The sequence below is a fragment of the Pseudomonas sp. GV085 genome, assembly GCF_003050925.1.
In the GTDB taxonomy this organism is placed as follows: Bacteria; Pseudomonadota; Gammaproteobacteria; order Pseudomonadales; family Pseudomonadaceae; genus Aquipseudomonas.
In genome coordinates this window covers 402,051-458,510 of the sequence record NZ_QAOV01000004.1, presented here as the reverse complement: position 1 = coordinate 458,510, position 56,460 = coordinate 402,051, and the positions used below count along the sequence as shown (strand labels likewise).

The following is a 56,460-nucleotide window of genomic DNA, read 5'->3' as shown; positions in this document are numbered from 1 at the left end:
CGTCAACGGCCGCGCCGTCGCCCGTGTCGGCGACACCCTTGGATGCGGCGCCGTCATCACCAGCGGCTCGCCCTCGATGACCGTCAATGGACAGCCAGTAGCCCGTGTCGGCGATACCACCGATCACGATGGAAAATTGGAAAACGGTGATAGCAGCTGGTTGATCGACTGACATTCACACTCTCGACAAGGAGGCCCCATGCCCCGCCAAAGCGACCTGTGTTTCACCTTCGAGCCCTTGAAAGGCGATCCCTTCGAGGTGGTCTCGTTCACCCTCGAAGAAGGCCTGTCCCAGCCGTTCAAACTCGAACTGGAACTGGCCAGCCACAATGCCGCTATCGACTTCAATCGGGTGCTCGATCTGGCGGGGCTGTTCACCCTCTGGCGTGGCGACACCCCTGTGCGCTACGTCCACGGTTTGGTCAGCCTGTTCTGTCAGGGTGACACCGGCTTTCGCCGCACCCGCTACACCGCCGTGGTCGAACCGACCCTGGCGCGTTTCGACCTGCGTTCCAACTGGCGGATTTTCCAGGGCCAGACCGTGCCCGACATCATCACCAGCGTGCTCACCGAGCAACAGCTCACTGACATCCGCACTGAAATCTGCTTCGAGCACCAAGCCCGCGAGTACTGCGTACAGGCCGGCGAAACCGACCTCGACTTCATCGCCCGCCTGGCCGCCGAAGAAGGCCTGCTCTACACCTTCGAACACCGCGCCGACGGCCACACCCTCGTCCTTACCGACCGCGTCGGTGGCCTCGGCACCATTGGCACCCACACCGATTGCCCGGTGATCTACCAGCCCATGGGGGGTGGCGATTCCATGGAACCGGCATTGACCCGCTTCCACTACACCGAACAAGTGCGCACCGCACGCCAGGTACAGCGCGACTACACCTTCACCCATCCGTACTACAACCAGCAGCACACCGCCACCGGCGATCAGGACCTGAACAACCAGCACCAGGACTACGAACGCTTCGACTATCCCGGCCGCTACAAACGCGACATCGCCGGCAAGCCCTTTACCAAGACCCGCCTGGCCGCCCTGCGCAACGACGCCAAACTGGCCCATCTGGCAGGTGATGATGCGCGCCTGCAACCGGGGTTGGCCTTCGACCTGAACGACCATCCCCGCGAAGACTTCAACGACCGCTGGCGCACCATCGCTATCCAGCACGAAGGCAAACAGCACACCAGTTTGCAGGAAGAAGCCTTCGGCAGTGACAGCGGCACGTCTTACGAGATGCAGGCCACAGCCATTCGCTGGACCTCGGACTGGAAAGCTCCGCTGTGCGACAAACCCTGCATCGACGGCCCGCAGATCGCCACGGTGGTCGGCCCGCCAGGGGAAGAGATTTATTGCGACGAATGGGGCCGGGTCAAGGTGCAGTTCCCGTGGGATCGTTCGGACAAGAACAACGATCAAAGTTCGTGCTGGATCCGTGTGGCCCAAGGCTGGGCCGGTGCGACCTGGGGCGCCATGGCCGTGCCGCGGGTCAATCAGGAACTGATCATCAGCTTCCTGGATGGCGACCCTGACCAGCCCATTGCCACGGGCCGCACCTACCGCGAGACCAATCTGCCGCCCTACGAGCTGCCCAAGCACAAGACGCGAATGACCATCAAGAGCCGTACCCATAAGGGAGAGGGCTTCAACGAGCTGCGTTTTGAGGATGAGCTGGGGCAGGAAGAGGTGTACATCCACGCCGAAAAGGACAAGAACGAACACATCAAACACGACAACAGTATCTTCGTCGGCAATGACCGAAAAGAAGAAGTCGGTAACGACGAGCACGTATCGATCGACAACGACCAGTCCCACGAGATCGGGCGGGACCACACGCTCTCCACCGGACGTGACCATGAGACAACTATCGGCCGGGATCGCAGTGTGCGGGTCGGCAATAATCGCTACGACACCACCACGGCCAACCACCAAAGCGAAGTGGGCGGTCACTGCCAGCAAACGATCTCAGGGCAACATCGTCTAACTGCCGGCCAAGGCATGCACCACACCACCACGGTCTACCAACTGCAAGCCAGTGAGCGTGTGGTCTTTCAAAGCCCCGGCGGCAGCCTCACGCTGGACGCGCAAGGCATCCACCTCAATGGCGTAGCGATAACCCTACATGGCCCGGTAACCTCCACGACCCCAGGCGCCGGTCAAGCCCTGACCCTGCAGCTGCAACCCGAGGCAGGGCAGACCTGCGTGGAGAAAAACCGATGACCCCGGCTAGCGTCCAGGCGTTCGTCGCCGAACAGCATGCACCCGATGCTACGCTGTACTTGTTGCTCGACCTCTTGGCCGACTGCGCCGCAGATGACCCATTACACATTGAGGCGCTACGTCAAACGCTTGGCAATGACGCCGTCACGCCTCTGCATCGGCCCGATCTAATTCATACGCCATCGGCCTGCCCAGTGCTGGTGACCCTCGCTACGCCCGGCGTCTCGCCGTCGCAAGAACTACTAACGCTATCTGCCTTACGCGCGCATGAGGATCTGGATCGTCACAAACGTTATGTGTGCGGCTGGCTCAGCAGCAGCGCAGCAGCCCGGCATCTCAGTGCCCACATCGTTTCACTCGGACAATTTCCTCTGGAGCAGGGGCGAGTTTTTTTCCCGATCCATGAGCCCCTTCGCCTAGAGTTGCTCGCGGGCACCTTCCGCCGCAACGATGAGGGTCCTTGGTGGCCGATCCAACACTGGCTGCTGCCCACCAGCAGCGGTGTCGGCAGTGTGTTGGTGGGCGCCCCCGAACGTCGCACCGCTCTGGATATCCGCACGACCGCCGTACAGCGGGACGCCCTCATGGTGTCCGCCTTGCTGAGCAGTTGGCGACGCGCCCTTCGCTTGCCGCTGACGTATGCCCCCGCCCGCTGGAACGGCCCTACTGCACTCCCGCCTCAAGCGGCAGCACAGGCCTATATCCAGATCCAGCAAGCCCGCCAGCTCGGCCTTAGCCACCAGGACGACATCCTGACATTGGCCTTGCTCCGCCTGATGCTGCACCCGCGCCTGCATCAGCACACTGGCGTTCGCGCCCTGATCGAGCAAGCGGCCCAAGGGCAAGCGCCGCTCAGCCACTTGTTGACCCCCTACAACGACAACGCCTGGCAGCGGGCCGTGTCGGATCTGACTTCTGCCGGAGCACTTCAATGACCTTGGGCACACAACTGGGCATCGCCATAGCCGAAACCGCGGTTTCAACAGATCAATGCAAGGCCTGTCAACGTAAAGGGCTGCCCATCCTGCCATTGCGTCACGCGCTGGTGCCACGCTCACCCAATGAACCTGTGCGGCCGGATACCGTGCAGATCCATACACGCCTGGGCTTACGCACGTTGCGCGCGGGTTACCTGTATGTATTGCTGGATCGCAAGATCTGGCAGGCCTATCAGGTCAGCCCGGACGGTTATCTACGTCAATTCAACCCCTACGCACCTGCGCCTGCCAACGAGACTCCGCTGTCCGATGCTTGCGTCTCGGCCAATCACGACTGCCCGGCATCGTTCCTCAACATCGACACCGACAAACACACCCAAGCGTGGCTGGCCTTTGCCAATGACCCGTGGCCGGCCAGCGTGCTGGACGCCTACAAGGCCGGTCATGCTTCAGAGCGTTTCCACAAGCTCGACCTCGCCAGCGCACGCGACAACCCCGCCAGCGTTGGCCTGGCCATGACGGATGAAAACCTGCAGGTGGACAAGCAGGTTTACGAATACCAGCAGCACCAGACGACCCAATTGCCCATCACGACCGAACCCGACTGGCCCTTTTATGAGCATCCGCCGCAGGAGTCAACGCCAGGATTCGACAGCGTGCATGGCTTCCATAGCCGTGCCCATCGCCTGAACGCGCTGAAGGGTTTCCTGCGCAACGCCATCCCACAGCATCAGCTCCAACAAGGCGTCCTGGCGTTTGTACTGGATGACATCATCGGCCTGGTGCAGGAGCTCAACGACACCCGCAACCGCTGGATCCAGCAGCGACAGACCTGGATGAACGACCCGGACCGGGCTTATCAGTACCAGACCTCTCAGCTACTGCTGGCCATTCGCGAAATCCATCGCGAACGGGCAGAAGGCCAAACGCCCCTACCGACGTCTGTCGAGCCCATGACCGGCGATGGCCCGCCGGTATTTTCCAGCCCCGAGCAGCAGCGCGAGCGGATCGTCCAGAAGCGCACCCTTGCTGCCAACCAGAACCTGGAGGAACGCTACGATGAACAGAGCCGTGCCCTGTTTCATCAACTGTATGAGCAAGAATGGGCGAGCTATCAGCGTTACATCGACCAAAGCGCACACGCCTACGCGGCAGCGTGTCGCTCCCGACAGTTTGCCTGTGTCGAGCAAAATGACTACGACGGCGATGATCGCCCGTCAGGACGGGCCTACAGCCAGACCATGGCGCTGTGCCTGGAGGGTGGCATCAGTGAGGCGCCATCGAGACAAGAGGAACACCCGCAGGAAACAAACAACGTTGAAGACACAGGTCCTACTGCCTCCCTATGGAGCGACTGGCTGAACGACCCAAAGAGCCCGGTCTACCGCGCCCTTCTCTTGCGTGACAAACGCTTGCTGACCGACCTGTTGCCCAGTTTCAATGCGACAGGCGATACCGACTGGAACGACAGTGAAAAGCTCTATTCCGCCATTACCAAGCTCATCGACAACGACGACTTCAAGCACCATGTCCGCCCCCGTTTACAGCACGCCATGGCACAACTCCTCGGTGCCCTCAACGCCGCTGCCGTCCGCTTGCAACCGTCGCTCGGCCCTGGCGTGGGGCGAGTGGTTTCGTGTCTCAACAGTGCCAGTCAACTGCTCTACAACGGCATTCATCTGACCGAACTCAAGGTGAAGATGAAGCTGGGTGAATACTACGCCCTGCAATGCGAGCACCTGCGCAACCTGCAACGCAAGACCGCTGATGCCATCGACCGCACCTGGAAAGGCCTTAAGGACGAGCTGGGCAAAATCGACGATGAGGCCCGCAAGGCGCGGAAACAGGTGCGCCCGCTGATTCAGGGCGGCCTGCTCAGCCTGGCGGTGCTGGACCCCAAAATAGCCAACCTCAGCGTGACTATTAGTATCTGGGTCGAAAGCCAGGTCACCGAACTACAGGACGCCCTGATGCGCCAGGCCAACCTCGGCGTGGATCAGCTGGGCAAAGGTGCCCACGCTACGCTGGTCGAAATCGCCGTCGGGGTTGGCACGCTGGACCCGCAAGCGCGCAAGGTGCTGCAAGGCGTCAAGGTGTCCTCGTACCTGGCGGCGAAATGGGTGCGCAGCGGCTTTACCGGGCTGCGTGGCGCGGTCGGCAGTAGCGAGCTGTTGCTGGCGATGGGCGGGATGTACCTGCTAAGCGACTCACTGAACAAAAGTCTCAAGGATGTAGAACAGGCGATGGGAGAGAAGGCTGTTGAGGCGAGGTTGGCGTTGTATGGCAGTAGCTTGGGGGTGTTGGGTGGGGGGGTGGAAATCGTAGGCATCGCACTGGAGAAAGGGGCGGTGCAGGTGCAGAAGGTCAGCAGTTTGTCGACCCAGGCGATGACTGCTGCAACAGCGACTGCTCGCGTAGGCAACGTATTTGTACGGGTCGGGGGGAGTATTGGTGCTGTGGCGGGACTGTACGATGCGACGCGAGCGGGATTCGCTGCTAACCGTACCTCCAAAGCGGGTGATGCTTCTGCTGCAGGTTTATATACGCTTTCTACGGGATTTTCGGGCGCTGGAGCGATCTTTGGCATAGCTGCCGCAGCCTATGGAAGCACAGCTCTGCTTGGCCCACTCGGAATAGCCATATTTCTCGGATTAGCAGGATATGGTTTGTACAAGTGGGCCGAAAGCGAAGAATCGACACCTCTCGACCGCTGGGCTCGCCGTTGTTTTTTTGGTATGCACAACGAAGTCCCCCCCATTCACTGGAACAAACCAGAACACGCCCACATCGCCATTGCCGAGCTGAATGCCGCGACCCTGGGCGTTGAAGCTGGCATCAATTTTCGCTTACGAATCGTCAATAGCGGCTCGCAAGGCTGGGGTGGTCCCATGGGCAGCGTAGGCGCGCCGATCTATGAACAGCACCTCGAATATCACCTGGTTCTGCCGCTCTTCGACGCCAACCGGTCGGCCTATCGCTGGTCACTAACGGTTCATCGTCACGGCGATGGCTCGGCCAACCAGTACACCAGCGGCGAAGTGCTGGCCGAAGGCGAGTTGAATTCCCCCTCCCTGGCAACCGCAGCCAGCGAACGCCGAGCGGCGCTGGCCGTACCCAAACTCCCGAACAAGCCCGATTACCGAGCCGACAGCACCCTACCTAAGCAGGAAGTACGCACCGTCTCGTTGGCCGACGCCCGTACCTTACAAGTCAAGGACATCAAAGGCGCCATCGTGCTGTTGCCCGACACCCGCCGGCACAACATTGAAGCGGCGACCTTGTCGGTAACCTACTGGCCCGATCGCGACATTCACGATGCCTATGCACAGCTCATCTTGATGGACAGTTTGTAAGCCATGGGCGCCCGCGCAAATGGTCTGCTCATTTTTACTCAGGGCCGACCATCGCTGACGCTCATAAACAATGTCCTTGCCCGTTGGTTACCCTGCTCGCTTCGTCACAGGCCTGGGTAGCAAGCGGCTCTCCCAAAGAATCGGAACTGCTAATCATGCTATTTAAAACACCGTTACTCGATAAACCCGCTCCTGGCTGGAAGCGCGACCTGCCGGGGCCTAACGAGTCGCCCTCCACTGAACCGTACCCCCCCGTACTCTCGAATCCCCCCAACCATATTGACGATATATGCCTTGAACTGGCGCGTACCACAGTTAGGACTCGTGGGATTGGAGTCTGGATGGCTCCTTGTATGTTCCTGTTTGCTCTCATTCCTCCCGTCGCTTGGATCGTTATCCTTATAGCGACTGGAGATATACCCTCGTTTGTATTTCATTTCTTCGGTCTCATCGGATTTATCATCCCCCTATGGGGAAGCGTGTTCATCTGGCGGATGGACGTCGAAGCCCCCCGCGACGAACCCATTCGCTTCAACCGCGTCCGACGCAAAGTCTATGTCTATCGTTTCCACCACGACGGGCTCAGACCCTTCAGCCGCACCGCCTGGGGCGTACGGACCGAAGTCTATGACTGGGATGACCTGCGCGCCGAAGCCTGCAGCGTGTACGGCCCCATGGGCAGTGGCGGCCTCATCGAAACCGTCACCCTCGCCGTGGTGAAACCTGGCACCCACCACGTGATCGATCGTTTTCATTTCGCCCACGAAATTCAACAAGGCGAAATGTACTGGGCCATGGCCCAACTGTTCATGCAACAAGGCCCGCAAGCCCTGCCCACCTTCCCCCGCCCACCTCGCGACTGGAACAACGAAGGCGTGAACTTCAATCTCGCACGCCGCCTGGCTCCCAAAGTGCGGTGGCCTGCGGAAATAGACCTGGAGTCACGCACCGCGCCCTGAATAGGCTCTCTCAACGCGAAGCCTCGACACGACGCTTGCCCTTCGTCCAACGCCCCCACTGCGACAGGCTAAATTTTACAAGCGGCGCTCACCTCCGAACTGGAACTGCTCATCATGGTATTTAAAGCTCCTTTACTCGACAAACCTGCTCCTGGCTGGAAGCGCGACTTGCCAGGACCGAACGAGACGCCATCCACTGAACCTCATCCTCCAGTACTCTCGAATTCCCCCAATTATTTTGACGATGTATGCCTTGAACTGGCACGCGCCACGATGAGAATGCGTGGGGTTGGTGTTTGGTTAACTCCTTTTATGTTCTTGCTTTCCCTGATCGCCCCCTTCACTTTGATCGCATACATATTGAAGGAGGACACGCCCCCTCTCATTCCAAGCATTTTTTTACTCTTGGCGTTTATTGTTGCCCTGTGGGCAGGCATCTATTTCTGGCGAATGGACGTCGAAGCCCCCCGCGACGAACCCATTCGCTTCAACCGCGTCCGACGCAAAGTTTATGTCTACCTTTTCCACCACGACGGGCTCAGACCCTTCAGCCGCACCGCCTGGGGCATACGGACCGAAGTCTATGACTGGGATGATCTGCGCGCCGAAGCTTGCAGCGTGTACGGCCCCATGGGGAGCGGCGGCCTCATCGAAACTGTGACCTTGGCCGTTGTAAAAACCGGTACCAACCAGGTCATTGATCGCTTTCATTTCGCCCATGAAATCCAACAAGGCGAAATGTACTGGGTCATGGCCCAACTGTTCATGCAACAAGGCCCGCAAGCCCTGCCCACCTTCCCCCGCCCGCCCCGCGACTGGAACAACGAAGACGCGACCTTCAACCTCGCGCGCCGTTTGGCTCCCAAAGTGCGGTGGCCTGCGGAAATAGACCTGGAGTCACGCACCGCACCCTGAATAGGCCCCCTCAACGCGGAGCCTCGAAACGACGCTTGCCCTTCGTCTAACGCCCCTATGCGACAGGCTAAAGATTACAAGCGGCGTTCACCCCGAACTGGAACTGCTCATCATGGTATTTAAAGCTCCTTTACTCGACAAACCTGCTCCTGGCTGGAAGCGCGATCTGCCGGGGCCAAATGAGTCGCCCTCTATTGAACCGTACCCTCCCGTACTCTCGAATCCGCCCAATCATGTTGGCAACGTGTATCTCGAGTTGGCGCGCGCCACAGTGAGAATGAGTGGCGTAGGCATTTGGTGTGCCGCATTCATGTTTGCAATGGCATTGTCCTTAGCAATTTTCCTGATAATGATCCACGCCAGTTCTCCAACCCCTTCTTCTTTGTTATCCAAAATATTGGAGCTCGTCCCGATAGGTATCGGCATATGGCTGGGGATTTACTTCTGGCGAATGGACGTTGCCCCTCCACGTGACGAACCCATTCGCTTCAACCGCTTTCGACGCAAAGTCTATGTCTATCGCTTTCACCGTGACGGACTCAGGCCCTTCAGCCGCACCGCTTGGGGCGTGCGAGTCGAAGTCTATGACTGGGATGATCTGCGCGCCGAAGCTTGCAGCGTGTACGGCCCCATGGGCAGCGGGGGCCTCATCGAAACCGTCACCCTCGCCGTGGTGAAACCTGGCACCCACCACGTGATCGATCGTTTTCATTTCGCCCACGAGATTCAACAAGGCGAGATGTACTGGGCCATGGCCCAACTGTTCATGCAACAAGGCCCGCAAGCCCTGCCCACCTTCCCCCGCCCGCCCCGCGACTGGAACAACGAAGATGCGACCTTCAACCTCGCGCGCCGTTTGGCGCCCAAGGTGCGGTGGCCGACGGAAATAGACCTGGAGTCACGCTCCGCACCCTAATGTCGCCGTAGCTGGGCGGACAAGGCGGACTTGTGATCAGTTCCGAGTCTTCCCGAAAGGGAATAGCTGCCATGATGCGCCGCTCGTGGGAAAAAACGCCCCGTCCACCGACAGCCCCGGACAAGCATGAACGTCCATTGAATGGCGCACATCGTTTGATGGTCGATTTGATAGTCGCGTGACTTTTCAGCAGGCAAAAAAAATCCCGCAGAGCGTCTAACTCGCGGGATTTCTTTGGTATTTATGGCGGAGAGATAGGGATTCGAACCCTAGGTACCGGTGAAGGTACAACGGATTTCGAATCCGTCCCATTCGGCCACTCTGGCATCTCTCCAACGGCGCGCATCATAACAACACTTTCGCAGGAAGCGAACCCCCTAAGCGAAATATTTCTGTGCTATCAGATGCTTGCGTCGGTTAAAGCGGTACGCCAAGACGATTGGCGACTTCTTCGTAGGCTTCGATGACGTCACCGAGGCCCTGACGGAAGCGGTCCTTGTCCATTTTCTTGCCAGTCGCCTTGTCCCACAGGCGGCAGCCGTCCGGGCTGAATTCGTCGCCCAGCACGATGGAGCCATCGTGGTACACGCCGAATTCTAGCTTGAAGTCGACCAGCAGCAGGCCGGCGTCGTCGAACAGTTTGCTCAGGACTTCGTTGACCTTGAGCGACAGTTCTTTCATGCGAACCAGTTGCTCGGCGGTGCCCCAACCAAAGGCCACAACGTGGGATTCGTTGATGAACGGGTCGCCCTTGGCGTCGTCCTTCAGGAACAGCTCGAAGGTGTAAGGGTTGAGCTTCATGCCCTCTTCGACACCCAGACGCTTGACCAGGCTGCCGGCGGCGTAGTTACGCACGACGCACTCGACCGGGATCATGTCGAGTTTTTTCACCAGGCATTCGTTGTCGCCCAGCAGCTTATCGAATTGGGTCGGCACGCCAGCAGCTTCGAGCTTCTGCATGATGAAGGCGTTGAACTTGTTGTTCACCATGCCTTTGCGGTCGAGCTGTTCGATACGCTTGCCATCGAAAGCCGAGGTGTCGTTGCGAAACAGCAGGATCAAACGGTTAGCGTCGTCGGTCTTGTAAACCGACTTTGCTTTGCCGCGGTAGAGTTCTTCACGTTTTTCCATGATGGGCTCCGCTTGCTAAGTAGATGGGCTAGGCGATGTGGCGCCAGTCGAGCCCTGAATCTTGATCGGCCAGTTGCAGCCAGTCCGGGTCGCACCCGAGGGTGTCGACAAAACATTGCCGGGCCAGCCGCGGCAGGTTGTTCTTGCTGCTCAGATGGGCCAGGACCAGGTGTTGCAGGTCTTTCCAGCCCAACTCGGCCACCAGGAATGCCGCCTGATGGTTATTCAAATGTCCCAGTTCACCGCCCACCCGTTGCTTGAGAAAGTACGGGTAATGACCGCGAGCCAGCATGTCACGGCAGTGATTGGACTCGATCATCAACGCATCGAGGTCCCGATAGCCGTCCAGCACCTTGTCGCAATACGAGCCCAGGTCGGTCAACAGGCCGAAGCGCCGCTCACCGTCACTGAAGACATACTGCGTCGGCTCTTGTGCATCGTGGGCCACGGCAATGACACCGATGCTCAAGTTGCCGATTTGCAGTTGCTCGCCGCCAGCCAGAAAGCCTGCGGGTTCAATCGGTTTGCGCATCCCGCGCAAGGTCCCGCGACTGAGGTAGACAGGCAGATTGTAGCGCCGAGACAGCAAACCCACGCCATGCACGTGGTCGGCATGTTCGTGGGTCACGAGTATCGCGCTCAGCTGCGCAGGGTTCACACCCAGGCGCAGCAGGCGTTTTTCGGTTTCCCGCAGGGAAAAACCACAATCCACCAACACGTACGTATCAGCGCTGGCTATCAGCGTGCCATTCCCTTGACTGCCGCTGCCGAGAACGGCAAAACGCATAAGATCAGCCCAGGTTGTCCTGAATCTTGCTCAACACTTTACGCGCTACCTCTGGCGGCGCCACGGTGTTGATGTTTTTCTCGACGGTGACCTGGACGTTCTCGCCAACCTTGCTCAGGCGAACCTGATAACGCTCGGCGCGGGCATCCAGCTCTTCCTTGCTCGGCGCACTGCCGAACAGGCTGCTGAGGAAGCCAGGCTTGTCGTCTTTCTTCTCGGCTTTTTCGGCCAGGTTGATGTAGTACAGGCCCAGGCTGCGGTTGATGTCTTCAACACGCCATTCACCTTGTTCCAGCGCACGACCGACGCTCGACCAGGCACGATCCAGGTCGGTACCGACGTTGAGCACAGGGTTGCCGCTGCCGTCTTCGCTCAGGCTGACACGGCTAGGCGCGTCGAAATCACGTGAAGCCAACATGGAAACCGAACCGCCCTTCTCCGAGATACGGCTCATGCTCGCAAGCATGTCGTCGACCAGTGCCGCGTCCAGGCCAGTGTTGACCGAACGGTTGGTGAAAGCCACGTCAGCGGTGCTGCCGGCAGGACGCTCGGCGCTGACCACATAGACTTCACTGGTGTTGCGCTGCACACCCGGCTCGATGCGCACCCGCACGCGGGTTTCGCTGTCCGTGCTGACGCCGGCCGCGCTCAGGCGTTTGCCCATGGCGGCGGACAGTTCATCGGAGTGCTGCCAGGTCGTGGTGAACTCACCGGTTTGCGGACGCTGTTCATGCAGACGGAAACCGTTGTCCTGAAAGAACTGAACGGCCACTGGCCAGATTTCAGCCGGCGGATTCTGCGCCAGGATGGAGCTGGAGCCGCCGCTCTTCTGCAGGGAATAGGGGCTGGCGTCCGCAGCCGCCGTCAGTGGTTGCGGACGAGGCACGATGTACTCGCCCTTCTCAGTGTCATCAGCCACGTTGCGCGGGATCGGCAACAGCGGATCCAGACGCTTGGCGTCATGGATATCCTGCGGTATTTGCATCGGCGCAGTCTGTTGCGCTTGCAGGTAATCGCTACCACGGTCACGGAAATAACCTTCCGGGCCCCAGACCCATCCACAGCCACTGGTGCTGGAGATAATCAAGGCAAGTGCGGAAAGTCCGGCCATTCGCTTCATGCGTTGTACTTCCTCAATTAAACCAGGACGCCGCATTGGCGCAGGGCCGTGCGCAGCGTTTCGTGACAAGGTGTGCTCAGCCAGGTCAACGGCAGGCGAATGCCTTCGTGCATCAGGCCCATTTCAACCAAAGCCCACTTCACCGGAATCGGGTTGGCTTCGATGAACAGGTCCTTGTGCAGCGGCATCAGTTTTTCGTTGATTGCCCGTGCGGTCTCGGCATCCCCCTTGAGGGCGGCCTCGCACAGATCGGCCATTTCACGTGGCGCGACGTTGGCAGTGACGGAGATATTGCCCTTGCCGCCCATCAGGATCAGCTCGACCGCGGTCGGATCATCGCCGGAAAGGACGATGAAGTCCTTGCTAACGCCGTCAAGGATGGCCTTGGCGCGCTTGAGGTCGCCGGTCGCTTCCTTGATGCCGATGATGTTCGGCACGGTGGACAGGCGGATCACGGTCTCGGCCTGCATGTCGCAGGAGGTGCGGCCGGGAACGTTGTAGAGAATCTGCGGGATGTCGACCGCTTCGGCGATGTGCTTGAAGTGCAGGTACAGGCCTTCCTGGGTCGGCTTGTTATAGTACGGCACGACCAGCAGGCAGGCATCGGCGCCGGCTTCCTTGGCATTGCGGGTCAATTCGACGGCTTCGCGGGTCGAATTGGCGCCGGTACCGGCGATCACCGGAATGCGACCGTTGACCTGCTTGACCACGGCGCGGATGACTGCGATGTGCTCGTTGACGTCGAGGGTTGCCGATTCGCCGGTGGTACCGACGGCGACAATGGCATGGGTGCCGTTTTCAAGGTGGAAGTCCACGAGTTTGCTGAGGCTGTCCCAGTCAAGACGCCCCTGTGCATCCATGGGTGTGACCAGTGCCACCATACTGCCCGCAATCATGAAACCGCTCCTGCCGGAAAAAGAGAGCCGTAATGGTACTGGCGCCAAGATGCTTGCACAAGCGAAGTACTGTGCTGCCGCCATTCCCCTTGGCGCCGGTTTTCGCTACCCTTCAGACTTTGATCGGTACAGACAAGCTCGTCCGTCGGGTTTCAGCCTCCATTTTCGGCATCACAAGCCCTGATCCAGCGTTGCCACGCCTCGCTCCCGCCCTGCCGGAGCACGTCGCAACCTGTCACTCGGGGCTTTCTGAGTTCGCATCCGCAGGCTCGCTCCCGGTAAATCGGCCCTTTGACGTATCGACCGCTCATCGCTTTAGGAATGCTGCATGTCCACCCCCACAGTTCGCGAACAATTCCTTGTCATCAGTGCCCTCGGCGCCAACCCCATGGAGCTGACCAACGTCCTGTGCCGCGCCAGCCATGAAAACCGCTGCGCCGTGGTCACTTCTCGCCTGACCCGTCATGGCGAATGCAGTGCGCTGGTGCTGGAAATCTCCGGCAGCTGGGATGCTCTGGCACGCCTGGAAGGCAGCCTGCCAGTACTGGCCAAGCGGCATGCGTTCACGGTCAACGTGGTGCGCAGCGCCGCCCTGGAAAACCGCCCCCAGGCCCTGCCGTACGTCGCTTATGTCAGCTCGGCCTACCGCTCGGACATCATCAACGAGCTGTGCCAGTTTTTCATGGATCACAATGTCGAGCTGGAAAACCTGACCTGCGACACTTATCAGGCTCCGCAGACCGGCGGCACCATGCTCAACGCCACGTTTACCGTGACATTGCCGGCCGGCGTGCAAATCAGCTGGCTGCGCGATCAGTTCCTGGATTTTGCCGACGCGCTGAACCTCGATGCCCTGATCGAACCCTGGCGCCCACAGAACCCAATGTAAGGAAGCTTTCATGGCCGTTGCCATCGACCAACCGGTTGCCGATTTCCAAGCCCCCGCCACCAGCGGGCACACCGTCAGCCTCGCTGATCTGAAAGGCAAGCAGGTGGTGATCTACTTCTACCCCAAGGACAGCACGCCGGGTTGCACCACCGAGGGGCAAGGCTTTCGTGATCAGTATGCAGCGTTCAAGGCTGCCAATACCGAAGTGTTCGGCGTATCTCGCGACAGCCTGAAATCCCACGAGAACTTCAAGTGCAAGCAGGAATTCCCCTTTGAGCTGATCAGCGACAAGGACGAAGCCATCTGCCAGCTGTTCGACGTGATCAAGCTGAAAAAGCTCTACGGCAAGGAATACATGGGCGTGGATCGCAGCACCTTCCTGATCGACGCCAAAGGCGTGTTGCGCCAGGAATGGCGCGGCGTGAAGGTGCCGGGGCATGTCGATGCGGTATTGACGGCGGCTCAGGCCCTGAACAAGGCCTGATACAAAAAAGATCGCAGCCTTCGGCAGCTCCTACGCCGATCGAGGTGCTCCTGTAGGAGCTGCCACAGGCTGCGATCTTTTTGCATCTCCACCGATTTAAAGCAGAGGCGCCACCACCGGCTCCTTGCGCGGCCACGCATCCAGCACCGCCTTGAACAGCGTCGCCAGGGGAATCGCAAAGAACACCCCCCAGAAGCCCCACAACCCGCCAAACAGCAGCACAGCGCAGATGATCGCCACCGGGTGCAGGTTGACCGCCTCCGAAAACAGCAATGGCACCAGCACGTTGCCATCCAGCGTCTGGATGATCCCGTAGACCGCCATCAAGTAAATGAACTGATCGCTCCAGCCCCACTGGAACAGCGCAATCAGAAACACGGGAACAGTCACCACCACGGCACCGACATAAGGCACCACCACCGAGATCCCCACCAGCAGTGCCAGCAGCGCCGCGTAATTGAGCTCAAGAACAACAAAGGCGATGTAGGTCACGCCACCGCAAATGAAGATTTCGATGACCTTGCCGCGAATGTAGTTGGCAATCTGCCGGTTCATGTCATGGGCGACCCGGGTGATCAACGCCCGCTCACGGGGCAGGTAACCACGGACCCACTGGCCGATCATGGCCCGATCCTTGAGAAAGAAGAACACCAGAATCGGCACCAGCACCAGGTAGATCATGATGTTCACAAGCAGTGGCAGGCTCGACAGCGAGAACGTCAGTGCCCACTGACCAAATTTGCCGATCTCGCCCCGCGCCACTTCGATGGCCCGCAACACTTGTTCATCGGATACCAGGTGCGGATAACGCTCTGGCAGCAGCAGCAACAGCGACTGCCACTTGGCAAGCATGCCGGGCAACTCGTTGAACAACGTGATCAGTTGGTGCCACAACAACGGCACGACAACCACGATGAATACCAGCAACAGCCCCATGAACAACGCAAAGACCAGCCCCACCGCGGCCCAACCCGGCACGCGCAGGCGCTCGAGGGCCACCACCAGCCCCTGCATCAGGTACGCCAGCACCATCCCGGCGAGTACCGGCGCCAGCATACCGCCCAAGGTCAGTACGACGGTGAATGCCAGAAACAGCAGGACAGCCAGCACCACCGCTTCTTCATCGGAGAAATAGCGCTGAATCCAGTCGCGTAACACTTTGAACATCAATAATCCTTAGGAGCAAACGCAGCCGAATTCAGGCTTTTTTCAACCAGTAGCGGTAAACACCCGCCTCTTCTTCTTCACGAAGCAGGGTATGACCGGCCAATCGGGCAAAGGTGCGAAAGTCACGTTGCGAACCTGCATCGGTGGCGATGACCTTGAGCACCGCACCACTGGCCAGCCGGTTGAGTTCCATCTTGGCCTTGAGCAACGGCAACGGGCAATTCAGGCCGCTGGCGTCCAGTTCAACGTCATGCTCTACAGCGTCGGTCATTGCATCACTCCGGGTCAGGCAGTTGGGCTGCCTAGAATATCTGGTCGCAACGCCGGTGTCCGGCTACAGTAAGGTCTTTGTCGACTAAGGCTTTGTGCATGACATTTTTGCGCCCTACCCTGCTGACGCTCGCTTGCCTGCTCGCCTCACCGGGCTTCGCCGACGACCTGCCGTCACTCGGCGACGCCAGTTCTGCCATTGTCTCACCGCAACAGGAATACCAGCTCGGCCGCGCCTGGCTGGCCATGTTGCGCAGTCAGGTTTCACAGCTCAACGATCCGCAACTCAAGAATTACGTGGAATCCAGCGTCTACCGACTGGTGGAGACCAGCCAGGTCACTGACCGGCGCCTGGAGTTCATCCTGATCAACAGCCCGCAGCTCAACGCCTTTGCGGCACCCGGCGGGATCGTCGGGGTCAACGGTGGCCTGTTCCTCTACGCCCAGACCGAAGGCGAATACGCTTCGGTACTGGCGCACGAACTGGCTCACTTGTCGCAACGCCACTTTGCCCGGGGCGTCGAAGCGCAACAACGCATGCAAGTACCGATGATGGCTGCATTGCTGGCCGGCATCGTGGTTGCAGCCGCAGGTGGCGGTAACGCCGGGATTGCAGCCATTGCCGGCACACAGGCCGCAGCCATCCAGGAACAGCGGCGATTCTCCCGTCAGAACGAGCAGGAAGCCGACCGTATCGGCATCCTCAATCTGGAAAAGGCCGGTTACGATCCCCGCTCGATGCCCAGCATGTTCGAGCGCCTGGGGCGTCAGTACCGCTACGATGCCAAGCCACCGGAATTTCTGCTGACTCACCCGGTCACCGAATCGCGTATCGCCGACACCCGCAACCGCGCCGAACAGTTTCCAAAGGGAGGTATCGAAGACAGCATGCGCTACCAACTGATCCGCGCACGCGTTCAACTGATCTATGAAGAAACCCCGGGACTTGGCGCCAAGCGCTTCCGCGCCCAGCTCGACGAGAACCCGAAAAACGACGTAGCACGCTACGGCCTGGCGATCGCCCAGATCAAGGGCGGCCAACTGAACGAAGCACGGGAAAACCTCAAGCAGTTGCTGGCCAAGGCACCCAACGAAATCATCTACAACCTAGCTCAGGTGGATCTGGACATCACCAACAATCGCCTGCCCGATGCCCAGTCCCGGGTTGACCGGTTGATGGGCCAATACGCTGGCAACTACCCGCTGAACCAGATTCGAGTCGACCTGCTGCTCAAGCAGAACCGTACTGCGGATGCGGAGAAAGCCCTCGAAGGCCTGCTCAAGTCCCGCCCGGATGATCCGGACGTGTGGTATCAGGTTGCCGAGACACGCGGCCTGTCGGGCAATATCATCGGCTTGCATCAGGCTCGCGCCGAATACTTTGCACTGGTCGGGGACTATAAACAGGCCATTCAGCAACTGGACTTCGCCAAACGCAAGGCCGGCACGAACTTCCCGCTGTCTTCGCGGATCGACGCACGGCAACGTGAGCTGATGGAACAAGAGCGCATGATCAAGGACATGATGGGCTGACACCCCCCGGAGACAAAAAGTCCGGACATAAAAAAACCGCCCCTTATGAGGCGGTTTTTTATTCAGCGGGCTACCGGATTACTCAGCCAGCTTGAAGGTGATGAAGCTCGCTCGCCCCTGACGCAGTACCCGCATCGACACCGAACGGTTCTTTGGCAGCGCCTTGGCGATGTCTGCGAACTCCTTGGTGGAACCGATGGCCTGGTTGTTCAGGTGGGTGATCACATCACCCGGCTGCAAGCCGATCATGGCGGCAGGACCGTCCTGCACTTCCTTGATCATCACACCGCCTTTGAGGTCATAGGTTTTCTTCTGGTCGTCAGTCAACTCGACCACAGAAACACCGAGGCGATTGCTACTGCGCTCGATGCTGGATTTTGGCTCGGCATCCAGCTCTTTAGCTTCTTCCGGAATTGCACCGACGGTCAGCTCGACTTTCTTGCGCTTGCCGTCACGAATCACTTCCAGATTGGCTTTTGCGCCAGCCTTCAACGCACCAACGAGATGCGGCAGGTCGGCCGACATGACGATTGGCTGACCGTTCATGCTCAGGATCACGTCGCCGACTTGCAGGCCACCTTTGGCAGCCGGGCCATCATCCTGAATCTGAGCAACCAGCGCACCCGCCGGCTTCTCCAGACCGAACGACTCGGCCAGGTCCTTGCTGACTTCCTGAATCACGACACCCAGCCAGCCTCGGCTGACTTTTCCACCGGATTTCAGCTGATTGGAAACATCCATGGCCACGTCGATCGGGATCGCAAACGACACACCCATGAAGCCACCGGAGCGGGTGTAGATCTGCGAGTTGATCCCGACCACCTCACCGTTCAGGTTGAACAGCGGGCCGCCCGAGTTACCCGGGTTGATCGGTACGTCGGTCTGGATGAACGGTACATAGTTTTCGTTCGGCAGGCTGCGACCGACGGCACTGACGATGCCCTGGGTCACCGTGTGGTCAAAGCCGAATGGCGAACCAATCGCGACAACCCATTGGCCAGCCTTCAGGTCCTGGGATTTACCGAGCTTCAGCACCGGCAGGTCCTTGCCTTCGATTTTCAGCAGCGCCACGTCGGAACGTGGATCGGTACCGATCAGCTTGGCTTTCATTTCGCTGCGATCAGCCAGGCGGACGAGGATTTCGTCAGCATCGGCGATCACGTGGTTGTTGGTCAGGATATAGCCATCAGTAGAGATGATGAAACCCGACCCCAGGGAAGTTGCCTCGCGCTGACGGTCGCGAGGTGAACGCGATTGCGGCGGCATGCCTCGCTCGAAGAATTCGCGCAGCATAGGCGGCAAGCCTTCGAGGTCGGGCATTTGCTGGCTGACTTGGCGATCCGGCAGCTTTTGCGTGGTACTGATGTTCACGACCGCAGGCGAGGCCTGTTCGACCAGTTGCGTAAAGTCAGGCAATTCGACCGCTTGGGCGGTGACCGCCTGACCAAGCACCAGTACGGTGGCAATAATGGAAAGGTAGGACTTCAAGCGTGGTATCGACATACGGCTCCCGTTACGACGAGCATGGTTAAGCGATATGGAGCAAGAAACACCGGGAACAATACGCCGGTATTTTTGTTCCGGGAACAACAAACAAGGCCAGAGCCGAGGGACTCTGACCTATATGAAATTTACGGGATTTTAGCAAATTGAAATGCTCACGAAACATTTCGAATTCAGCTCACTGCTTGGTCGCAGCGGCGTCGGTACGCATCGAAAGCGCTATCCGCTCAGCGGTACCGACTGGTATTTCACCGACGACGGTTACCATCATCTCACCCTGTGCCGTGGTCAAGCGCCGGGAAACCGCAACGGTCGGCCCCAACTGAGTGCGGGTATCGGTGACTGTTGCGCCATTCAGCGGCTCGAGGAATACCGAAAAGCGCGTCAGACCATCGTCATACATCAGGCTATTGACCTGGGTTTTGGTCTCCGGATCCTTGCGAGCGGTGCTGCTGGTCAGCTCGAAGCCGGGCGGCAACCAGTCGGAGCGCCAGACCTGAGCAGACTTGACGGCAGAAGCCTTGTCACTTTCGAGATTGACGGGCTTGCAATCATTGCTGGCCTGCAGGTCTTTTTCGGAAGGAGCGTCAGCGGTATCCAGTCGCGTAAACTGGAAGCGCTCCAACAACCGTCCCTTGTCGTCCAATAACAAAGACTTCAGAGGCAGGCCGGTTTCTTTATCCAGATGCAGTTCAAAACCGTAGCGGTGTTGATCGCGGGGTGTCAGCGATACGATCACCGCGGAACGCCCGGCGACACGCGACTTGCCGACAACAGCGAGGTCATACCAATTCTTGAGCTTTTGAGGATCGAGTGCACGGGCGGCGGAGTTCGGGGAGTCCCCAAGCCCTGCTATCAGTGTGCCGCTTACGCATTGAGTTTGCCCATCAATGCGAACGACTTCTTGAGCGGAGCCGTCGAGCTGGATCAATCGCTCACGGACTTTTCCATCCTGGACACGGTGCCAGATGTTATGGGTAGAAAAACTACCGTTACGCTCGTAGACGAAAGTACCCTGAAAGCTTTGCTGTTGCTCTGCCTGGCCCAGGCGGGTCAACCAGTCCTGGGCATCATCGGCTTGGGCTGGAACGATGAACCAGCCGCTGAGCAGAAGCGAAAGTAGAGGTATGGCGCGCATGGTCCTCCTTAACGGTTTTCCAGACTTGCGGCACGAGCGTACGGCAGAGCGCTCTCAGTGCCTTTCAGTGCAGCCTGTTGAGCATGCTGGCGCAAATAGCCTGGCAGACGCTGATCGTGCCAGCCTGGCTGACCTTGCAATACACCGCTGGCCATGGGGCCAGTAGCTTCCGAACTCTCATTGTAGCCTGCCAGAACAGCAGGGCCTTTTACTTGAGGAGCGGCCAGTGCGGGTTGGCTGGATTGCTGGGCCAGTTCGACACCGGCGATCTCATCCTGGTTGTACAGACGCACACCGGCCAGCACCGCCAGGGTCACGGAAGCTGCGACCGCCAGACGACCCAGGCTACGCCATGGACCACGGGAAGGCTTTGCCGGTACGGCTTCGTCGGCCAGGGCAGCAGAAACAGCCGCCGCGATGTCCAGACGTGGAAGCAGCAGATCCTTGTGCATCACTGCCCGAGCGATCTGATAACGAGCCCAGGTTTCACGGGTTTCAACATCGTCGCAGGCGTTCAATACCCGACGCAATTCCAATTCGTCCGCTTCGTTATCCATCACTGCGGACAGCGATTCCTGCAGGGCTTCACGACTCATGGCGTTCCTCTCTTGGCTGTCGCCGCTGTCTTTAGTTTTCCTGCAACAACGGCTGCAGGGCTTTGTCGATGGCCTCCCGGGCGCGGAAGATCCGGGAGCGCACGGTGCCTACCGGACATTGCATGACGCTCGCAATGTCCTCGTAACTCAGACCATCAAATTCACGTAAAGTTAAAGCCGTACGTAAATCTTCCGGCAGTTGCTGAATGGTTCGATGGACGGTGCCTTCAATCTCATCCCGCAGCAAAGCCCGCTCTGGCGACTCGAGATCCTTGAGGCCATGATCGCCATCGTAGAACTCTGCATCCTCGGAACTGACATCGCTATCCGGCGGCCGACGGCCGCGTGAAACCAGATAATTTTTCGCCGTGTTGATGGCGATGCGGTAAAGCCACGTATAAAACGCGCTGTCTCCGCGAAAATTTCCAAGTGCACGGTACGCCTTGATAAAGGCTTCTTGTGCCACATCCTGGGCTTCATGGGTGTCGTGCACGAAACGCACGATCAACCCGAGAATTTTGTGCTGGTATTTCAGCACTAGCAGATCGAAAGCACGCTTGTCGCCGCGCTGAACGCGCTCGACCAGTTGCTGATCCTCTTCCTGGGTTAGCATGAACACTCCTCGATGAGCTCGGAGGAGGCTTGCAGAAGTAAATCACCAGACTTGCAAACATAGACTCGGGCTTTTCGCAAAAGTTCTCCCCCTCCAGGCAAGTTTCCTGCGGGCTCTGATTTGGCACGCACGAAAAGCGCAGCACGAGTTGACCCGGCCGCGCGGATAATCTTGTCATCGGACTCTTCGGCAAGGATCGCACTGCAATCTCGCACTGAAGCCGACACTGTCCCTTGTTTCAGACAACCGTCTATTGATCTTGGCCCTTTGGCAAAAGTTCCAAATATTTATAGCCGCGCCGACCTGACATTGTGCAACCGTGAAGGGAAAAAGACGGTTAAATCGGCGATACAGTCATTCTCGCGCCCAACGGGCAGAAAAACATCCGACGAAGCGACCGATGTTTTGCGTCACAGTAGTTTCACAATGCCATGCCAGCTCGGGTATTGTGCCGCTCCCCCCCTCTATATACTAGAGGGCAGTGCGGCTGCTTTGACTCGCCAGTCCAGCTGTGCCAACCCCCGACCCGGGTCGCTTTGAGCGGAATCCTGAAATGAGCCAACAGTTTCAACACGATGTTCTGGTAATTGGCAGCGGTGCTGCCGGCTTGAGCCTTGCGCTGACCTTGCCCGGTCATTTGCGCATTGCCGTACTGAGCAAGGGCAACCTCGCCAATGGCTCGACGTTCTGGGCCCAAGGCGGCGTTGCGGCCGTTCTGGATGATACCGATACCGTTGAATCCCATGTCGATGACACGCTCAATGCCGGTGGCGGCCTGTGCCATGAGGACGCTGTGCGCTTTACCGTCGAGCACAGCAAGGAAGCCATTCAGTGGCTGATCGACCAGGGCGTGCCCTTTACCCGCGATGAACAGTCGGGCAACGAAGATGGCGGCTTCGAGTTCCACCTGACCCGCGAGGGCGGCCACAGCCATCGGCGCATCATCCACGCCGCCGATGCCACGGGTGCAGCCATTTTCACAACCCTGCTCGACCAGGCCAGGAAACGGCCGAACATCGAACTGCTGGAACAGCGGGTGGCGGTTGACCTGATCACGGAGAAACGCCTGGGCCTGGAAGGTGATCGCTGCCTCGGTGCTTATGTGCTCAATCGCGGCACCGGCGAAGTCGACACCTACGGCGCCCGCTTTGTGATCCTCGCCTCCGGTGGTGCGGCCAAGGTTTACCTGTACACCAGTAACCCCGACGGCGCCTGCGGCGATGGTATCGCCATGGCCTGGCGCTCGGGCTGCCGGGTGGCGAACCTGGAGTTCAATCAGTTCCACCCCACTTGCCTGTATCACCCGCAAGCCAAGAGCTTCCTGATCACCGAAGCCCTGCGAGGCGAAGGCGCCCACCTGAAGCTGCCCAACGGTGAGCGCTTCATGCAGCGCTTCGATCCACGGGCCGAATTGGCACCACGGGACATCGTCGCCCGGGCCATCGACCATGAAATGAAGCGCCTGGGCGTCGATTGCGTCTATCTGGACATCAGCCACAAGCCCGAAGCTTTCATCAAGACGCACTTCCCGACGGTGTACGAACGCTGCCTGGAATTTTCCATCGACATCACCAGGCAACCGATTCCGGTGGTCCCGGCTGCGCACTACACCTGCGGTGGTGTGATGGTCGATCAACAGGGCCGCACCGACGTGCCGGGTCTGTACGCCATTGGCGAAACCAGTTTCACCGGCCTGCACGGCGCCAACCGCATGGCCAGCAACTCGCTGCTGGAATGTTTCGTTTATGCCCGCTCGGCGGCCGCAGACATTCTCGAACAGCTGCCCCGGATTCCGATGCCAGCCCCCCTTCCCGCCTGGGATGCGAGCCAGGTCACCGATTCCGATGAAGACGTGATCATTGCGCACAACTGGGATGAGCTGCGGCGATTCATGTGGGACTACGTCGGCATCGTGCGCACCAACAAGCGCCTGCAACGGGCGCAACACCGCGTGCAATTGCTGCTGGATGAAATCGACGAGTTCTACAGTAACTACAAGGTCAGCCGGGATTTGATCGAGCTGCGCAACCTGGCTCAAGTGGCCGAGCTGATGATTCTGTCAGCCATGGAGCGCAAGGAAAGCCGTGGCCTGCATTACACCCTCGACTACCCGAACCTGTTGCCGGTCGCGCTGGACACTATTCTGGTGCCGCCCACCTACGTCGGCTGAATTTGAGCCGGACCCGCAGGCGTCGGTGCACATCCGCCGCCTGCGCATCCCGGGGCACGCAAATAGCCCGGACCCGGCGCTCACCACGTAGTCGAAAACGCAGTACCACCACCAACGGCAGCGCCAGGCTGTCCGGCCTTAGCTGCACGGGCTGCCAACCCTTGGCCCGACTCCACAACTGCCAGCCATCGGCATCGCGCCGCAAGCCGCAAAAGGCCTGCGGGTGCGTCAACAAGATTTGCCGGGGCAACAGCCAGACTCCGTGAGCCACGCACAGCACAACGCCAAGCGAGCTGGCCCAGAGCGGAATCGACAGTAAAAACAACGAACCCAACGCGAGCAGCTGGGCCAGAAGATACGCCGCCAGCAACTGCCGAGAGGCATGCCAGCGGCATTCGAACGAATTACTTGGGCTGGACACGATCCAGGATCATGCGAACCATGCGTTGCAGCTCAGGATCTTCGGATTCGTTGCGTTCCATGAACCAACCGAACATGTCCTGATCTTCGCATTCGAGCAACCTGACGTAGCAGGCGCGATCAACCTCGTTGAGGTGCTGGTAAACCTCTTTCACAAACGGCACCAGCAGCACGTCAAGCTCAAGCATGCCGCGGCGGCTGTGCCAGTAGAGGCGGTTCAGTTCAACATCTTCGACCATGGAGCGCTCCTCAAATAGGCCGCAAGTATACAGGCCCGCGCTCCGTCGAACAGTCGGCTTTGGTCGGGCACCGGTGATCCTTTGTGAACTACCCATTTCGAAGGCGCCCCCTTATGATGTCCGCCAGACTCTTTACCCTGCGATGACCCATGGCCGATTCTGCTTTTTTCTGCACGCTTTCTCATGAAGGTGTTCTCGCGGTCCGCGGCGCGGACGCCAGCAAATTCCTGCAAGGCCAACTGACCTGCAATCTCAACTACCTGAGCGATTCCCGGGCCAGCCTCGGTGCGCGCTGCACCCAGAAAGGCCGGATGCAATCGAGTTTCCGCATCCTGCTCGAGAGTGACGGCGTAGTCCTGGCCATGGCCACCGAATTGCTCGAACCGCAATTGACGGACCTGAAAAAATACGCGGTGTTTTCCAAGTCGAAACTGACCGATGAAAGTGCCGCCTGGGTTCGCTTCGGCGTTGACCATGGCGACGCTGCACTGGTCAGCCTCGGTCTGGACCTGCCGGCAGAAACCGACAGCGTCGTGCGCAACGATGGGCTGATTGCCATCCGTGTCTCGCCGCAACGCGCCGAGTTTTGGGTTGCCGCCGGTCAAGCCGATGCGGTCAAAGGCAAGCTATCGGCGGTGCTGAGCGAAGGCGACCTCAATCAATGGCTGCTGGGCCAGGTCCGCGCAGGGATCGGCCAGGTCATGCCCGGCACCCGCGAGTTGTTCATCCCGCAGATGCTCAACCTGCAAGCGGTCGGTGGCGTGAGTTTCAAGAAAGGTTGCTACACCGGGCAGGAAATCGTCGCGCGCATGCAATACCTGGGCAAACTCAAGCGCCGTTTGTATCACCTGCAACTGACGGCCAGCGAACGGCCTGAACCGGGTACCGCGCTGTTTTCCCCGACCCATGGCAGTTCCATTGGCGAAGTGGTGCTGGCTGCCCACGCCGGGCAGAACATTGAGCTCCTGGCTGTGTTGCAAGCCGAAGCAGCAGACAGTGGAGACATCCACCTGGGCGAGCTCGAAGGGCCGTCCCTGCAGCTGCTCGACCTGCCTTATGAACTGGACCGCGATCGCGAAATCCAGCAATAACGGCAGCATTTGGCGCAACACCTAGAGAGACTAAATGAGCGAACTGGCGGAAAAGGTCCAAAAGGATTTGGTTGAGGCCATCAATAACGATGACCTGGTTCTGCCAACGTTACCGGAAGTGGCCCTGCAGATTCGCAAGGCCGCAGAAAACCCGGAAGTCAGCGTCAGTACCCTGAGCAAAGTGATCGGCCGCGATACCGCGCTGTCGGCACGCCTGATCAAAGTGGTCAACAGCCCACTGTTGCGCGCGACCCAGGAAGTGACCGATCTGCATACCGCGATCACCCGCCTGGGCATCAACTACAGCTGCAATCTGGCGATCGGCCTGGTCATGGAGCAGATTTTCCATGCCCGCTCCGACGTGGTTGAACAGAAGATGCGCGATGTCTGGCGTAAAAGCCTGGAAATCGCCGGCGTCAGCTACGCCTTGTGCCGCCGCCATACCCGACTCAAGCCCGATCAGGCAGCCCTTGGCGGGCTGGTGCATCAGATCGGCGTGCTGCCGATCCTGACCTACGCCGAAGATCACTATGAGCTGCTGTCCGACCCGGTCAGCCTCAACCATGTGATCGACCAGATTCATCCGCTGATCGGCGAAAAACTGCTCAGGGTCTGGGAATTTCCCGACATGCTGGTGCAAGTGCCGCAGCTGTACCTGAACTTCAAACGCCAGTCTGCGCAGGTCGATTATGTGGATCTGGTGCAGGTGGCCAGCCTGTATTGCCTGCAGGACACCGATCACCCGCTCGCCCGTGCCGATGCATTGAATGTACCGGCCTACAAGGCACTTGGAATCGACTTTGACGACAAGGCGATATGCGCCGACCTGGAAGAAACACGCACGATGTTTTACTGATCATTGTGGCGAGGGGGCTTGCCCCCTCGCCACAGATGTTGTGTTACTCCCCGGAGATAAAACTCACCCGCACCTTCAACCCTGCGTGCTCACCATCATGCAGGCTGATTTGCGCCAGATGCGCGCGGCAGATCTCACCGACAATCGCCAACCCCAACCCTGAACCGGCCACTTGCTGGTTGCGTCGGTAAAACCGCTCGAATACCCGATCGCGTTCCTCAAGAGGAATGCCGGGGCCATCATCTTCGACTTCCAGCACTGCGGGCGCCGAGACGCGCAATATCACGTTGCCACCCGGTGGCGTGTGAGCCAGTGCGTTATCCACCAGATTGCTCAGCAGTTCGTTCAATAATGTCGGCTCGCCCCGCAACCAGACGGGTTCATCCGCTTCCAGCGCCAGCGCGATGCCGCGCTTGTGGGCCAGCGGCGCCATGGCCATGCCCAGGTCCCGAGCCAACTGACTGAGGTCGAGTAACTGCGCACCGCCCTCGGCAATCGCCCGGGCGCCATTTTCGACCCGCGCCATGGAAAGCAACTGATTGGCCAGATGGGTCAAGCGATCAGTGCCTTGGGCGGCGGTTTCCAGCGTGCTGCGCCAGGTTTCGGGCTCGACTGAGCGCATGCCCAGTTCCAGTCGTGCCTTGAGCGCCGCCAGCGGCGTGCGCAGTTCGTGGGCGGCATCGGCGATGAATTGCGCCTGCTTCTCGAACTGCCCGCGCAAGCGCTCGGTAAAGTGATTGAGGGCGCGCACCAGCGGCCACAATTCGCGCTGCACTTCCACCAATGGCAAGGGCCGCAGATCGTCCGGCTGACGCTCCTCCACGGCCGTGCGCAAGCGCTCCAGCGGGCGCAACGCGGCACTCACCGCGAACCACACCAACATCAAGGCCCCACCCGCCAGCATGCCCAGGCGCAGCAACGTATCTGTCGCCAGACTGCGGGCCATGCTCACCCGCGCCTCATCGGTTTCCGCCACGCGGATTTCCGCCATGCCGTTCATGTTCGGCTCGCTCACGGGCTTGAGCAGGCTCACCACGCGCACGTTCTGCCCGCGGTACTGGGCGTTGTAGAAACGTGCCAGCGCTGGATAGTCATCGGTGCGCGGCGTTCCCGGCGGCGGCGCGGGCAGGTTTTCGTAACCGGAAATCAGCTTCTGATTGATGTCGTTGACCAGGTAGAAAATCCGCCCGGCGCTGTCGTAGGCGAAGGTATCGAGGGCGACATAAGGCACGTCGAGGCTGAGGCTCCCATCGTGCTCGGACAGGCCTGCGGCGATGGTCCGCGCCGAGGCGAGCAAAGTCCGGTCATAGGCCGTGTCGGCCGCTTCACGACCGTTCCAGTAGGCGCTCAATCCACTGGCCAGCATCAACACCACCAGCAACAGCGCCAGGTTCCACAACAACCTCCAGCGCAGGCTGCTGGGCTTATGCATCGCGGCTTTCCAGCAAGTAACCGAGGCCGCGGAAGGTCACGATGGCAACCGGCTGGCCATCGAGTTTCTTGCGCAGCCGGTGCACGTAGATTTCGATCGCATCGGGGCTGGCCTCTTCATCGAGACCGAACACTTGCGACGCCAGTTGCTCCTTGCTCATCACCCGACCGGGGCGTGCGATCAGGGCTTCGAGTACGGCTTGCTCGCGGGAAGTCAGGGTCAGCAATTCTTCGCCGAGGGTGAAGCGCCGGGTTTCCAGGTCATAGGCCAGCACACCGCAACGCTGAATGCGTTCACCGCCCAGCACGCTGCGGCGCAACAAGGCTTTGACCCGGGCTTCGAGCTCGGTCAGTTCGAACGGCTTGGCCAGGTAGTCGTCGGCGCCGAGGTTCAGGCCATGGACCCGGTCCTTGACGTCGCTGCGGGCGGTCAGCATCAACACCGGCAGGTTCTTGCCCCGCGCCCGCAAACGCGCCAGCACTTCGAAACCATCCATGCGCGGCAAGCCGACGTCGAGGATCGCCATGGCGTATTCCTCGCTGCCCAGCGCCAGGTCGGCTGCCACGCCATCGTGCAGAACGTCCACGGTCAGCCCGGTGCTCTTGAGCGCCTGGGCGACACTTTCGGCGAGCTGCAGATGGTCTTCGACGAGCAGGACACGCATGGATCTTTACCTCGTTCAGGGATGGTCGACGCCATTCTTTGGCGCGGAGTTTACAGCGGCATCCGTCGCTGTGAAGCCCGAAAAATCGTGAAAGTCTTCTGAAAGGTTAGCGAAAGGTTAGCCCGTTAGAGTCGGACCACGGACAGTTTCGACTGCCGTCGCTGCAGCCACACAGCGATACGAAAAACGCCTCGAAGCGTTTTCGACAAATAAGAACAATAAACGGAGTAAGTCATCCATGCAGTCCCTGCAGACCCAGGCTATCGCGCCTGCCCGCCTCTCCCGTTTCAGCCACACTGCGCTTGCCAGCGCTGCCGCCCTTGCCGGTTTTTCACCGTTGAGCCAGGCCGCATTCTTCGACGACAGCTCGGCCACTTTCGAAACCCGCAACATGTACTTCAATCGCGATTATCGCGACGGCACCAGTGCCCAACAGTCCAAGCGTGACGAGTGGGCCCAGGGTTTCATGCTCAATCTTAAATCAGGCTACACCGACGGCACCGTGGGGTTCGGTGTCGATGCGCTGGGCATGTTGGGGGTCAAGCTCGATTCGAGCCCGGACCGTACCGGTACCGGCCTGCTGCCGACCGACGATGGGCGAGCCGTGGACGAATACTCCAAACTCGGCCTGACCGGTAAAGTGAAAATCTCCGCCAGCGAGCTGAAAATCGGCACCCTGATTCCGGAACTGCCGATCCTCAAGCCCAACGACGGACGCATCCTGCCGCAGACCTTTGAAGGCGGCATGCTGACCTCCAAAGAGATCAAGAACCTGACCTTCACCGGCGGGCGTCTGGACAAGGCCAAGGATCGCGACAGCACCGACTTCGAGGACATTGCCCTCAACAACAAGAACGGTCGTTTCGCTGGCACCGTGGCCGGCAAGCACTTCGACTTTGGCGGCGTGGACTACAAGCTCACCGACAAGATCACCGGCAGCTACCACTTCGCGCAACTCGATGAAGTCTACAACCAGCACTATCTCGGGCTGGTTGCTTCGCAGCCGTTCGGCCCTGGCACCTTTGCCAGCGACCTGCGATTTGCCATCAGTGATGACCAGGGCGAGGCCCGTGGCGGCCCGATCGACAACAAGTCCCTCAATGGCCTGGTGAGTTACGCCTTGAGCGGGCACAAGTTCAGCGCGGGCTACCAGCACATGTCCGGCGACAGCGCGTTCCCCTATGTGGATGGCAGCGACCCGTACCTGGTGAACTTCGTGCAGATCAACGACTTTGCCGGCGCCCAGGAGCGCTCCTGGCAAGCGCGTTATGACTTCGACTTCGTCACTCTCGGCGTCCCCGGCCTGACCTTCATGAGCCGTTACGTGAGCGGTGACAACATCAAGCTCAAGAACGGTGACGAAGGCAAAGAGTGGGAACGCGACAGCGAAATTAAATATGTTGTACAAAGCGGCGCGCTCAAGGATGTCGCCGTGCGCCTGCGCAATGCCACCTACCGTTCCAACTACTCCGCTCGCGATGCCGATGAAGTGCGTCTGCTGGTGAGCTATAGCGTTGCCCTTTGGTAATTCAGTACGTCAATAACAACAACTCCCAAGGAGACTTGAATGAACCTGTCAATGCGTAAACTAGCCCTCGCCGCCAGCGTCCTGCTGCTCACCGGCCAGGCGCTCGCCGAACCCAAACGCCCGGAATGCATCGCCCCGGCCTCGCCCGGCGGTGGTTTCGACCTGACCTGCAAACTGGCGCAAAGCGCGCTGGTCAACGAAAAACTGCTGACCAAACCGATGCGCGTGACCTACATGCCCGGCGGTGTCGGCGCCGTGGCGTACAACGCGGTGGTCGCCCAGCGTCCGGCCGATGCCGGCACCCTGGTGGCCTGGTCCAGTGGTTCGCTGCTGAACCTGGCGCAAGGCAAGTTCGGTCGTTTCGATGAAAGCAACGTGCGCTGGCTGGCCGCCGTTGGCACCAGCTATGGCGCCATCGCGGTTAAAAGCGATTCGCCTTACAAGACTCTGGACGATCTGGTCCAGGCACTGAAGAAAGATCCGAGCAAAGTGGTGATCGGTTCCGGCGGCACCGTCGGCAGCCAGGACTGGATGCAGACCGCGCTGATCGCCAAGGCTGCCGGGATCAACCCGCGTGACCTGCGTTACGTCGCCCTCGAAGGCGGCGGTGAAATCGCCACCGCCCTGCTCGGTGGGCACATCCAGGTCGGCAGCACCGACATCTCCGACTCCATGCCGCACATCCAGAGCGGTGACATGCGATTGTTGGCAGTGTTCTCCGACAAGCGTCTGGACGAGCCGGAAATGAAGGACATCCCGACAGCGCGTGAGCAAGGCTACGACATCGTCTGGCCGGTGGTGCGCGGCTTCTACCTCGGGCCAAAAGTCAGCGACGAAGACTACGCCTGGTGGAAAGCGGCCTTCGACAAATTGCTGGCTTCCGAAGACTTCGCCAAATTGCGTGATCAGCGCGAGCTCTTCCCGTTCGCCATGACCGGCCCGGAACTGGACACCTACGTGAAGAAGCAGGTTGCGGACTACAAAGTGCTGGCCAAAGAGTTCGGCCTGATCCAGTGATCGTCTCTGTCTAGCGGTTGCGGCTCCGTTTTGGCGGGGCCGCAGCCCAGGAGTTCCCCATGCTCTTACAACGCATTTTCGCCTCGGTACTATTGCTGGCCTGTATCGGCCTGGCACTGATGGCGTGGCCGTATCAAGCGGCTTTCTCCTACGAACCGGTGGGACCGCGGGCCTTCCCGTTGTTGATGCTCGGCCTGATGGGCTCGGCACTGTTGTACATGGTATTTCGTCCTGCACCGATCAAGCACAGCGATGACGAGCCGCCGCTGGATCGCGAAACCCTGACCAAGATCGGCATCTGCGTGGTGCTGTTACTGGTGTTCGCCGGCACCTTCGAACCGCTGGGTTTCATCGTCGCCAGCATCCTGATCGGCGTGCCCATGGCCCGTCTGTATGGCGGTCGCTGGGTACCCAGCATCGTGATCATCAGCCTGATGGCCGTCGGTCTCTATCTGCTGTTCGACCGCGTGATGGACGTACCGCTGCCCCTCGGCCTGCTCGACGTTCTGGAGAACTGATATGGATACTCTTGGCTATTTGGGTCAGGGCTTCGGCGTCGCGCTGAGCCCGTACAACCTGGTGACCGCACTGTGCGGCACCCTGATCGGCACTGTGGTCGGCCTGTTACCGGGCCTGGGGCCGATCAACGGCGTCGCACTGTTGATCCCGATCGCATTCGCCCTCGGCTTGCCACCGGAGTCGGCACTGATCCTGCTGGCAGCCGTGTATCTGGGTTGTGAATACGGTGGCCGGATCAGCTCGATCCTGCTGAACATTCCGGGCGAAGCGTCTACCGTGATGACTACCCTCGATGGCTACCCGATGGCTCGCCAGGGCCTGGCCGGTGTCGCGCTGTCGCTGTCGGCATGGAGCTCGTTCATCGGTGCCTTCATCGCGACTTGCGGCATGGTGCTGTTCGCCCCGCTGCTGGCGAAATGGGCGATTGCCTTCGGGCCGGCGGAATACTTCGTACTGATGGTGTTTGCGATTGTCTGCCTCGGCGGCATGGCCGGTGACCGCCCGTTGAAAACGTTCATCGCGGCGCTGATCGGCCTGTTCCTGTCGACCGTCGGCATCGACGCCAACAGCGGTGTGTATCGCTTCACCGGGGACAACATCCACCTGACCGACGGCATCCAGTTCGTCGTGCTGGTGCTCGGCCTGTTCTCCATCAGCGAAATCCTTCTGCTGCTGGAAAAAACCCATCACGGCCAGGAAGCAGTGAAAGCCACCGGGCGCATGATGTTCAACTTCAAGGAAGCGGCGTCGGTGTTCACGGTGAACATTCGTTGCGGCGTACTGGGCTTCATCATGGGCGTGTTGCCGGGTGCCGGCGCGACCCTGGCCAGTGCCGTGGCCTACATGACCGAAAAACGCATCGCCGGTGCCAGCGGTAAATTCGGTCAAGGTGACAAGCGCGGCCTCGCCGCCCCGGAAACCGCCATCGGTGGCGCGGCTTGCGGTGCGCTGGTGCCGATGCTGACCCTCGGTGTTCCAGGCTCCGGCACCACGGCCGTGATGATCGGCGCCCTGTCGCTGTACAACATCACCCCGGGCCCGTTGCTGTTCCAGGAACAACCCGACATCGTCTGGGGCCTGATCGCTTCGTTGTTCGTCGCCAACGTGATGCTGGTGATCCTCAACATCCCGATGATCCGCGTGTTCACCCGCATCCTCGCGGTGCCGAACTGGGCACTGGTGCCGGTGATTGCGATCATTACCGGGATCGGTGTCTACGCGGTGCACGCCACCACCTTCGACCTGTTCCTGATGATCGGCATCGGCATCTTCGGCTACATCCTGCGCAAGCTGGACTTCCCGTTGTCGCCGCTGCTGCTGGGCTTCATCCTCGGCGGCCTGATGGAACAGAACCTGCGCCGCGCCCTGTCGATTTCCAACGGTGCGCTGGAAATCCTCTGGTCGAGCCCGATCACCTTCGGTGTCTGGGTACTGACGGCGATCATGCTGTTGATGCCGATCCTGCGCATCTGGCGCAAACGTTCGGCCACGCAGCGCGCTATCGCCGATGTCTGATCGGCCCCCCTTCAGAAGCTGGTGGGGAACCCCGCTGGTCGGCCTGCTTGGCGGTTACCTCGCCAGCCAGGTCGGCTGGCCTTTGCCGTGGATGGTCGGCTCGTTGCTGGCGATCATCCTCGTGCGCTGCCTGACACCCTGGCAATTGGCCGAAATCCCTGGCGGTCGCAAGTGCGGCCAGTGGATCGTCGGTATCGGTATCGGCCTGCACTTCACCCCGTTGGTGATGGAGCAGGTGCTGAGTCATTTCGGTCTGATCTTCTTCGGTGCGTTGGTCACCAGCCTGTCTGCAGTGGTCGGCGTGTGGCTGATGCGCCGCACCGGTGAAGATCGCGCCACGGCGTTCTTTTCCAGCATGCCAGGTGGTTCCGGGGAGATGGTCAACCTCGGCGCCCGCAATGGTGCGGTGCTCAGCCGTGTGGCGGCGGGGCAGAGTTTGCGGGTGTTGGTGGTGGTGTTGTGCGTACCGGCTGCCTTCAAGTATCTGTTGGGCGACGGTGCGCCGATTTCCCATGTTGGCAGCATCGATTGGCGCTGGTTGGCGGTGTTGTTTCCCGTCGGTGCATTGGCCGCCTGGATCTGGGAGCGCCTGCGTCAACCCAACCCCTGGCTGTTCGGGCCATTGCTGGTCAGTGCGGCAGTCAGCATCGGCGGGGATCTGCACATCGGTTTGCCCAACGGCGGTAGCCAGATCGGCCAATGGTTGATCGGCAGCGGTCTGGGCTGTCACTTCAACCGGCAGTTTTTCCGGCGTGCGCCATCGTTCATGGGCCGCACCTTGATTGGCACGGCGTTGACCATGCTGATTGCAACTGCAGCGGCCTTGGGTTTGAGTGCGCTGACCCATCTGGACCTGCGTTCCCTGACCTTGGGCATGATGCCGGGCGGTATTGCCGAGATGAGCCTGACGGCGGAAACCCTGCAGCTGTCGGTGCCGCTGGTGACGGCGATGCAGGTGATGCGGCTGTTGTTTGTGTTGTTTCTGGCGGAGCCGTTGTTCAAGTATTGGAACCGGAATCCGGAGTAAGACCGAGTCGACTTCATCGCGAGCAGGCTCACTCCTACATTGGATTTGCGGTGCTCACAAAACCTGTGGGAGCAGCCGGTCGACGCTCGATTGCTCGCGATGGGGCCAGTCAGGTCAACCCATCAACCCGGCGGCAACCGCCACTCGATAGGCGTCTCGCCGTTCTGTTCCAGAAACTTGTTGGTCCGGCTGAAGTGCCCGCAACCGAGGAAGCCGCGATAGGCCGACAGCGGTGACGGGTGCACCGAGGTCAGCACCAGATGCTTGGTGGCATCGATCAGCTTCTGCTTGCTCTGGGCATGGGCGCCCCACAGCATGAACACCAGGTGCGGTTGCTGCTGGCTGACCACTTCAATGATTCGATCGGTAAAAATCTGCCAGCCCTTGTCCTTGTGCGCATTGGCGTTGGCGCGCTCGACGGTCATGGTGGTGTTGAGCATCAGCACGCCCTGATCGGCCCAGCTCTGCAGGTAGCCATGGTTGGGGATGTCGATGTTCAGGTCGCGCTTGAGCTCTTTGTAGATGTTCACCAGCGACGGCGGCGCCGGCACGCCGGGTTGCACCGAAAAGCACAAACCATGGGCCTGGCCCGGGCCGTGATAAGGATCCTGGCCGAGGATCACTACCTTGACCTTGTCCAGCGGCGTGGAATTGAGCGCATTGAAGATCATCGGCCCCGGCGGATAGATCTCCTTGCCGGCCGCCCGCTCCTGTTGCAGGAAGTTTCGCAATTCTGCCATGTAGGGCTGGTCGAACTCGGCACGCAGTGCCTCCTTCCAGCCCGGTTCGAGTTTGATACGGTCGTCAGCAGTCATGGTTACATCCGGCAAAAACAATTGGGGCGAACCCTAGGAAAGCTCACCACACTTGTCAATTGATCTGACGCAGTTCCGGCACTTTCCCATACAGCGATCATACTTAACCTTCAAATTCCCGATCGAGGTCACGATGAATCTGCACTTCGAAGAACTCACCGGCACGGACGGCGCCCGCATCGGCATCGCCAGTCTGGATGCCGAAAATTCCCTCAACGCCCTGTCCCTGCCGATGATCAACGCCCTGCGCGACCGCATGGAGGCCTGGGCCAAGGACTCGCAGATCGTCTGCGTCCTGTTGCGCGGCAATGGCGCCAAGGCTTTTTGCGCCGGCGGTGAAGTGCGCAGCCTGGTGCAAGCCTGTCGCGTCCATCCGGGTGAAGTACCGCCACTGGCTGCGCAGTTTTTTGCGGCGGAGTATCGCCTGGACTTCAAACTGCACACCTACCCCAAGCCGTTGATCTGTTGGGGCCATGGCTATGTGCTCGGCGGCGGCATGGGACTGTTGCAAGGGGCAGGCATCCGTATTGTCACGCCGAGCAGCCGGTTGGCCATGCCGGAAATCAGCATCGGCCTGTACCCGGACGTTGGTGCCAGTTGGTTTCTGTCGCGCCTGCCCGGCAAGCTCGGGTTGTTCCTGGGCCTGACCGGTGCGCACATGAACGGCCGCGATGCCATCGACCTGGACCTGGCGGATCGTTTCCTGCTCGATGAGCAGCAGCCGAAGTTGATCGAAGGTCTGCTGCAATTGAACTGGCAGGAACAGACACCGATGCAGCTCAACAGCCTGCTCAAGGCCCTGCAACAGGAAGCCGTGGCGCAGATGCCCGAAGCCCAGTGGCTGCCGCGCCGTCAGCAGATCGACGAACTGCTGGATGTCAGCGACGTGCGTTGCGCCTGGAAGGCCATCAGCGCCTTGCGCGATCACAGGGATCTGTTGCTGAACCGCGCGGCCAGAACCCTGAGCGAAGGCGCACCGCTGACCGCTCATCTGGTGTGGGAGCAGATCATCCGTGCCCGGCACCTGTCGCTGGCCGAAGTCTTTCAGATGGAATACACCCTGAGCCTCAACTGCTGTCGTCATCCGGAATTCAGCGAAGGCGTACGTGCCCGGTTGATCGACAAGGATCAGAAGCCGCACTGGCACTGGCCGGACATCAACAACGTGCCGAACGCGGTGGTAGAGGCGCATTTTCACAAGGCGTGGGAAGGTCGGCATCCGTTGGCGGATTTATCCGAGTACTGAAATCCGGGTATAAAAAATGTGGGAGCGAGCAGGCTCGCTCCCACAGGTTTTGTATTCAGTTTAATGATTAGCGGTGATTACCCCGGCCGCTGTGATCGCCACGCCCGCTGCGATAGCCGCGCCCGTCGTGACTGCGATAGTCGTTGTTCCAGTTCCCGCCGCTACGGCCGTCCCAGCCATGGTTCTGATGCATGCGGTAGTCGCCCCGCGACGGCTGATAGTAACGAGGGGCCGACTGGTAATGGCGCGACGGTTGATAGATCCGCGGCTGCGAGTAATAGCGCGGTGTCGGCTGGTAATACCGCGCTGGCGGCACGTAATACCGGGGTGGCGGTGTGTAATAACCATTGGAATAGTAAGAACGCCCCCCGGTGTAATAGGTTGGCGCAGGCGAGGTATAGACCTCGGAACTGTAGTAACTGCCTCCTTCGTCGTAGTAAGGCGCGCACCCACCAAGGGATAATCCCAACACAGCTAGCAGAAGTATTCGACAGAGCATGGCGGCCTCCTGGACCGCGGGTAAGCCACACCAGCGACGCTGGCAGGCGACAATCAAATGTTCGATGACTGTCGAAATATCAGACATCGAATTCGGAATCTGGTGCGCGCCTGAAACAAGTGGAAACATCTGGCCGATGAAAGGTTTTTCATCCCTTCACGCCCTGGTTAATGGTGGCCACCGCGATATCCACCGCCGTGATAGCCGTGGCCACGGTAATAACCATGCCCACCGTAGTAATAGGAGCGATAACCACCGTAATAACGTGGGCCGTAATAGCCGCCGTGGTAATAAGGCGAGTAGTAACCGGGATAGTAATAAGGTGCCGCGTAAACATCGGCAGGACCGTCGTAGTAGTAGTAGCAGCCAGACAATCCAAAACCGAGCACTGCACCAAACAACAATCGACGCAACATGACGGCCTCCGTAAAGACCTGTGACAGCAGTCGGCACACACCGGCTGACATCTGTTTTGACTGGCAAAACTCTGCCAAGTGCAACGCCGCGAGTACCTTCTGATCAGCGGCGGATACGTTCCAATGCGGTGCACTTGCGCACCATCACAAGGCAGTCCGCCCTCCCGATCAAACCCGCCGATCACCCTGCCCCCCACGCTAGAGCGCTCGGCCCGACTTGGCACGCCTCTCGCTTTAGCGCACTTGTTCCAAAAAAAGTGCAGGCGTCATCACAGGTTCGCGGCACCACAATTTGCAAATGGCTGACTAGGGTTCCGGCTCGCAATCGCGAGTGACTGGTCCGAGAGTTGGCGACCTCCAGTTGAGGTTACACGGCGGGATAAAAGCCCGGGAGACAAGCCACCGTTAGCGGTGCCGCTGCCGTCCTGTCCGTCCTTGATCAACTGGAGAACCACCATGTCCCAGCTTCGTTTACCCGCCCTGCTCGCCGCTGCGTTCGCAGCCCTCGTGAGCTTCTCGTCCCAGGCTGCCCAGAAAGACCACTTCAGCGTGTGCTGGACGATCTACGCCGGCTGGATGCCGTGGGAATACGCCGGCAGCCAGGGCATCGTCGACAAATGGGCGAAAAAGTACGGCATCAAGATTGATGTGGTGCAGCTCAACGACTACGTCGAATCCATCAACCAATACACCGCCGGCCAGTTCGACGGCTGCACCATGACCAACATGGACGCGCTGACCATCCCGGCCGCCGGCGGCGTCGACAGCACTGCGCTGATCGTCAGCGATTTCTCCAATGGCAACGACGGCATCGTGCTCAAGGGCGAAGGCAAAAAAGTCGCCGACCTCAAGGGCATGGACGTCAACCTGGTGGAGCTGTCGGTGTCCCATTACCTGCTGGCCCGGGCTCTGGATTCGGTGGACCTCACCGAGAAAGAACTGAAAGTGGTCAACACTTCCGACGCCGATATCTCGGCCGCCTTCAACACCGATCAGGTCAACGCCGTTACCACCTGGAACCCGATGCTGTCGGACATCAAGGCCAAGCCTGCGGTGACTGAAGTGTTCAACTCCAGCCAGATCCCCGGCGAAATCATGGACATGATGGTGGTCAACAGCGCCACCCTCAAAGACAACCCGGCCCTCGGCAAAGCGCTGACTGGCGCCTGGTTCGAAGTGGTCGAGTTGATGAGCGCGAAAAACGCCGCCAGTAAAGCCGCCCTGGAGCACATGGCCAAGGCCTCCGGCACTGACCTGGCGGGTTTCCAGGCGCAACTGGACACCACCAAATTGTTCGCCACCCCGAAAGAAGCCCTGGCGTTCAGTACCAGCAAGCAATTGCCGGAAACCATGCGCAAGGTCGCCGAGTTCTCCTTCCAGCACGGCCTGCTGGGTGAAGGCGCCAAGGACACCAGCGCAGTCGGCATGGCCTTCGCCAACGGTGTGACCAGCGGCGACAAAGGCAACCTCAAGCTGCGCTTCGACCCGAGTTACGTGCAGATGGCCGCCGACGCCAAGCTGTAATCAGGAGAACTGTCCATGCGCCTGATCAACCGTCACCCGGACCGTCCGAGTCGCCTGTTGCTGGTGATCCTGCCGTTCGCCCTGGTGCTGTTCGCCTACTTCATGGGCTCGGCCGAGCGACTGGCGGACAACTCCAACGACAAGCTGCTGCCCAGTGCCGTGCAGATGACCGACGCGGTGAAACGCCTGGCGTTCGTGGCCGACAGCCGCACCGGCGAATTCCTGCTCTGGCAGGACACAGTGTCCAGCCTGCGGCGTCTGGCCATCGGCCTGGGCATCAGCGCCCTGGCCGGGCTATGCCTGGGCATCGCCGCCGGTACCCTGCCGCTGTTCGGTGCGCCGTTGTCACCCTTGCTGACGGTGCTGTCGATGGTGCCACCGCTGGCGATCCTGCCGATCCTGTTCATCGTGTTCGGGCTGGGGGAGTTGTCGAAAGTGATGCTGATCGTGATCGGTATCACCCCGTGCCTGGCCCGGGATCTGGAACAGCGCGCCCGGGAAATTCCCGTCGAGTTACTGATCAAGGCGCAGACGCTTGGCGCTTCGACCTGGACCTTGATGCTGCGCGTGGTGCTGCCGCAATTGTTGCCGCGCCTGTTGATATCGCTGCGACTGATGCTGGGTTCAGCGTGGCTGTTCCTGATCGCCGCCGAAGCCATCGCCTCCACCGACGGCCTCGGCTACCGGATTTTCCTGATGCGCCGTTACCTGGCGATGGACGTGATTTTGCCCTACGTGGTGTGGATCACCCTGCTCGCCTGGCTGATGGATTGGGGCCTCAAGTACCTCACCTGTCGTGCCTTTCCCTGGTATGAAGGGGCCGCCAAATGAGCTTCATCACCGTTAAGAACGTCTGGCAGCAATACGCCGATCAGGTGGTGCTCGAAGGCCTCAACCTGAACGTCAACGAAGGTGAGTTCTGCACCCTCGTGGGTGCCTCCGGATGCGGCAAATCGACCTTCCTGCGCCTGCTGCTCGGCCAGGAACGCGCCAGTCGCGGCGAGATCCTGCTCGACGGCCAGCCCTTGGCCATTGAGCCGGATGCCAGCCGTGGCGTGGTGTTCCAGCGCTACTCGGTGTTCCCGCACTTGAGCGTGCTGGACAACGTCGCCCTTGGCCTTGAACTGCCCCGCTCGCCGCTACTCGGACGCCTGTTCGGCAGCGCGAAAAAAGCGGCCCGCGAACAGGCGTCGGTGTTGCTGCACAAAGTCGGCCTCGGCCACTCGCTGGACAAGTACCCGGCGCAGCTCTCCGGCGGTATGCAACAGCGGCTGGCCATTGCCCAGGCGCTGATCATGAAGCCTCGGGTGTTGCTGCTCGACGAACCGTTCGGCGCCCTCGACCCGGGCATCCGCAAAGACATGCACGCCTTGCTCCTGGAGCTGTGGCGCGAGACCCGACTGACGGTGTTCATGGTCACCCATGACCTGTCCGAAGGCTTCAGCCTCGGCACACGCCTGCTGGTGTTCGACAAGGTCCGTCTCGACCCGCATGCACCTGGCCGCTATGGCGCACGCATCACCTACGACATCCCTTTGAACAGCGACCGGCGCGCCCATCGTGCCGCCGTCGACGCCTTGCCGGCTCCTTTGGCAGGCACGCTTCGTATCGCTTAGAGGAATTTTGCAAATGACTGATTCGACCCAACTGTTCCCGCCCTTCGCCGAAGAAATGCTCCCCGGCGGCGGCCATCGTTCCTTCGTCTTGAAACGCGGACAACTGCTGCGCCTGACCGACCTGCGCGGCGGCGCCAACGTCAGCCTGACAATGCTCAACGCCAATGAAAAAACCGAGCGCCTGAACCTGCCCGACAGCCTCAAATGCCAACACACCGCCAAACTCACCGCCGGCCATTGCCTGTACTCGGACATGGGCCGCGTGCTGGCTGCCATCACCGCCGACACCTGCGGCTGGAGCGACAGCCTCGGCGGCGTGCTCTGCGCTGAAGAAGTGGCAGAAAAATACGGCGCCGGCCGCTATCAGGAATTGCGCAACGGCTTCTTGCGCAACGGCACCGACAACCTGTTGGTGGAACTGGGCAAGTGGGGGCTGGGCCTGTCCGACCTGCTGATGACCCTCAACCTGTTCAGCCGCGTGAACGTCGATGACGGCGGGCGTTTCCACTTTGTCGAAGGCAACTCCAAGCCCGGCGACTACATCGAGTTGTACGCGCCGATGGACACGTTGGTGGTGCTCACCGCCCTGCAACATCCCATGGACCCGTCGCCGCAATACGCGCCGCAACCACTCAAGCTCAGCTGGATGAACGCCGATGCCAGCGTCGCCGAACACTGCCGCACCTCGCGCCCGGAAAACGAGCGTGGCTTCATCAACACCGACCGTTTGTTCGCCTGAGGATCGCTGCCATGTCACTCGCAATCGCCACCGCTCCACAGTCGCCTGAAACGGCCGTCTACCGCGCCACCATCCCCGCCGGCGAGCCCTGGCTGATGGAGGTCAAGGCCGGTCAGACTTTGCGCATCCTTGACCTGGAGGGTAACCAGGCTGTCGACACCCTGTTCTACAGCGTTGCCAACCCGAAGGAACGCTACGACGTGCAGCGCACCCTGCGCCGGCAGAACAGCGTGTACCTGAGCACCGGCAGCGTACTGTATTCCAACCTCGGCAAGCCGATGCTGACCATCGTCGCCGACACCTGCGGGCGTCACGACACCCTCGGCGGTGCCTGCGCGCAAGAGAGCAACACCGTGCGCTACGCCCTGGAAAAACGCTACATGCACAGCTGCCGCGACAACTACCTGCGCGCCTGTGCTCACGATGGCCGGTTGGGCAAGGGCGACATCGGACCAAACATCAACTTTTTCATGAACGTGCCGGTCACCGCTGATGGCGGGCTGACCTTCGAAGACGGCATCTCGGCACCGGGCAAGTACGTCGACCTGCGGGCAGAAATGGACGTGATCGTGCTGATCTCCAATTGCCCGCAACTGAACAACCCGTGCAATGCCTACAACCCTACGCCTGCGGAGCTTCTGGTATGGAACTGAAGTTCACGAGACTGCGCCGCTGGTTGTTTGCCTTGTGCCAGGCCCGATCAGGGCAGTGCCTGAAAAAGTAAAAACCACCACCCCCTGTAGGAGCGAGCTTGCTCGCGAAAAACCCAAGAGCACCACTGGGTATCTGGTTTTACGCGTAATCGTTCACGACCATCGCGAGCAAGCTCGCTCCTACAAGAGGCCAATGGTGTTTTGGAACGAATTGATTATTCCACCGGGGACGACCCCGATGCCTTTCAAAAAACTGCGGGACGGCCCGCATCCCCATCAGGGGTTATGCCATGTTCGAAAAAGTCCTGATTGCCAACCGTGGCGCCATTGCCTGCCGCATCCTGCGGACCCTGCGTGAACTACAAGTGCAGGGCGTTGCCGTGTACTCCGAAGCGGATGCCGCCAGCCTGCACATCCTGCAAGCCGATGAGGCCCATAGCCTCGGTGAGGGTGCAGCGGCTGGAACTTACCTGGCTGTCGATAAGATCCTCGCCATCGCCAAGTCCACCGGCGCCACCGCGATCCATCCCGGCTACGGCTTTCTCTCGGAAAACGCCGCGTTCGCCGAAGCCTGCGAGGCCGCCAACATCGCCTTCATCGGCCCGACGCCCGAACAACTGCGGGTGTTCGGCCTCAAGCACACCGCCCGCGCCCTGGCCAAACAACACGGCGTGCCCATGCTCGAAGGCACCGAACTGCTCGACAGCCTCGACGCCGCATTGATCGCCGGCGAACAGGTCGGCTACCCGCTGATGCTCAAAAGCACCGCCGGCGGTGGCGGCATCGGCATGCGCGTGTGCCGCAGCGCGACCGAGTTGAACGAGTCCTTCGAAGCGGTCAAACGCCTGGGTCAGAACAATTTCAGCGACGCCGGGGTGTTCATCGAGAAGTACATCCAGCGTGCCCGTCATCTGGAAGTACAGGTGTTCGGCGACGGTCGCGGCGAGGTGATCGCCCTCGGCGTGCGTGATTGCTCGGTGCAGCGCCGCAACCAGAAAGTCCTCGAGGAAACCCCGGCGCCGAACCTGCCCGACGGCATGGCCGAGGGGCTGTGCGCCGCCGCGATCAAATTGGCCAAGGCAGTGAATTACCGCAGCGCCGGCACTGTGGAGTTTGTGTTCGACAGCGAGGCCCAACGCTTCTACTTCCTGGAAGTGAACACCCGTTTGCAGGTGGAACACGGTGTCACCGAACAGGTGTGGGGCGTCGATCTGGTGCGCTGGATGGTGCAACTGGCGGCCGGTGACCTGCCGCCGCTGAGCGATCTGGTACAAGGTTTGAAACCGCAGGGTCATGCGATTCAGGCGCGGTTATACGCGGAGGATCCGGGTCGGGATTTTCAACCGAGCCCCGGTTTGCTCACCGCGGTGAATTTCCCCGCCACCGATGGCAAACAGCTGCGCATCGACACCTGGGTCGAGGCTGGCTGCGAGATCCCGCCCTACTTCGACCCGATGATCGCCAAGGTCATCAGTTGGGCGCCGACTCGCGAAGAAGCCACTGCAGACCTGCATCAGGCGCTGGGTGCCAGCCTGCTCTACGGCGTGGAAACCAACCGCGACTACCTGCGGCAGATTCTGCTCGATGCGCCTTTCGCCAGCGGCCAGCCATGGACCCGTTGCCTGGAAAGCCTGGTGTATCAGGCCAGCACGTTCGAGGTGCTCAGCGCTGGCACCCAGACCAGCGTGCAGGACTATCCCGGTCGCCTCGGTTACTGGGCGGTGGGTGTACCGCCGTCGGGGCCGATGGACAGTCGCGCGCTGCGTTTGGGCAACCGTTTGCTGGGCAACGAAGAAGGCACCGCGGCGCTGGAAATCACCATGAGCGGGCCGTTGCTGCGCTTCAATTGCGAGGCGGTAGTAGCCGTGACCGGCGCGGCGATTCCATTGCTGCTCAACGGCGAAAGCGTACCGATGAACACTGCGTTGATGGTTCCGGCAGGCGCCACCCTGAGCCTCGGCACCATTGCCGGAGCCGGTGCCCGCAGCTATCTGTGCCTGCATGGCGGCCTGCAAGTGCCGGATTACCTGGGCAGCAAAAGCACCTTCACCCTGGGTCAGTTTGGTGGACACGGTGGCCGCGCGTTACGAGCCGGTGATGTATTGCACCTGCCAGCCCTGAATGACCACCGCGCCGGTCAGCAACTGGCTGAAGATCAGCTCACCGAACTGCCTGCGGTTCGGCGAATTCGAGTGATCTACGGCCCCCATGGCGCCCCGGAGTACTTCACGGAAAACTACATCGGCACCTTCTTCGCCACGCAGTGGGAAGTGCACTTCAACTCCAGCCGTACGGGCGTGCGCCTGATCGGGCCAAAGCCGGAATGGGTGCGCGCCGACGGTGGTGAAGCCGGTTTGCATCCGTCGAACATCCACGACAATCCGTACGCGATCGGTGCGGTGGATTTTACCGGTGACATGCCGGTGATCCTCGGCCCGGATGGCCCGAGCCTCGGCGGGTTCGTGTGCCCGGTGACGGTGATCGAGGCGGATCTTTGGCAACTGGGGCAGCTCAAGGCGGGGGACAAGGTGCAGTTCTCCCCTGTCGACCTCATGACCGCCCGCACCCTGGCCTTGAAATGGACTCCCTCCTGTAGGAGTGAGCCTGCTCGCGATGACGGCATCACATCCGACATCTCTGTGACTGAAACACCGCAATCGCGAGCAGGCTCACTCCTACAGGGAATTGTGTCGCCTGTGGTATTGGATTTGGGGCAGGATGACACGCGGCTGGTGGCGAGGCTCTCGGGCGACACCCACCTGCTACTGGAAATCGGCGCCCCGGAACTGGACCTGGTTCTGCGCTTCCGCGCCCACGCCCTCATGCAGGCGCTGGAAAGCAAACACCTGCACGGCGTGATCGACCTGACGCCAGGCATCCGTTCGCTGCAGGTCCATTACCAACCCGAACAACTGCCGCTGTCCGACCTGCTCGGCATCGTTGCCGGCGAATGGGACGCCGTGTGCGCCGCCAAAGACCTGCAAGTACCGTCGCGCATCGTTCATCTGCCGCTGTCCTGGGATGACCCGGCGTGCCAGTTGGCCATCGAGAAATACATGACCACCGTGCGCAAGGACGCGCCATGGTGCCCGAGCAACCTGGAGTTCATCCGCCGCATCAACGACCTGCCGAACCTCGATGACGTGCAAAGCACGGTGTTCGACGCCAGCTACCTGGTGATGGGGCTTGGTGACGTCTACCTCGGCGCACCGGTCGCCACCCCGCTCGACCCGCGTCATCGCCTGGTCACCACCAAGTACAACCCGGCGCGCACCTGGACCGCGGAAAACTCGGTGGGCATCGGTGGCGCCTACATGTGCGTCTACGGCATGGAAGGCCCCGGCGGCTATCAGTTTGTCGGGCGCACGTTGCAGATGTGGAACCGCTACCGTGAGGTCGCCGCGTTCGATGGCAAACCGTGGTTGCTGCGGTTTTTCGACCAGATCCGTTTCTACCCGGTCAGCGCCGACGAACTGCTGCGCATTCGCCGGGATTTCCCCCTCGGGCGCTTCGACCTGAACATCGAGCACAGTCAATTGAACCTGGCGGATTACCAGGCCTTCCTGGCCCGGGAAGCCGAGACCATCGACGCGTTTCGCGATCAGCAAAAAGGCGCATTCAATGCCGAGCGCGAACGCTGGATCGCCAGCGGCCAGGCCCATTTCGACAGCGAAGAACCGGCCCCGGAGACGACCGAAGAGGCGCCGCTGGCCAGCGGCCAACAGAGCGTCGACAGCCACATCGCCGGCAACCTCTGGCAGGTTCAGGTCGAGGCCGGCAGCCGTGTCGAGGCCGGTGACGTGCTGGTGATCCTGGAGTCGATGAAGATGGAAATCCCCCTGCTCGCACCGATGGCCGGCGTGGTGCGCGAGATTCGCGTGCAACCGGGTTCGGCGGTGCGCGCCGGACAGCGCGTCGTGGTGCTGGAACTCGACTGAACCCATTTTGCCAAGGACTCATGCCATGAACATCAATCTGCAACTCGACGCCCTGCGCAGCGCCTACCGCGACGGCAGCCTCACCCCTCGGCAACTGTTGCCGAGCCTGCGGGAAAAAGCCGCAGCACTGAACCCGGACTATCACCTGTTCATCCACTTGCTCAGCGCCGAGGAGCTGGAACCTTACCTCGCCGCCCTCGACGGTCGCGCTCCCGACAGCCTGCCGCTGTATGGCGTGCCGTTCGCGATCAAGGACAACATCGACCTGGCGGGCATTCCGACCACGGCGGCGTGCCCGGCATTTGCCTATGTGCCGCAGCGTTCGGCGACCATCGTCGAGCAACTGCTGGCCCTCGGTGCGATCCCGCTGGGCAAGACCAATCTCGACCAATTCGCCACGGGGCTCAACGGCAGCCGCTCACCGTACGGCGCATGCCCCAACAGCGTGTTGCCGGAGTACCCGTCGGGCGGATCCAGTGCCGGTTCGTCGCTGGCGGTGGCGCTCGGGGTTGCGAGTTTTTCCCTTGGCACCGACACCGCCGGCTCCGGACGCGTGCCGGCGGCGTTGAACAATCTGGTCGGCCTGAAAGCCACCAAGGGCCTGATCTCGACGGCTGGCGTGGTACCGGCCTGTCGTACACTGGATTGCGTCACCACGTTCACCACCACCGCGCGGGAGGCCAGTCAGTTGCTGGCGCTCACTGCGCGCCTCGATCCACGGGACGAATACAGCCGCAGCAACCCGCTGTGGAACGACGGCTCGGCGTTCGGCACACCGCGGCCGTTCCGTTTCGGCGTGCCGCGCGCGCAGGACCTGCAATTTTTCGGTTGCCCTGAAGGCCCGCTATTGTTCGGTGATGCCATCGACCGCCTCAAGGCCTTGGGCGGCGAAGCGGTGGAACTGGATCTGTCGCCGTTTCTGGAGGCCGCCCGCTTGCTCTATGAAGGCCCGTGGGTAGCCGAGCGCTACAGCGTGGCCGGTGAGTTGATGGCGCAAAACCCCGAGGCGGTGTTGCCCGTGATTCGCGCTGTATTGGCCAAGGCACCCGCCGTCGACGGCGTGCAAACCTTCCGCGCCCAATACCGACTGCAAGCGCTCAAAGCCCTGTGCGACAACGCGCTGGAAGGCCTCGACTGTGTCGTCACGCCGACCATCGGCCGCCCGGTGACGCTGGCTGAACTCGAGGCCGAACCGGTGCTGCGCAATTCGGAACTGGGTTACTACACCAACTTCATGAACCTGCTCGACTACGCCGCTGTCGCCGTGCCCAGCGCCTTCATGGACAACGGCATGCCTTGGGGCGTGACGCTGTTCGGGCGGGCCTTCACCGATCAGTATCTGCTGAGCGTGGCGGACGCCTTACAGCGTCAGCAAGGCCTGGCCGCACCTGCCCCGGCGCCGGTTGCACGCCATGATCGGGCGCGGCTGGTGGTCTGCGGCGCGCACCTGGACGGGCTGGCGCTGAACTGGCAGCTCAAGCAGCGCGGCGCCCGCCTGGTGGAAACGACTTTCAGCTCGCCGGACTACCAATTCTATGCCCTTGCCGGCGGCCCGCCGTTTCGTCCGGGCATGGTCCGCGTGAAGGATGGCGGCGTGGCGATTGCGGTGGAAGTCTGGGAGTTGCCAAGCAGCGAGCTGGGTTCGTTCCTGACCGGGATTGCGGCGCCGCTGGGATTGGGCAAGGTACAACTGGCGGATGGTCGCTGGGAGAGCGGGTTTATCTGTGAGGCCTATGGACTGGAGGGCGCGGTGAATATCAGCCACTTTGGCGGCTGGCGGATGTACCTGAAAACACTGCTGTGATCTTTCGATTCGCTGGCAAGCCAGCTCCTACAGGGTCAGCGCAGAACTTGTAGGAGCTGCGGTGCGGCGATCCGACTTGCCAGCGAAGGCATCAGCTCAGGCACCGCCGCACCTGATCCCTGCCGATTTACCCTATGAATCCAGCGGTTATTTACCGGCAGCCCGATGACACCTTGCACAGCCTGCTGTCGCGGGCGGATCATGCGATGTATCGGGCCAAACAAAGTGGCCACAACCGAACCTGCGTAGAGAAGTCTCACTCCGTCCATGAACCAGCCTGATCTCTGCCCCGCCTGCGGCGCCCCCAACGACTGCACCCTGGCCGACCCGCGAACCGCTGACCGCGCCTGCTGGTGCTACGGCGTCAGTATCGACCCGGCGGTGCTCCAGGCGCTGCCGACGGAGCTGCGCGACGCCTCGTGCCTGTGCCCGCGTTGCGCCGAAGTCGAAGCGCAGCTGCAAGCAGCGCCCGAATCGTTCTAGTAAGATGCGCGCCCCTTTCTTTACCGATCCTTAAGTCATGCGCGTCGACCGTTTCCTCAGCAACCTGCCGTGCTTCAACCGCAAGCAGGTGCGCCTGTTGCTGGTGGAAAAACGCGTCAGGGTTGACGGAGAAGTCGTCAGCGACCCGCACAGCGAAGTCCGCGAATTCAGCTGCGTCGAAGTCGACAACGACGTGCTGCAAGTCGGTAAACCCCTGCGCCACTTCATGCTGCACAAACCTGCCGGTTGCGTCAGCGCTACCAAGGACCCGCAGCACCCGACCGTGCTCGACCTGATTCATGAACCGGACAAGGAAGAACTGCACATCGCCGGACGCCTGGATTTCAATACCACCGGTCTGATGCTGATCACCAACGACGGCAGCTGGTCGCGACGCTTGACCCAACCACAGACCAAACTGCCCAAGGTCTATTACGTCGAAACCGAACAGGACATCGGTCCCGAATACGCGATCAAGTTCAGCCAAGGGCTGTACTTCGCTTTCGAAGACCTCACCACGCAACCGGCCGGGTTAGAGCTGCTCGGGGCAAAATGCGCACGCCTGAGCATCGTCGAAGGCCGCTATCACCAGGTCAAGCGCATGTTCGGCCACTTCAACAACAAGGTGATGCGCCTGCACCGCGAACGCATGGGGCCGCTGGTGCTCGACGACGCGTTGAAACCGGGCGAATACCGCTCACTGAGCGATGCAGAGATCGGATTGATCTAAGCAGGCGACCGCCGAGCAGAAAGTTGTCGAACAATTTACCAATGGCACTTGCGCGATGACGTGACCCCTGCTTGAATCAGGACGTCGGCCGAAATGTGACCGACTAGTCACCACATACTTCTAAGAAACTTTTTGCCGGTAGGAACCCAAGGGTTCCGGCCTCATCCGGCAGACTGCCCGCCAATAACAATACCCGTCGACCGGACTGCAGTGGATCGACATGGGCCTCTCAAATTCCAGGCGTATGCCTACCTGTCACAAAGCTCGTGCAATCTCATTTGCGCGCATACCCGCTTGCCAGGAGTCTTATGACATGAGGCCAGAAATCGCTGTGTTGGATATACAGGGTCAGTATCGGGTTTACACGGAGTTCTATCGCGCAGACGCCGCAGAGAAGACCATTATCCTGGTCAACGGCTCGATGGCCACGACTGCGTCGTTTGCACAAACCGTGAAAAACCTCCATCCGCAGTTCAACGTCGTCTGCTACGACCAGCCCTACGCGGGCCGGTCAAAAGCCCACAACCTGCATGAGAAAATGCTCACCAAGGAAATCGAAGGACAGATCCTGCTTGAGCTGATCGACCACTTCGCCGCCGAACACGTGCTGTCGTTTTCCTGGGGCGGTGCCGCGACCATGATGGCGTTGTCGCAACGACCACGGCGCATCGAAAAAGCCGTGATCAGCTCGTTCTCCCCGGTGATCAACGCGCATATGCTCGACTACCTCGAGCGCGGCGTCGAACACCTCGGCAACCTGGACCGCGACCGGGTCGGGCACCTGGTGAACGACACCATCGGCAAACACCTGCCGTCGTTGTTCAAGCGTTTCAACTATCGCCACGTCAGCTCCCTGGCCGAACATGAGTACGGGCAGATGCACTTCCACATCAACGAGGTGTTGCACAGCGACCGTCAGTGCTACCTGCACGCGGCGAAGAAAATCGACGTACCGGTGCTGTTCCTCAACGGCGAATGGGACGAATACACCGCCGCCGACGACGCCCGGTTGTTCGAAAGCCACGTGCAACACAGCACGTTCAGTACCCTTCAGGCCACCGGCCACTTTCTCGACATGGAGCACAAAGCCGCCTGCCGAGACAGCCGCAACGCACTGATGGGTTTCCTGAAACCAGCGCAACACGAAAGCCGACCGCGTTACCACAAAGTCCAGGAACATCATGCATTGGCAATCTGAAGTAGCGTCATCGCGAGCAAGCCCCGCCCTGCTGCGTTAAACGTATTCTGCAGGCGCGAGGTTTGCCCGCGATCGACCGTCAGGCGGTCCGGGCTTTTTTGTTACATCTGCGTTAAACCCGCCCCACATAAAGAAAAACTTCAAATCCGCGGCCGTATCTGGTACAAAGTCAGCGCTCTGAGCGGGTGTCGTATAATGGCATTACTCCAGCTTCCCAAGCTGATAACGAGGGTTCGATTCCCTTCACCCGCTCCAATCGAATTTTGATCTCACGTCAGGGTGGTTTTGACGGGGGATGTAGAGACAGAAAAAACCGGCCTTGATGGCCGGTTTTTTGTGTCCGCGATTTGGGGGACTCGCAGGTATAGGGGCTCCCCTCATCCGAACCTTCCGCAACTTTTTCGTTTAGAAGGCTTACCTGGCGCCCATCCATACGCAAAATGCTCCTGCGCAGAAGCGACTACTATAAAAGTCCCGTTAGCGTTTTTTTCGCAGGATGGGGATTTGTTAGCGAATTTCGGTGACCGTTAGCCTTTTCACGCCCGCGAAAATTAACGTTTTCGCGTAGGATCAGGTATTCGTTAGCGTTTTTTTCGCCCCAGTAAAGGATTTCGTCAATGCAGGTCGGTCTAAAGGCACTCGCAAACCAGTACGACATCGTTCTGGCACAGCCACTGCGCGTCGAGTCGACGGTTGGCACGACACGTGTCAGTCGCGAAAGTAGCGGGCATACGCAGAATCAGTATCCCCCGAGCTACCGGCCTGCCGACGATTTCTCAGGGCATTTCGAATTCGGCCTCAAGTACGAAGAGATTCATCTCGAATTCTTTGCCCGTCTGTTTGCGAAGACCGGCCCCGACCCTATCGTAGCCTGGTGCCAGCGGGAGCCTTTCGGCCAATACGCTCGCCGCACGGGGTTTCTCTACGAATGGCTGACAGGGCAAAGGCTGGATGTGCCGGACGTAACCAACGGCGGCTATGTCGATGCACTTTCTGCGCAGGACTACCTCACCCGTAGCGAACCACCACGAGTTCGACGTTGGCGAGTCAAAAACAACCTGCCCGGTACACCCGGGTTTTGCCCTTTGGTTCGTCGTACGGCGGCAGTCAGAGAGGCTCTGCAATTCGATCTCGGCGCTGCGTTGAAGGAGTTGGATCGAACATTTGGTGCCGATATCTTGATGCGTACGGCCAGTTGGTTGACGTTCAAGGAGTCGCGAGCCAGCTTTCTCATCGAAAAAGAGGCCGACCAGGCTGATCGTATCCAGCGGTTCGCGCATGTCATTGCCCAGCACTGCGGCCATATCGAAGCCCCATTAAGCAATGACAGCCTACGTTCCCTGCAAGCCGGCATTCTGGGGCGAGATGCCATCGGGCTCGGGTTGCGGCGCTCCCCGGTATTTGTAGGTCAGGCCACAATGCGCGAAGACATCGTGCATTACATTGCCCCGCCCTTCGAAAATCTCGCCCAGTTACTGGACGGCCTCAACGAGTTCGAGATAGCTACACGTGGAGCGGAGTCAGTAGCACGTGCCGCAGTGCTTGCATTCGGCTTCGTGTACATCCATCCCATGCGTGACGGCAACGGCCGGATTCATCGCTTCCTGATCAACGATACCTTGATCCGGGACAAGGCAGTGCCCGACGGAGTGATCCTGCCCGTGTCAGCCACGATCACCAGCTCGATCGACTTCAGGGCTGGCTACGACCGTACGCTCGAGGTGTTCTCCCGACCGTTCATGCGACGTTATGCTGCAGCCTATCGATTTGACGAACTCGTGACCTACGAGGACGGAACTCCCAGCAACTTCATCTTCGATGAATACGAGGATGCGTGCTTTGCCTGGCGATACCCTGATCTCACGGAACATGTCCTGTACACAGCCCGCGTCGTCGAGCACACGATTCGTACGGAGATGGCGGATGAAGCCCGAGTCTTGGTGATCTTTCAGCGAGCACAGGAACATCTCAAAGAAGTGATCGAAATGCCGGATCAGGATGCGAACCGCATCATCCGTTCGATCAAGGAGAATGGCTGGATGGTGTCCGGAAAGCTGAAGAAAGGATACCCGCAGCTTGAAGATGAAGGCATGGCGCAACGTGTTGTGGATGCCGTGCGTTCCGCGTTTGAGGATCGAGTGATGGGGGCTGGTGAAGAGTGATCTTCGGTAGAACTGGATAGCGTGCAACTGCTACTCAGGAGAAAACCGGTCCGGGTGACCGGTTTTTTTGTACGCGGGATTTGGTGATGGGCCTGCCGAACTCAGTGCTAAGACCTGATTTTTAAAGGCCCAACGGAGATCAACGCTAGAAAAAGCAACGTCCTACACGACACTGGGAAATGTCCGTACACTTGCGCATTGCTGTGCCTTTGTCATGAGACCTATAGTCTGACCGCGCCCAAATGGCGTATCGGGTTTGGCGACTCGGTAACAACGGTACAGAAGGCTCCGAGGATTTCTCGGAGCACTTTTGATCACGCTTGGCTGCTTTTTCGGTAGCTGTGCGTGGGAGACCTTCGGGTCTGCCGGTTTTACCATTGTCCGGTTCGCCAACCCGCGTACAGCTACCACCCTATTGTTTGGCGACGATTGAGTGGTAGGTCTTCCACCTACAATTGGTACTCACTCATGAATGAATACATGGCTTTAACCAGCAACGCCGACGACCTCCCCTCCCTCTACGTCAATACCACCCAACCCCTGCATTCCCTGCTCAGCACCGCCAGCTATAGAATTCGAGCCGTAACTCAGCTTCTTGAAAACCTCGCAATGCGCGGCGACCTGACCTCTGACTCAGTTGTACTCAGTGACTTCGCATTGCTCTGCTGCGTGCCGTTGCGTGATGGTTGCGATGTGCTGGATGTAATCGCTCGACGCATGGATGCAGAACCATCGTGACGAACCATAAGGCGCCTTTCCAGGCGCCTATTGAGTTTCATACCCATCCGCCTTTTCTATGGAGGACGATGAACATGTTTTACCCGATTGCGATTTCCATGGGCGACGACGAACATGCGTGGGGCGTGGAAGTGCCGGATGTTCCGGGTTGTTTTTCCGCCGGTAAAAATCTGGACCATGCAATTGCTATGGTGCGCGAAGCTATCGAGGGGCATTTCGAGATTCTTGCCGAGAACGATGCACTCATCCCCACAGCCAACGACGTTACCCTGCATTCGACGAATCCTAAGTACGCAGATTGTATTTGGGCACTGGTGGAAATCGACGCGATCAAGTGAACTGAGTAGAGCCCTGACATGACTCAAAACATCTACGACGACCCTGAATTTTTCCAGAGCTACAGCCAGATGGCCCGCTCCATCGGCGGTCTCGATGCCGCGCCGGAATGGCCTGCACTGAAGGCCATGCTGCCGCCCATGCAGGGTTTGAAGGTGGTGGATCTGGGTTGCGGCTACGGTTGGTTTTGCCGCTGGGCCAGTGAGCAAGGCGCCGAATGCGTGCTCGGTCTGGATGTTTCGGAAAAGATGCTGGAACAGGCACGCAAGTCCACATCCGCATCCAACATCCGTTATGAGCGCGCCGACCTGGAACAGCTCGATCTGCCCGCCGCCACGTTCGATCTGGCCTACAGCTCCCTGGCACTGCATTACATCAAGGACTTGCCTGGACTGTTCACGCATGTCTACGCAGCCCTCAAACCCGGATCGCATTTCGTGTTCTCCATCGAGCACCCGATCTTCATGGCACCGCGCAATCCTGGCTGGACCATCGATGCCGAGGGCCGCAAAAGTTGGCCCGTGGACGGTTATCAGATGGAAGGCGAGCGCGTGACCAACTGGCTGGCGGACGGCGTGATCAAGCAGCATCGAACCATCGGGACGTTGTTCAACTCGCTGATAGCGGCGGGTTTCAGCATCCGCCATGTCAACGAATGGGGGCCGAGCGATGCCGAGGTGGCGGCGCAACCGGCCCTTGCCGAAGAGCGGGAACGGCCAATGATGATGTTGGTCGGCGTTCAGCGTTGATGGATAAAAAAGGGACAGATAAGCCTGTCCCTTTTTCCCATCAGCGGGTCGCAACGATAAACAGTCGCGGAAACGGCAACAGCACCGAACCATCGGCCAATACCGGATGCGCCCGCTCGATAGCAACCTGATACTGCTTCAGATACTGAGCCCGTTCCGTCTCATCCAGCGGATCGAGAAACGGCCGCAGTGCGCTGCCCTTGAACCACTCCACCACGCCAGACGCGCCGCCCGCCAAAGGATGGTGGTAAGTGGTGCGCCACACATCGACGCGGGTGCAGCAGGCTTTGAGTATCGAGTAGTAACCGCTGGCATCGGCCATTTCAGCCCTCTGCCCAGCGGCGCCTGCCAGTTTGCCGACCCAAGGGCCATCAGCGGCGACTTCACGCATCAAGCGGTGCGAGTGTTCATTCAGGTTGTCAGGCATCTGCACGGCCAGGCTGCCACCCGGCGCCAGTTTGCTCACCAGCGACGGTAGCAACGTGGCGTGATCAGGCACCCACTGCAACACCGCGTTGGCGAAAATCACATCGAACGGGCCACTGTCATTCCAGGTGTCGATGTCGGCGATGTCGAACTGCACCTGCGGCAAGCGCTTGCGAGCGGCGTCGATCATGTCGCTGGAACTGTCCAGCCCACGCACCGTGGCATCGGCAAAACGCTCCACCAGCAACTCGGTGGAGTTGCCGGGCCCGCAACCGATATCGATGGCCAAGCGCACGTCCCCGGCGGGGATGGCCGCCAGCAGGTCGCGGGCGGGACGGGTGCGTTCATCTTCAAAAGCGACGTACTGTTTGGCGGACCAACTCATTGCGTTCTCCTGTCGGTGCGATGTCGTGATCTGGGCAGACCACCAGTTCACTACGATACATCGGCCAATAGGCTCTGCTCTATTCCACCTTTGTTGCGAAAACTTCTGTGGGAGCGAGCTTGCTCGCGATGGCGATTGCACAGTCAACATCGTCGTCGACTGACATGGCGCTATCGCGAGCAAGCTCGCTCCCACAGTTTTTCACCTTAACTGACCGGCCTAGGCTCGATTAACCAATTTTTTCGTCGCTAGACAGCAATCTTAATCGTAGTACCCGACAGTCTTCTTCAAATGATCCGAGTACTCGTAAATGTCATCAATGGAGTTGATTGCATGCCGGGTTTCATTCTTCTCTTCGTCAAATATGCCGATGTATTTCTGTGATCGATTGAAGTGCAGTCGGCAGATCGGTTTGCGGTTGTTGTCGTCGAGCAGGATGCCGAAGTAACTCTGTGTATCGCGCTGAACAATCCGCTTGGCATCAACAACCGACCGAACCACGGCCCGGACGATGTGATAGCCCTCCAGCTCTTCCAATGTCGTCAGAACCTTGTCCTCTGACTCGTCTCGAACATCTGAATGCTCAGTGCCACCGGTAGCGACCGGTACAGAGGCGAGCGCAGGCTGGATGGAGCCACTCATAGCCGACTTGAGCCGGTCATTGATTTGGTCGTTGAGAAACTGCACTACAGCCTTTCTCGTCAATTCATGAAACTGCTCGCGGACCTTCTGAGTAATCACCCCGTCGTAAACCCGAGAAGCAAATACTTTGACGAAGTCGTCATCAGGCTTGCTGACCTGAGAAGCAATCACCTTTTTGATTTGGCTGACATACTTCAACTCACCTGCGGCGCTGATGATCGAATCCACATCGAATGCAGATTTGGTGAGCTTCACCAATTCTGGGACGGAATACTCGTCGATATCCAGCAGGTCGAGTTCTAGGAATGGCTTCTCGTCCATCTTGTTCGGTGCATCCAGATCAGTGAAAAACTTATAGACCTGACCGTTAGTGAGAATGGAAATTCGAGCACTGGTGACATGGAAATAGCGAAACAGTTGGGAGGCATGATTGATGTGCAGTGGCTCGCCTATTTTCTTGCACTCGATGAGGATCTGTACCTCTCCTGCCTTCATGATTGCGTAGTCAATTTTCTCCCCTTTCTTCGTTCCAATATCGCAAACGAATTCAGGTGTCACTTCCGTCGGATCGAAAACATCGTAGCCCAGCACCGTGCTGATAAAGGGCATGACAAAAGCATTCTTGGTCGCTTCTTCCGTTTGAATGGCAGCGCCCTGCAAACGAACTTTGGCAGCGAGACTTGCTAACTTTTCGAAGAATTCCATGAGTAGCCTCTTTTCCGGTTTCGATCCGTGTGAATACATGCTGGCAAATTGACTGCTATTGATACTAGACACAAACCGGCACAAAGGAAGAATCCCACCAAGAATTAAGATCTTGCCCACCGCCTTGCTTCATTGGGTCGCAACCCTAGCCGCATTATCATCTCGCCACCTATGTCTGAACTTCAGGTTCATCCCCTACAAGGAGCAAGGTCATGAAACTCGCAAAAAACGCGCAGACACTCGCCCACTGGGCCGGTAGCCCCGGACATTCCTGAAGGCACTGCGCAGGCATTACCGCGCCATGGGCGAGAACGAGGTGTTCGACCTCAATAGTCCGAATCCAACGCATAACCCCAAACCGCCTCTGGATCAGTGAAAATAAAAACGGCGCGTGACCGAAGTCCCGCGCCGTGTGCGTTCAATCCTTATGCTCAACTTTTAGCCTGCAACGCCTTGGCCATTTGCAGATGATTTTGCAATTTCGGCAGGGTTTCTTCGGCGAACGCCTTGATTTCCGGCAGGTCGGTGGTCTGTGCTTCCCGTTGCAACTGATCGATGGCTTCCTGGGTGGTCTTCACCTGACTGGCTGTATAGGCCTCATCGAAAGTCACCCCATCCATGACTTGTGGCATCAGGGCTTTGGCCTTTTCGACAACCTCTTCGCGTGGAGCGACCGGTAAGTCGAGTTTCTTGGCGATTTTCGCCAGGTGCTGGTTCGCAGTGGTGCGGTCGTTGATGAC

At 59.7% G+C, this 56,460-nt stretch carries 52 protein-coding genes, 2 tRNA genes, 1 pseudogene and 1 riboswitch (2 of these 56 running past the window's edge); of the genes and pseudogenes, 34 read left to right on the top strand and 21 right to left on the bottom strand.

The genetic code is table 11. The features are described from left to right. From C8K63_RS11705 to C8K63_RS31235, 7 genes are all read left to right on the top strand, one after another. Positions 1–172, top strand: the 3' portion of a protein-coding gene (locus tag C8K63_RS11705; protein ID WP_108216844.1) for a PAAR domain-containing protein. It extends 86 nt beyond the left edge of the window; the window shows 172 of its 258 coding nt (coding positions 87–258); its start codon lies off the left edge, out of view; its stop codon occupies positions 170–172. A 27-nt stretch (positions 173–199) separates the two neighbouring features. After that, positions 200–2,230, top strand: a complete 2,031-nt coding sequence (locus C8K63_RS11700) for a type VI secretion system Vgr family protein (RefSeq protein WP_108216843.1) — start codon at positions 200–202, stop codon at positions 2,228–2,230. Further along, positions 2,227–3,165, top strand: coding sequence for a hypothetical protein (locus C8K63_RS11695; RefSeq protein WP_108216842.1), 939 nt, complete (start codon positions 2,227–2,229; stop codon positions 3,163–3,165). Before C8K63_RS11700 ends, C8K63_RS11695 begins: the two co-directional genes overlap by 4 nt. Continuing rightward, positions 3,162–6,521, top strand: coding sequence for a T6SS effector BTH_I2691 family protein (locus tag C8K63_RS11690; RefSeq protein WP_108216841.1), 3,360 nt, complete (start codon positions 3,162–3,164; stop codon positions 6,519–6,521). The genes C8K63_RS11695 and C8K63_RS11690 overlap by 4 nt, the downstream gene beginning before the upstream one ends. 479 nt (positions 6,522–7,000) lie before the next feature. Beyond that, positions 7,001–7,480, top strand: a complete 480-nt coding sequence (locus C8K63_RS11685) for a DUF6708 domain-containing protein (RefSeq protein WP_371920756.1) — start codon at positions 7,001–7,003, stop codon at positions 7,478–7,480. A gap of 114 nt (positions 7,481–7,594) precedes the next feature. Then, on the top strand, positions 7,595–8,395 hold the full coding sequence (locus C8K63_RS30775; protein WP_256594933.1) for a DUF6708 domain-containing protein: 801 nt from the start codon (positions 7,595–7,597) through the stop codon (positions 8,393–8,395). A gap of 112 nt (positions 8,396–8,507) precedes the next feature. Next, complete coding sequence (locus C8K63_RS31235; protein WP_371920755.1) at positions 8,508–9,311, top strand: DUF6708 domain-containing protein; 804 nt, start codon at positions 8,508–8,510, stop codon at positions 9,309–9,311. A gap of 244 nt (positions 9,312–9,555) precedes the next feature. Here the strand turns inward: C8K63_RS31235 and C8K63_RS11670 are convergent. The 5 genes from C8K63_RS11670 to dapA all read right to left on the bottom strand — a co-directional run bounded on the left by C8K63_RS11670 (position 9,556) and on the right by dapA (position 13,245). After that, positions 9,556–9,645: transfer RNA gene (locus tag C8K63_RS11670), tRNA-Ser, on the bottom strand. 83 nt (positions 9,646–9,728) lie between these two features. Then, positions 9,729–10,442: a phosphoribosylaminoimidazolesuccinocarboxamide synthase gene (purC, locus tag C8K63_RS11665; protein ID WP_108216838.1), complete on the bottom strand. Its 714-nt coding sequence runs from the start codon at positions 10,440–10,442 to the stop codon at positions 9,729–9,731. A 28-nt stretch (positions 10,443–10,470) separates the two neighbouring features. Next, positions 10,471–11,229 (bottom strand): MBL fold metallo-hydrolase, encoded by a 759-nt coding sequence (locus C8K63_RS11660; protein ID WP_108216837.1) that lies wholly within the window; start codon positions 11,227–11,229, stop codon positions 10,471–10,473. 4 nt (positions 11,230–11,233) lie between these two features. Continuing rightward, a complete protein-coding gene (gene bamC / locus C8K63_RS11655; RefSeq protein ID WP_108216836.1) occupies positions 11,234–12,349 on the bottom strand; it encodes an outer membrane protein assembly factor BamC in 1,116 nt (371 codons plus the stop codon). A gap of 17 nt (positions 12,350–12,366) precedes the next feature. Then, the gene (gene dapA / locus C8K63_RS11650; protein ID WP_108216835.1) at positions 12,367–13,245 is read right to left on the bottom strand and encodes a 4-hydroxy-tetrahydrodipicolinate synthase; all 879 of its coding nucleotides are present in this window, start codon (positions 13,243–13,245) and stop codon (positions 12,367–12,369) included. A 328-nt stretch (positions 13,246–13,573) separates the two neighbouring features. Between dapA and C8K63_RS11640 the strand changes: the two genes are divergently transcribed. Then, positions 13,574–14,134, top strand: a complete 561-nt coding sequence (locus C8K63_RS11640) for a glycine cleavage system protein R (protein WP_007979776.1) — start codon at positions 13,574–13,576, stop codon at positions 14,132–14,134. A 10-nt stretch (positions 14,135–14,144) separates the two neighbouring features. Continuing rightward, positions 14,145–14,618: a peroxiredoxin gene (locus tag C8K63_RS11635; protein ID WP_108216834.1), complete on the top strand. Its 474-nt coding sequence runs from the start codon at positions 14,145–14,147 to the stop codon at positions 14,616–14,618. 96 nt (positions 14,619–14,714) lie between these two features. Here C8K63_RS11635 and C8K63_RS11630 read toward each other — a convergent pair whose 3' ends face one another. Together C8K63_RS11630 and C8K63_RS11625 are read right to left on the bottom strand one after the other, a co-directional pair. After that, complete coding sequence (locus C8K63_RS11630; protein WP_108216833.1) at positions 14,715–15,785, bottom strand: AI-2E family transporter; 1,071 nt, start codon at positions 15,783–15,785, stop codon at positions 14,715–14,717. Positions 15,786–15,816: 31 nt separating this feature from the next. Next, positions 15,817–16,056: a sulfurtransferase TusA family protein gene (locus tag C8K63_RS11625; RefSeq protein WP_108216832.1), complete on the bottom strand. Its 240-nt coding sequence runs from the start codon at positions 16,054–16,056 to the stop codon at positions 15,817–15,819. Between the two features lie 98 nt (positions 16,057–16,154). Between C8K63_RS11625 and C8K63_RS11620 the strand changes: the two genes are divergently transcribed. After that, positions 16,155–17,588, top strand: coding sequence for a M48 family metalloprotease (locus tag C8K63_RS11620; protein WP_108216831.1), 1,434 nt, complete (start codon positions 16,155–16,157; stop codon positions 17,586–17,588). Between the two features lie 78 nt (positions 17,589–17,666). On the opposite strand, the gene C8K63_RS11615 is transcribed toward C8K63_RS11620, so the two are convergent. The 4 genes from C8K63_RS11615 to rpoE all read right to left on the bottom strand — a co-directional run bounded on the left by C8K63_RS11615 (position 17,667) and on the right by rpoE (position 21,438). Further along, positions 17,667–19,091: a DegQ family serine endoprotease gene (locus C8K63_RS11615; RefSeq protein ID WP_108216830.1), complete on the bottom strand. Its 1,425-nt coding sequence runs from the start codon at positions 19,089–19,091 to the stop codon at positions 17,667–17,669. A gap of 178 nt (positions 19,092–19,269) precedes the next feature. Further along, positions 19,270–20,229 carry a MucB/RseB C-terminal domain-containing protein gene (locus tag C8K63_RS11610; RefSeq protein WP_108216829.1) on the bottom strand — a complete coding sequence of 320 codons (960 nt, stop codon included), beginning with the start codon at positions 20,227–20,229 and terminating at the stop codon, positions 19,270–19,272. A gap of 8 nt (positions 20,230–20,237) precedes the next feature. After that, the gene (locus tag C8K63_RS11605; protein WP_108216828.1) at positions 20,238–20,825 is read right to left on the bottom strand and encodes a sigma-E factor negative regulatory protein; all 588 of its coding nucleotides are present in this window, start codon (positions 20,823–20,825) and stop codon (positions 20,238–20,240) included. A gap of 31 nt (positions 20,826–20,856) precedes the next feature. Then, positions 20,857–21,438: an RNA polymerase sigma factor RpoE gene (gene rpoE, locus C8K63_RS11600; protein ID WP_003172477.1), complete on the bottom strand. Its 582-nt coding sequence runs from the start codon at positions 21,436–21,438 to the stop codon at positions 20,857–20,859. Between the two features lie 553 nt (positions 21,439–21,991). Between rpoE and nadB the strand changes: the two genes are divergently transcribed. Further along, entirely contained in the window at positions 21,992–23,608 is a 1,617-nt protein-coding gene (gene nadB / locus C8K63_RS11595; protein WP_108216827.1) for an L-aspartate oxidase, read from the top strand. On the opposite strand, the gene C8K63_RS11590 is transcribed toward nadB, so the two are convergent. Together C8K63_RS11590 and C8K63_RS11585 are read right to left on the bottom strand one after the other, a co-directional pair. Next, positions 23,577–24,029, bottom strand: coding sequence for a protein YgfX (locus C8K63_RS11590; RefSeq protein ID WP_108216826.1), 453 nt, complete (start codon positions 24,027–24,029; stop codon positions 23,577–23,579). The two genes, nadB and C8K63_RS11590, sit on opposite strands and share 32 nt — an antisense overlap. Next, the gene (locus tag C8K63_RS11585) at positions 24,013–24,267 is read right to left on the bottom strand and encodes a succinate dehydrogenase assembly factor 2 (protein WP_108216825.1); all 255 of its coding nucleotides are present in this window, start codon (positions 24,265–24,267) and stop codon (positions 24,013–24,015) included. The genes C8K63_RS11590 and C8K63_RS11585 overlap by 17 nt, the downstream gene beginning before the upstream one ends. Before the next feature lie 149 nt (positions 24,268–24,416). On the opposite strand from C8K63_RS11585, the gene C8K63_RS11580 reads away from it, so the two are divergent. Together C8K63_RS11580 and C8K63_RS11575 are read left to right on the top strand one after the other, a co-directional pair. Then, on the top strand, positions 24,417–25,358 hold the full coding sequence (locus C8K63_RS11580) for a folate-binding protein YgfZ (RefSeq protein WP_108216824.1): 942 nt from the start codon (positions 24,417–24,419) through the stop codon (positions 25,356–25,358). Between the two features lie 34 nt (positions 25,359–25,392). Then, positions 25,393–26,214, top strand: coding sequence for an HDOD domain-containing protein (locus C8K63_RS11575; protein WP_108216823.1), 822 nt, complete (start codon positions 25,393–25,395; stop codon positions 26,212–26,214). A 43-nt stretch (positions 26,215–26,257) separates the two neighbouring features. Here C8K63_RS11575 and C8K63_RS11570 read toward each other — a convergent pair whose 3' ends face one another. Beyond that, a complete protein-coding gene (locus C8K63_RS11570) occupies positions 26,258–27,646 on the bottom strand; it encodes a sensor histidine kinase (RefSeq protein ID WP_108216822.1) in 1,389 nt (462 codons plus the stop codon). Beyond that, positions 27,639–28,310 carry a response regulator gene (locus C8K63_RS11565; RefSeq protein WP_007979804.1) on the bottom strand — a complete coding sequence of 224 codons (672 nt, stop codon included), beginning with the start codon at positions 28,308–28,310 and terminating at the stop codon, positions 27,639–27,641. The genes C8K63_RS11570 and C8K63_RS11565 overlap by 8 nt, the downstream gene beginning before the upstream one ends. 238 nt (positions 28,311–28,548) lie before the next feature. Between C8K63_RS11565 and C8K63_RS11560 the strand changes: the two genes are divergently transcribed. The 5 genes from C8K63_RS11560 to C8K63_RS11540 are packed head-to-tail and all read left to right on the top strand — an operon-like array spanning position 28,549 to position 33,916. Continuing rightward, entirely contained in the window at positions 28,549–29,838 is a 1,290-nt protein-coding gene (locus C8K63_RS11560; RefSeq protein WP_108216821.1) for an OprD family porin, read from the top strand. A 39-nt stretch (positions 29,839–29,877) separates the two neighbouring features. Continuing rightward, entirely contained in the window at positions 29,878–30,855 is a 978-nt protein-coding gene (locus C8K63_RS11555; protein ID WP_108216820.1) for a tripartite tricarboxylate transporter substrate binding protein, read from the top strand. Between the two features lie 59 nt (positions 30,856–30,914). After that, the gene (locus tag C8K63_RS11550) at positions 30,915–31,373 is read left to right on the top strand and encodes a tripartite tricarboxylate transporter TctB family protein (RefSeq protein WP_108216819.1); all 459 of its coding nucleotides are present in this window, start codon (positions 30,915–30,917) and stop codon (positions 31,371–31,373) included. Position 31,374: 1 nt separating this feature from the next. Beyond that, a complete protein-coding gene (locus C8K63_RS11545; protein WP_108216818.1) occupies positions 31,375–32,889 on the top strand; it encodes a tripartite tricarboxylate transporter permease in 1,515 nt (504 codons plus the stop codon). Beyond that, positions 32,882–33,916 carry an AbrB family transcriptional regulator gene (locus C8K63_RS11540; RefSeq protein ID WP_108216817.1) on the top strand — a complete coding sequence of 345 codons (1,035 nt, stop codon included), beginning with the start codon at positions 32,882–32,884 and terminating at the stop codon, positions 33,914–33,916. The genes C8K63_RS11545 and C8K63_RS11540 overlap by 8 nt, the downstream gene beginning before the upstream one ends. 122 nt (positions 33,917–34,038) lie before the next feature. On the opposite strand, the gene ung is transcribed toward C8K63_RS11540, so the two are convergent. Beyond that, entirely contained in the window at positions 34,039–34,731 is a 693-nt protein-coding gene (ung, locus tag C8K63_RS11535) for a uracil-DNA glycosylase (protein ID WP_108216816.1), read from the bottom strand. A 133-nt stretch (positions 34,732–34,864) separates the two neighbouring features. Here ung and C8K63_RS11530 point away from each other — a divergent pair, with 133 nt between their 5' ends. Then, on the top strand, positions 34,865–35,977 hold the full coding sequence (locus tag C8K63_RS11530; protein ID WP_108216815.1) for an enoyl-CoA hydratase/isomerase family protein: 1,113 nt from the start codon (positions 34,865–34,867) through the stop codon (positions 35,975–35,977). A gap of 67 nt (positions 35,978–36,044) precedes the next feature. Here the strand turns inward: C8K63_RS11530 and C8K63_RS11525 are convergent, their stop codons facing one another. Further along, positions 36,045–36,476 (bottom strand): hypothetical protein, encoded by a 432-nt coding sequence (locus C8K63_RS11525; protein WP_108216814.1) that lies wholly within the window; start codon positions 36,474–36,476, stop codon positions 36,045–36,047. Between the two features lie 167 nt (positions 36,477–36,643). Then, the gene (locus C8K63_RS11520) at positions 36,644–36,892 is read right to left on the bottom strand and encodes a hypothetical protein (RefSeq protein WP_108216813.1); all 249 of its coding nucleotides are present in this window, start codon (positions 36,890–36,892) and stop codon (positions 36,644–36,646) included. 295 nt (positions 36,893–37,187) lie between these two features. Then, positions 37,188–37,288, top strand: a riboswitch (guanidine-I (ykkC/yxkD leader). A gap of 60 nt (positions 37,289–37,348) precedes the next feature. Between C8K63_RS11520 and C8K63_RS11515 the strand changes: the two genes are divergently transcribed. The 15 genes and pseudogenes from C8K63_RS11515 (at position 37,349) to C8K63_RS11440 (ending at position 53,562) form a co-directional block, all read left to right on the top strand. Continuing rightward, positions 37,349–38,416, top strand: coding sequence for a putative urea ABC transporter substrate-binding protein (locus tag C8K63_RS11515; protein ID WP_108216812.1), 1,068 nt, complete (start codon positions 37,349–37,351; stop codon positions 38,414–38,416). 15 nt (positions 38,417–38,431) lie between these two features. Beyond that, positions 38,432–39,247, top strand: a complete 816-nt coding sequence (locus C8K63_RS11510) for an ABC transporter permease (protein WP_108216811.1) — start codon at positions 38,432–38,434, stop codon at positions 39,245–39,247. Next, positions 39,244–40,032, top strand: a complete 789-nt coding sequence (locus C8K63_RS11505; protein WP_108216810.1) for an ABC transporter ATP-binding protein — start codon at positions 39,244–39,246, stop codon at positions 40,030–40,032. The genes C8K63_RS11510 and C8K63_RS11505 overlap by 4 nt, the downstream gene beginning before the upstream one ends. A 13-nt stretch (positions 40,033–40,045) precedes the next feature. Then, positions 40,046–40,771: an urea amidolyase associated protein UAAP1 gene (locus C8K63_RS11500; RefSeq protein WP_108216809.1), complete on the top strand. Its 726-nt coding sequence runs from the start codon at positions 40,046–40,048 to the stop codon at positions 40,769–40,771. 11 nt (positions 40,772–40,782) lie between these two features. Beyond that, positions 40,783–41,424: an urea amidolyase associated protein UAAP2 gene (locus C8K63_RS11495; RefSeq protein WP_108216808.1), complete on the top strand. Its 642-nt coding sequence runs from the start codon at positions 40,783–40,785 to the stop codon at positions 41,422–41,424. Between the two features lie 290 nt (positions 41,425–41,714). Next, positions 41,715–45,362, top strand: coding sequence for an urea carboxylase (gene uca / locus C8K63_RS11490; protein ID WP_108216807.1), 3,648 nt, complete (start codon positions 41,715–41,717; stop codon positions 45,360–45,362). 25 nt (positions 45,363–45,387) lie between these two features. Next, the gene (gene atzF / locus C8K63_RS11485; protein ID WP_108216806.1) at positions 45,388–47,166 is read left to right on the top strand and encodes an allophanate hydrolase; all 1,779 of its coding nucleotides are present in this window, start codon (positions 45,388–45,390) and stop codon (positions 47,164–47,166) included. 267 nt (positions 47,167–47,433) lie between these two features. Beyond that, a complete protein-coding gene (locus tag C8K63_RS11475) occupies positions 47,434–47,649 on the top strand; it encodes a cysteine-rich CWC family protein (RefSeq protein WP_108216805.1) in 216 nt (71 codons plus the stop codon). Between the two features lie 37 nt (positions 47,650–47,686). Beyond that, positions 47,687–48,379, top strand: a complete 693-nt coding sequence (locus tag C8K63_RS11470; RefSeq protein WP_108216804.1) for a pseudouridine synthase — start codon at positions 47,687–47,689, stop codon at positions 48,377–48,379. Positions 48,380–48,692: 313 nt separating this feature from the next. Further along, a complete protein-coding gene (locus tag C8K63_RS11465; protein ID WP_108216803.1) occupies positions 48,693–49,577 on the top strand; it encodes an alpha/beta fold hydrolase in 885 nt (294 codons plus the stop codon). A 181-nt stretch (positions 49,578–49,758) separates the two neighbouring features. Further along, positions 49,759–49,832 (top strand) — tRNA-Gly (locus tag C8K63_RS11460). Positions 49,833–50,194: 362 nt separating this feature from the next. Next, positions 50,195–51,739: a Fic family protein gene (locus C8K63_RS11455; protein ID WP_108216802.1), complete on the top strand. Its 1,545-nt coding sequence runs from the start codon at positions 50,195–50,197 to the stop codon at positions 51,737–51,739. Between the two features lie 468 nt (positions 51,740–52,207). After that, complete coding sequence (locus C8K63_RS11450) at positions 52,208–52,477, top strand: short-chain dehydrogenase (RefSeq protein ID WP_095945127.1); 270 nt, start codon at positions 52,208–52,210, stop codon at positions 52,475–52,477. A 74-nt stretch (positions 52,478–52,551) separates the two neighbouring features. After that, positions 52,552–52,812, top strand: a pseudogene (locus C8K63_RS11445) (type II toxin-antitoxin system HicB family antitoxin); the annotation flags it as partial. 21 nt (positions 52,813–52,833) lie between these two features. After that, on the top strand, positions 52,834–53,562 hold the full coding sequence (locus tag C8K63_RS11440) for a bifunctional 2-polyprenyl-6-hydroxyphenol methylase/3-demethylubiquinol 3-O-methyltransferase UbiG (protein ID WP_108216801.1): 729 nt from the start codon (positions 52,834–52,836) through the stop codon (positions 53,560–53,562). Between the two features lie 40 nt (positions 53,563–53,602). Here the strand turns inward: C8K63_RS11440 and tam are convergent, their stop codons facing one another. The 3 genes from tam to C8K63_RS11425 all read right to left on the bottom strand — a co-directional run. Continuing rightward, a complete protein-coding gene (tam, locus tag C8K63_RS11435) occupies positions 53,603–54,373 on the bottom strand; it encodes a trans-aconitate 2-methyltransferase (RefSeq protein WP_108216800.1) in 771 nt (256 codons plus the stop codon). 261 nt (positions 54,374–54,634) lie between these two features. Then, positions 54,635–55,720 carry a type I restriction endonuclease gene (locus tag C8K63_RS11430; RefSeq protein WP_108216799.1) on the bottom strand — a complete coding sequence of 362 codons (1,086 nt, stop codon included), beginning with the start codon at positions 55,718–55,720 and terminating at the stop codon, positions 54,635–54,637. Positions 55,721–56,151: 431 nt separating this feature from the next. After that, a protein-coding gene (locus C8K63_RS11425; protein ID WP_108216798.1) for a DUF4142 domain-containing protein crosses the window boundary here: on the bottom strand, positions 56,152–56,460 show its 3' portion. 195 nt of this gene lie beyond the right edge of the window; 309 of the gene's 504 nt are visible here — the last part of the coding sequence; its start codon lies beyond the right edge, outside the window; its stop codon occupies positions 56,152–56,154.

What these genes read in the sequence shown, in the direction of transcription:
- C8K63_RS11570 (WP_108216822.1), bottom strand. Translation starts at nt 27,646, where the DNA reads ATGCATAAGCCCAGCAGCCTGCGCTGGAGGTTGTTGTGGAACCTGGCG.
- C8K63_RS11530 (WP_108216815.1), top strand. Translation starts at nt 34,865, where the DNA reads ATGAATCTGCACTTCGAAGAACTCACCGGCACGGACGGCGCCCGCATC.
- C8K63_RS30775 (WP_256594933.1), top strand. Translation starts at nt 7,595, where the DNA reads ATGGTATTTAAAGCTCCTTTACTCGACAAACCTGCTCCTGGCTGGAAG.
- C8K63_RS11565 (WP_007979804.1), bottom strand. Translation starts at nt 28,310, where the DNA reads ATGCGTGTCCTGCTCGTCGAAGACCATCTGCAGCTCGCCGAAAGTGTC.
- C8K63_RS31235 (WP_371920755.1), top strand. Translation starts at nt 8,508, where the DNA reads ATGGTATTTAAAGCTCCTTTACTCGACAAACCTGCTCCTGGCTGGAAG.
- C8K63_RS11605 (WP_108216828.1), bottom strand. Translation starts at nt 20,825, where the DNA reads ATGAGTCGTGAAGCCCTGCAGGAATCGCTGTCCGCAGTGATGGATAAC.
- C8K63_RS11575 (WP_108216823.1), top strand. Translation starts at nt 25,393, where the DNA reads ATGAGCGAACTGGCGGAAAAGGTCCAAAAGGATTTGGTTGAGGCCATC.
- C8K63_RS11540 (WP_108216817.1), top strand. Translation starts at nt 32,882, where the DNA reads ATGTCTGATCGGCCCCCCTTCAGAAGCTGGTGGGGAACCCCGCTGGTC.
- C8K63_RS11520 (WP_108216813.1), bottom strand. Translation starts at nt 36,892, where the DNA reads ATGTTGCGTCGATTGTTGTTTGGTGCAGTGCTCGGTTTTGGATTGTCT.
- C8K63_RS11560 (WP_108216821.1), top strand. Translation starts at nt 28,549, where the DNA reads ATGCAGTCCCTGCAGACCCAGGCTATCGCGCCTGCCCGCCTCTCCCGT.
- C8K63_RS11525 (WP_108216814.1), bottom strand. Translation starts at nt 36,476, where the DNA reads ATGCTCTGTCGAATACTTCTGCTAGCTGTGTTGGGATTATCCCTTGGT.
- C8K63_RS11440 (WP_108216801.1), top strand. Translation starts at nt 52,834, where the DNA reads ATGACTCAAAACATCTACGACGACCCTGAATTTTTCCAGAGCTACAGC.
- C8K63_RS11620 (WP_108216831.1), top strand. Translation starts at nt 16,155, where the DNA reads ATGACATTTTTGCGCCCTACCCTGCTGACGCTCGCTTGCCTGCTCGCC.
- C8K63_RS11495 (WP_108216808.1), top strand. Translation starts at nt 40,783, where the DNA reads ATGTCACTCGCAATCGCCACCGCTCCACAGTCGCCTGAAACGGCCGTC.
- nadB (WP_108216827.1), top strand. Translation starts at nt 21,992, where the DNA reads ATGAGCCAACAGTTTCAACACGATGTTCTGGTAATTGGCAGCGGTGCT.
- C8K63_RS11610 (WP_108216829.1), bottom strand. Translation starts at nt 20,229, where the DNA reads ATGCGCGCCATACCTCTACTTTCGCTTCTGCTCAGCGGCTGGTTCATC.
- C8K63_RS11700 (WP_108216843.1), top strand. Translation starts at nt 200, where the DNA reads ATGCCCCGCCAAAGCGACCTGTGTTTCACCTTCGAGCCCTTGAAAGGC.
- C8K63_RS11580 (WP_108216824.1), top strand. Translation starts at nt 24,417, where the DNA reads ATGGCCGATTCTGCTTTTTTCTGCACGCTTTCTCATGAAGGTGTTCTC.
- C8K63_RS11545 (WP_108216818.1), top strand. Translation starts at nt 31,375, where the DNA reads ATGGATACTCTTGGCTATTTGGGTCAGGGCTTCGGCGTCGCGCTGAGC.
- dapA (WP_108216835.1), bottom strand. Translation starts at nt 13,245, where the DNA reads ATGATTGCGGGCAGTATGGTGGCACTGGTCACACCCATGGATGCACAG.
- C8K63_RS11465 (WP_108216803.1), top strand. Translation starts at nt 48,693, where the DNA reads ATGAGGCCAGAAATCGCTGTGTTGGATATACAGGGTCAGTATCGGGTT.
- C8K63_RS11630 (WP_108216833.1), bottom strand. Translation starts at nt 15,785, where the DNA reads ATGTTCAAAGTGTTACGCGACTGGATTCAGCGCTATTTCTCCGATGAA.
- C8K63_RS11640 (WP_007979776.1), top strand. Translation starts at nt 13,574, where the DNA reads ATGTCCACCCCCACAGTTCGCGAACAATTCCTTGTCATCAGTGCCCTC.
- C8K63_RS11615 (WP_108216830.1), bottom strand. Translation starts at nt 19,091, where the DNA reads ATGTCGATACCACGCTTGAAGTCCTACCTTTCCATTATTGCCACCGTA.
- C8K63_RS11690 (WP_108216841.1), top strand. Translation starts at nt 3,162, where the DNA reads ATGACCTTGGGCACACAACTGGGCATCGCCATAGCCGAAACCGCGGTT.
- C8K63_RS11455 (WP_108216802.1), top strand. Translation starts at nt 50,195, where the DNA reads ATGCAGGTCGGTCTAAAGGCACTCGCAAACCAGTACGACATCGTTCTG.
- C8K63_RS11695 (WP_108216842.1), top strand. Translation starts at nt 2,227, where the DNA reads ATGACCCCGGCTAGCGTCCAGGCGTTCGTCGCCGAACAGCATGCACCC.
- C8K63_RS11585 (WP_108216825.1), bottom strand. Translation starts at nt 24,267, where the DNA reads ATGGTCGAAGATGTTGAACTGAACCGCCTCTACTGGCACAGCCGCCGC.
- C8K63_RS11470 (WP_108216804.1), top strand. Translation starts at nt 47,687, where the DNA reads ATGCGCGTCGACCGTTTCCTCAGCAACCTGCCGTGCTTCAACCGCAAG.
- C8K63_RS11515 (WP_108216812.1), top strand. Translation starts at nt 37,349, where the DNA reads ATGTCCCAGCTTCGTTTACCCGCCCTGCTCGCCGCTGCGTTCGCAGCC.
- C8K63_RS11660 (WP_108216837.1), bottom strand. Translation starts at nt 11,229, where the DNA reads ATGCGTTTTGCCGTTCTCGGCAGCGGCAGTCAAGGGAATGGCACGCTG.
- uca (WP_108216807.1), top strand. Translation starts at nt 41,715, where the DNA reads ATGTTCGAAAAAGTCCTGATTGCCAACCGTGGCGCCATTGCCTGCCGC.
- tam (WP_108216800.1), bottom strand. Translation starts at nt 54,373, where the DNA reads ATGAGTTGGTCCGCCAAACAGTACGTCGCTTTTGAAGATGAACGCACC.
- bamC (WP_108216836.1), bottom strand. Translation starts at nt 12,349, where the DNA reads ATGAAGCGAATGGCCGGACTTTCCGCACTTGCCTTGATTATCTCCAGC.
- rpoE (WP_003172477.1), bottom strand. Translation starts at nt 21,438, where the DNA reads ATGCTAACCCAGGAAGAGGATCAGCAACTGGTCGAGCGCGTTCAGCGC.
- C8K63_RS11625 (WP_108216832.1), bottom strand. Translation starts at nt 16,056, where the DNA reads ATGACCGACGCTGTAGAGCATGACGTTGAACTGGACGCCAGCGGCCTG.
- purC (WP_108216838.1), bottom strand. Translation starts at nt 10,442, where the DNA reads ATGGAAAAACGTGAAGAACTCTACCGCGGCAAAGCAAAGTCGGTTTAC.
- C8K63_RS11475 (WP_108216805.1), top strand. Translation starts at nt 47,434, where the DNA reads ATGAACCAGCCTGATCTCTGCCCCGCCTGCGGCGCCCCCAACGACTGC.
- C8K63_RS11635 (WP_108216834.1), top strand. Translation starts at nt 14,145, where the DNA reads ATGGCCGTTGCCATCGACCAACCGGTTGCCGATTTCCAAGCCCCCGCC.
- C8K63_RS11510 (WP_108216811.1), top strand. Translation starts at nt 38,432, where the DNA reads ATGCGCCTGATCAACCGTCACCCGGACCGTCCGAGTCGCCTGTTGCTG.
- C8K63_RS11500 (WP_108216809.1), top strand. Translation starts at nt 40,046, where the DNA reads ATGACTGATTCGACCCAACTGTTCCCGCCCTTCGCCGAAGAAATGCTC.
- C8K63_RS11555 (WP_108216820.1), top strand. Translation starts at nt 29,878, where the DNA reads ATGAACCTGTCAATGCGTAAACTAGCCCTCGCCGCCAGCGTCCTGCTG.
- C8K63_RS11430 (WP_108216799.1), bottom strand. Translation starts at nt 55,720, where the DNA reads ATGGAATTCTTCGAAAAGTTAGCAAGTCTCGCTGCCAAAGTTCGTTTG.
- atzF (WP_108216806.1), top strand. Translation starts at nt 45,388, where the DNA reads ATGAACATCAATCTGCAACTCGACGCCCTGCGCAGCGCCTACCGCGAC.
- C8K63_RS11450 (WP_095945127.1), top strand. Translation starts at nt 52,208, where the DNA reads ATGAATGAATACATGGCTTTAACCAGCAACGCCGACGACCTCCCCTCC.
- C8K63_RS11505 (WP_108216810.1), top strand. Translation starts at nt 39,244, where the DNA reads ATGAGCTTCATCACCGTTAAGAACGTCTGGCAGCAATACGCCGATCAG.
- C8K63_RS11550 (WP_108216819.1), top strand. Translation starts at nt 30,915, where the DNA reads ATGCTCTTACAACGCATTTTCGCCTCGGTACTATTGCTGGCCTGTATC.
- ung (WP_108216816.1), bottom strand. Translation starts at nt 34,731, where the DNA reads ATGACTGCTGACGACCGTATCAAACTCGAACCGGGCTGGAAGGAGGCA.